Source organism: Arthrobacter sp. MYb23 (assembly GCF_002979775.1).
Taxonomy (GTDB): Bacteria; Actinomycetota; Actinomycetes; order Actinomycetales; family Micrococcaceae; genus Arthrobacter.
The window spans coordinates 56,206-113,025 of record NZ_PCPR01000015.1 but is presented as its reverse complement, the minus strand read 5'-3'; the positions used below and the strand labels follow the sequence as shown (position 1 = coordinate 113,025).

The 56,820-nt window shown below is 61.4% G+C and carries 53 protein-coding genes and 1 pseudogene (1 of these 54 only partly in view); 40 read left to right on the top strand and 14 right to left on the bottom strand.

What is annotated here, in order from left to right; all coding sequences use genetic code 11:
• Positions 1–2: 2 nt before the first annotated feature.
• Complete coding sequence (locus tag CQ020_RS24780; RefSeq protein WP_374956263.1) at positions 3–170, top strand: FG-GAP repeat domain-containing protein; 168 nt, start codon at positions 3–5, stop codon at positions 168–170.
• A 34-nt stretch (positions 171–204) separates the two neighbouring features.
• On the opposite strand, the gene CQ020_RS15695 is transcribed toward CQ020_RS24780, so the two are convergent.
• From CQ020_RS15695 to CQ020_RS15685, 3 genes are read right to left on the bottom strand one after another with little or no spacing between them, the layout of a single operon-like run.
• Positions 205–1,014: an MBL fold metallo-hydrolase gene (locus CQ020_RS15695; RefSeq protein WP_105692685.1), complete on the bottom strand. Its 810-nt coding sequence runs from the start codon at positions 1,012–1,014 to the stop codon at positions 205–207.
• A 14-nt stretch (positions 1,015–1,028) separates the two neighbouring features.
• Positions 1,029–1,457, bottom strand: coding sequence for a VOC family protein (locus tag CQ020_RS15690; RefSeq protein ID WP_024819206.1), 429 nt, complete (start codon positions 1,455–1,457; stop codon positions 1,029–1,031).
• Between the two features lie 40 nt (positions 1,458–1,497).
• The gene (locus CQ020_RS15685; protein WP_105692684.1) at positions 1,498–2,844 is read right to left on the bottom strand and encodes a DUF445 domain-containing protein; all 1,347 of its coding nucleotides are present in this window, start codon (positions 2,842–2,844) and stop codon (positions 1,498–1,500) included.
• 50 nt (positions 2,845–2,894) lie between these two features.
• Between CQ020_RS15685 and CQ020_RS15680 the strand changes: the two genes are divergently transcribed.
• The 4 genes from CQ020_RS15680 to CQ020_RS15665 all read left to right on the top strand — a co-directional run bounded on the left by CQ020_RS15680 (position 2,895) and on the right by CQ020_RS15665 (position 5,378).
• The gene (locus tag CQ020_RS15680; protein WP_105692683.1) at positions 2,895–3,782 is read left to right on the top strand and encodes a glycerophosphodiester phosphodiesterase family protein; all 888 of its coding nucleotides are present in this window, start codon (positions 2,895–2,897) and stop codon (positions 3,780–3,782) included.
• A 98-nt stretch (positions 3,783–3,880) separates the two neighbouring features.
• The gene (locus tag CQ020_RS15675) at positions 3,881–4,315 is read left to right on the top strand and encodes a hypothetical protein (RefSeq protein WP_105692682.1); all 435 of its coding nucleotides are present in this window, start codon (positions 3,881–3,883) and stop codon (positions 4,313–4,315) included.
• Positions 4,312–5,070, top strand: a complete 759-nt coding sequence (locus CQ020_RS15670; protein ID WP_105692681.1) for an AzlC family ABC transporter permease — start codon at positions 4,312–4,314, stop codon at positions 5,068–5,070. Before CQ020_RS15675 ends, CQ020_RS15670 begins: the two co-directional genes overlap by 4 nt.
• Entirely contained in the window at positions 5,067–5,378 is a 312-nt protein-coding gene (locus CQ020_RS15665; RefSeq protein ID WP_105692680.1) for an AzlD domain-containing protein, read from the top strand. Before CQ020_RS15670 ends, CQ020_RS15665 begins: the two co-directional genes overlap by 4 nt.
• A gap of 43 nt (positions 5,379–5,421) precedes the next feature.
• Here CQ020_RS15665 and CQ020_RS15660 read toward each other — a convergent pair whose 3' ends face one another.
• Together CQ020_RS15660 and CQ020_RS15655 are read right to left on the bottom strand one after the other, a co-directional pair.
• On the bottom strand, positions 5,422–5,961 hold the full coding sequence (locus tag CQ020_RS15660) for a DUF5684 domain-containing protein (RefSeq protein WP_181151903.1): 540 nt from the start codon (positions 5,959–5,961) through the stop codon (positions 5,422–5,424).
• 106 nt (positions 5,962–6,067) lie between these two features.
• Positions 6,068–6,697 (bottom strand): TetR/AcrR family transcriptional regulator, encoded by a 630-nt coding sequence (locus CQ020_RS15655; RefSeq protein ID WP_105692679.1) that lies wholly within the window; start codon positions 6,695–6,697, stop codon positions 6,068–6,070.
• Between the two features lie 92 nt (positions 6,698–6,789).
• Between CQ020_RS15655 and CQ020_RS15650 the strand changes: the two genes are divergently transcribed.
• The 7 genes and pseudogenes from CQ020_RS15650 to CQ020_RS15620 all read left to right on the top strand — a co-directional run bounded on the left by CQ020_RS15650 (position 6,790) and on the right by CQ020_RS15620 (position 12,267).
• On the top strand, positions 6,790–7,122 hold the full coding sequence (locus CQ020_RS15650; RefSeq protein WP_024819214.1) for a thiamine-binding protein: 333 nt from the start codon (positions 6,790–6,792) through the stop codon (positions 7,120–7,122).
• A gap of 40 nt (positions 7,123–7,162) precedes the next feature.
• Positions 7,163–7,834 (top strand): O-methyltransferase, encoded by a 672-nt coding sequence (locus CQ020_RS15645; RefSeq protein ID WP_105692678.1) that lies wholly within the window; start codon positions 7,163–7,165, stop codon positions 7,832–7,834.
• Between the two features lie 45 nt (positions 7,835–7,879).
• Positions 7,880–8,242, top strand: a pseudogene (locus tag CQ020_RS15640) (GNAT family N-acetyltransferase); the annotation flags it as partial.
• A 242-nt stretch (positions 8,243–8,484) separates the two neighbouring features.
• Positions 8,485–8,826 carry a BatC protein gene (locus tag CQ020_RS24330; RefSeq protein WP_105692676.1) on the top strand — a complete coding sequence of 114 codons (342 nt, stop codon included), beginning with the start codon at positions 8,485–8,487 and terminating at the stop codon, positions 8,824–8,826.
• 2 nt (positions 8,827–8,828) lie between these two features.
• Positions 8,829–10,034, top strand: coding sequence for a cupin domain-containing protein (locus CQ020_RS15630; protein WP_181151901.1), 1,206 nt, complete (start codon positions 8,829–8,831; stop codon positions 10,032–10,034).
• 118 nt (positions 10,035–10,152) lie between these two features.
• Positions 10,153–11,013, top strand: coding sequence for a sucrase ferredoxin (locus CQ020_RS15625; protein ID WP_181151908.1), 861 nt, complete (start codon positions 10,153–10,155; stop codon positions 11,011–11,013).
• 321 nt (positions 11,014–11,334) lie between these two features.
• Entirely contained in the window at positions 11,335–12,267 is a 933-nt protein-coding gene (locus CQ020_RS15620; RefSeq protein WP_374956262.1) for a spermidine synthase, read from the top strand.
• On the opposite strand, the gene CQ020_RS15615 is transcribed toward CQ020_RS15620, so the two are convergent.
• Positions 12,250–14,034: an ABC transporter ATP-binding protein gene (locus CQ020_RS15615; RefSeq protein ID WP_105692674.1), complete on the bottom strand. Its 1,785-nt coding sequence runs from the start codon at positions 14,032–14,034 to the stop codon at positions 12,250–12,252. The genes CQ020_RS15620 and CQ020_RS15615 overlap by 18 nt on opposite strands.
• Positions 14,031–15,797: an ABC transporter ATP-binding protein gene (locus tag CQ020_RS15610; RefSeq protein WP_258141913.1), complete on the bottom strand. Its 1,767-nt coding sequence runs from the start codon at positions 15,795–15,797 to the stop codon at positions 14,031–14,033. The genes CQ020_RS15615 and CQ020_RS15610 overlap by 4 nt, the downstream gene beginning before the upstream one ends.
• Before the next feature lie 40 nt (positions 15,798–15,837).
• Here CQ020_RS15610 and CQ020_RS15605 point away from each other — a divergent pair, with 40 nt between their 5' ends.
• The 7 genes from CQ020_RS15605 (at position 15,838) to CQ020_RS15575 (ending at position 22,114) form a co-directional block, all read left to right on the top strand.
• A complete protein-coding gene (locus tag CQ020_RS15605) occupies positions 15,838–16,680 on the top strand; it encodes an AraC family transcriptional regulator (protein WP_258141912.1) in 843 nt (280 codons plus the stop codon).
• 135 nt (positions 16,681–16,815) lie between these two features.
• Entirely contained in the window at positions 16,816–17,787 is a 972-nt protein-coding gene (locus CQ020_RS15600) for an ABC transporter substrate-binding protein (protein ID WP_258141911.1), read from the top strand.
• Entirely contained in the window at positions 17,784–18,665 is an 882-nt protein-coding gene (locus tag CQ020_RS15595; RefSeq protein WP_105692672.1) for a siderophore-interacting protein, read from the top strand. Before CQ020_RS15600 ends, CQ020_RS15595 begins: the two co-directional genes overlap by 4 nt.
• The gene (locus CQ020_RS15590) at positions 18,666–19,775 is read left to right on the top strand and encodes an iron chelate uptake ABC transporter family permease subunit (RefSeq protein WP_105692671.1); all 1,110 of its coding nucleotides are present in this window, start codon (positions 18,666–18,668) and stop codon (positions 19,773–19,775) included.
• The gene (locus tag CQ020_RS15585) at positions 19,772–20,860 is read left to right on the top strand and encodes an iron chelate uptake ABC transporter family permease subunit (protein ID WP_105692670.1); all 1,089 of its coding nucleotides are present in this window, start codon (positions 19,772–19,774) and stop codon (positions 20,858–20,860) included. Before CQ020_RS15590 ends, CQ020_RS15585 begins: the two co-directional genes overlap by 4 nt.
• A complete protein-coding gene (locus tag CQ020_RS15580) occupies positions 20,857–21,711 on the top strand; it encodes an ABC transporter ATP-binding protein (RefSeq protein ID WP_105692669.1) in 855 nt (284 codons plus the stop codon). Before CQ020_RS15585 ends, CQ020_RS15580 begins: the two co-directional genes overlap by 4 nt.
• 112 nt (positions 21,712–21,823) lie before the next feature.
• Positions 21,824–22,114: a hypothetical protein gene (locus CQ020_RS15575; protein WP_105692668.1), complete on the top strand. Its 291-nt coding sequence runs from the start codon at positions 21,824–21,826 to the stop codon at positions 22,112–22,114.
• Between the two features lie 14 nt (positions 22,115–22,128).
• On the opposite strand, the gene CQ020_RS15570 is transcribed toward CQ020_RS15575, so the two are convergent.
• The gene (locus CQ020_RS15570) at positions 22,129–23,025 is read right to left on the bottom strand and encodes a LysR family transcriptional regulator (RefSeq protein ID WP_105692706.1); all 897 of its coding nucleotides are present in this window, start codon (positions 23,023–23,025) and stop codon (positions 22,129–22,131) included.
• A 137-nt stretch (positions 23,026–23,162) separates the two neighbouring features.
• Between CQ020_RS15570 and CQ020_RS15565 the strand changes: the two genes are divergently transcribed.
• Together CQ020_RS15565 and CQ020_RS15560 are read left to right on the top strand one after the other, a co-directional pair.
• Entirely contained in the window at positions 23,163–24,560 is a 1,398-nt protein-coding gene (locus tag CQ020_RS15565; protein WP_105692705.1) for an MFS transporter, read from the top strand.
• Positions 24,561–24,564: 4 nt separating this feature from the next.
• A complete protein-coding gene (locus CQ020_RS15560; RefSeq protein ID WP_105692667.1) occupies positions 24,565–25,314 on the top strand; it encodes a 3-hydroxybutyrate dehydrogenase in 750 nt (249 codons plus the stop codon).
• A 12-nt stretch (positions 25,315–25,326) separates the two neighbouring features.
• On the opposite strand, the gene CQ020_RS15555 is transcribed toward CQ020_RS15560, so the two are convergent.
• On the bottom strand, positions 25,327–25,704 hold the full coding sequence (locus tag CQ020_RS15555) for a helix-turn-helix domain-containing protein (protein WP_024819232.1): 378 nt from the start codon (positions 25,702–25,704) through the stop codon (positions 25,327–25,329).
• Between the two features lie 104 nt (positions 25,705–25,808).
• Between CQ020_RS15555 and CQ020_RS15550 the strand changes: the two genes are divergently transcribed.
• Positions 25,809–26,672 carry an SDR family oxidoreductase gene (locus tag CQ020_RS15550; protein WP_024819233.1) on the top strand — a complete coding sequence of 288 codons (864 nt, stop codon included), beginning with the start codon at positions 25,809–25,811 and terminating at the stop codon, positions 26,670–26,672.
• 76 nt (positions 26,673–26,748) lie between these two features.
• Here CQ020_RS15550 and CQ020_RS15545 read toward each other — a convergent pair whose 3' ends face one another.
• Positions 26,749–28,185 (bottom strand): amino acid permease, encoded by a 1,437-nt coding sequence (locus tag CQ020_RS15545; RefSeq protein ID WP_105692666.1) that lies wholly within the window; start codon positions 28,183–28,185, stop codon positions 26,749–26,751.
• Positions 28,186–28,441: 256 nt separating this feature from the next.
• Here CQ020_RS15545 and CQ020_RS24655 point away from each other — a divergent pair, with 256 nt between their 5' ends.
• Positions 28,442–30,487, top strand: a complete 2,046-nt coding sequence (locus tag CQ020_RS24655) for an ALF repeat-containing protein (protein ID WP_105692665.1) — start codon at positions 28,442–28,444, stop codon at positions 30,485–30,487.
• Positions 30,488–31,216: 729 nt separating this feature from the next.
• Here CQ020_RS24655 and CQ020_RS15535 read toward each other — a convergent pair.
• A complete protein-coding gene (locus CQ020_RS15535; protein WP_105692664.1) occupies positions 31,217–32,674 on the bottom strand; it encodes a serine hydrolase in 1,458 nt (485 codons plus the stop codon).
• A gap of 842 nt (positions 32,675–33,516) precedes the next feature.
• Between CQ020_RS15535 and CQ020_RS15530 the strand changes: the two genes are divergently transcribed.
• From CQ020_RS15530 to CQ020_RS15495, 8 genes are all read left to right on the top strand, one after another.
• Complete coding sequence (locus CQ020_RS15530) at positions 33,517–33,825, top strand: biotin/lipoyl-containing protein (RefSeq protein ID WP_158256312.1); 309 nt, start codon at positions 33,517–33,519, stop codon at positions 33,823–33,825.
• Positions 33,826–33,904: 79 nt separating this feature from the next.
• Positions 33,905–35,458 carry an amidohydrolase family protein gene (locus tag CQ020_RS15525; protein WP_219844536.1) on the top strand — a complete coding sequence of 518 codons (1,554 nt, stop codon included), beginning with the start codon at positions 33,905–33,907 and terminating at the stop codon, positions 35,456–35,458.
• 132 nt (positions 35,459–35,590) lie between these two features.
• The gene (locus tag CQ020_RS15520; RefSeq protein WP_105692663.1) at positions 35,591–36,490 is read left to right on the top strand and encodes a serine hydrolase; all 900 of its coding nucleotides are present in this window, start codon (positions 35,591–35,593) and stop codon (positions 36,488–36,490) included.
• A 72-nt stretch (positions 36,491–36,562) separates the two neighbouring features.
• A complete protein-coding gene (locus CQ020_RS15515; protein WP_105692662.1) occupies positions 36,563–38,683 on the top strand; it encodes an ABC transporter ATP-binding protein in 2,121 nt (706 codons plus the stop codon).
• A gap of 136 nt (positions 38,684–38,819) precedes the next feature.
• Positions 38,820–40,697 carry an ABC transporter substrate-binding protein gene (locus CQ020_RS15510; protein ID WP_181151900.1) on the top strand — a complete coding sequence of 626 codons (1,878 nt, stop codon included), beginning with the start codon at positions 38,820–38,822 and terminating at the stop codon, positions 40,695–40,697.
• A gap of 113 nt (positions 40,698–40,810) precedes the next feature.
• A complete protein-coding gene (locus CQ020_RS15505) occupies positions 40,811–41,758 on the top strand; it encodes an ABC transporter permease (RefSeq protein WP_105692660.1) in 948 nt (315 codons plus the stop codon).
• 193 nt (positions 41,759–41,951) lie between these two features.
• Positions 41,952–42,689 (top strand): ABC transporter permease, encoded by a 738-nt coding sequence (locus tag CQ020_RS15500; protein ID WP_258141909.1) that lies wholly within the window; start codon positions 41,952–41,954, stop codon positions 42,687–42,689.
• A 52-nt stretch (positions 42,690–42,741) separates the two neighbouring features.
• Positions 42,742–43,329, top strand: a complete 588-nt coding sequence (locus tag CQ020_RS15495; protein WP_105692658.1) for an isochorismatase family protein — start codon at positions 42,742–42,744, stop codon at positions 43,327–43,329.
• Positions 43,330–43,344: 15 nt separating this feature from the next.
• On the opposite strand, the gene CQ020_RS24775 is transcribed toward CQ020_RS15495, so the two are convergent.
• Both CQ020_RS24775 and CQ020_RS15485 read right to left on the bottom strand, forming a co-directional pair.
• Entirely contained in the window at positions 43,345–43,650 is a 306-nt protein-coding gene (locus CQ020_RS24775) for a leucine zipper domain-containing protein (RefSeq protein ID WP_105692657.1), read from the bottom strand.
• A 126-nt stretch (positions 43,651–43,776) separates the two neighbouring features.
• On the bottom strand, positions 43,777–45,390 hold the full coding sequence (locus CQ020_RS15485; RefSeq protein WP_105692656.1) for an amidohydrolase family protein: 1,614 nt from the start codon (positions 45,388–45,390) through the stop codon (positions 43,777–43,779).
• A 259-nt stretch (positions 45,391–45,649) separates the two neighbouring features.
• Between CQ020_RS15485 and CQ020_RS15480 the strand changes: the two genes are divergently transcribed.
• From CQ020_RS15480 to CQ020_RS15445, 8 genes are all read left to right on the top strand, one after another.
• Positions 45,650–47,500, top strand: coding sequence for a S9 family peptidase (locus CQ020_RS15480; protein ID WP_105692655.1), 1,851 nt, complete (start codon positions 45,650–45,652; stop codon positions 47,498–47,500).
• A complete protein-coding gene (locus CQ020_RS15475; protein WP_219844542.1) occupies positions 47,497–48,666 on the top strand; it encodes a M20 family metallopeptidase in 1,170 nt (389 codons plus the stop codon). Before CQ020_RS15480 ends, CQ020_RS15475 begins: the two co-directional genes overlap by 4 nt.
• Before the next feature lie 31 nt (positions 48,667–48,697).
• Positions 48,698–49,585 (top strand): GNAT family N-acetyltransferase, encoded by an 888-nt coding sequence (locus tag CQ020_RS15470; protein WP_105692654.1) that lies wholly within the window; start codon positions 48,698–48,700, stop codon positions 49,583–49,585.
• A gap of 3 nt (positions 49,586–49,588) precedes the next feature.
• Positions 49,589–50,695, top strand: coding sequence for an o-succinylbenzoate synthase (gene menC / locus CQ020_RS15465; RefSeq protein ID WP_105692653.1), 1,107 nt, complete (start codon positions 49,589–49,591; stop codon positions 50,693–50,695).
• Positions 50,696–50,791: 96 nt separating this feature from the next.
• Positions 50,792–52,444 (top strand): CdaR family transcriptional regulator, encoded by a 1,653-nt coding sequence (locus CQ020_RS15460; RefSeq protein ID WP_105692652.1) that lies wholly within the window; start codon positions 50,792–50,794, stop codon positions 52,442–52,444.
• 96 nt (positions 52,445–52,540) lie between these two features.
• Positions 52,541–53,614, top strand: coding sequence for a P1 family peptidase (locus tag CQ020_RS15455; protein ID WP_105692651.1), 1,074 nt, complete (start codon positions 52,541–52,543; stop codon positions 53,612–53,614).
• 23 nt (positions 53,615–53,637) lie between these two features.
• Positions 53,638–54,390, top strand: coding sequence for an aspartate/glutamate racemase family protein (locus CQ020_RS15450; RefSeq protein WP_219844541.1), 753 nt, complete (start codon positions 53,638–53,640; stop codon positions 54,388–54,390).
• A gap of 238 nt (positions 54,391–54,628) precedes the next feature.
• A complete protein-coding gene (locus CQ020_RS15445; RefSeq protein ID WP_105692650.1) occupies positions 54,629–55,435 on the top strand; it encodes an IclR family transcriptional regulator in 807 nt (268 codons plus the stop codon).
• 8 nt (positions 55,436–55,443) lie between these two features.
• Here CQ020_RS15445 and CQ020_RS15440 read toward each other — a convergent pair whose 3' ends face one another.
• Complete coding sequence (locus tag CQ020_RS15440; protein ID WP_105692649.1) at positions 55,444–55,881, bottom strand: SRPBCC domain-containing protein; 438 nt, start codon at positions 55,879–55,881, stop codon at positions 55,444–55,446.
• A gap of 161 nt (positions 55,882–56,042) precedes the next feature.
• On the opposite strand from CQ020_RS15440, the gene CQ020_RS15435 reads away from it, so the two are divergent.
• A protein-coding gene (locus CQ020_RS15435; protein ID WP_105692648.1) for a urocanate hydratase crosses the window boundary here: on the top strand, positions 56,043–56,820 show its beginning. It continues 950 nt past the right edge of the window; the window shows 778 of its 1,728 coding nt (coding positions 1–778); its start codon is at positions 56,043–56,045; the stop codon falls past the right edge of the window.

Sequence of the window (56,820 nt, the reverse complement as noted above, 5' to 3'; positions counted from 1 at the left end):
TGATGACGTCGATTACTGGTCCGGGTGATTTCAATGGTGATGGGCATTCTGATGTCCTTGCCCGTGACACCTCCGGGACTCTGTGGCTTTACCCGGGCAACGGTACTGGTGGTTGGCTTTCACGTGTTCAGGCCGGTCAGGGTTGGAATGCCATGACCGCAGTCCTCTGACCGGCAGTCCTCTGACCGGCAGCTTCCAGAAAACTCAGCTCTGCCCTCTCTCGGCCAGCCGCTGCAGTTGCCAGGAATGCACATCGGCCAACCAGGACAGGGGTGCCCCCGGGCCTACGCGCGGGTCCTGCGGATCACGGCCATCCTGCAGGGCCTGCACATATGCCCGATCCAAGGTGATGCGTTCCAGCAGCTGCTCAGTTCCACCCACCGAACCGTGTCCGGGGACCACAGCAACAACATCGCCGGCCACGGTTTCGAACTGCCGCAACGCTTCGAGGTAGTCAGTGAGCGGATCCGCTGCCTCCAGGTCGAGGAACGGCATCAGGGTGTCCGAAAGCATGTCACCGGCCACAAGGACGCCGCGTTCTTCGATCAAGAGCGCTGCATGGCCCGGAGCATGTGCTTGGTGTTCCAGAATGCGGACAGTGGGTCCATCCCAGGGAATCTCAGCAGCTTCGGAGGGTAAGCCGGTGATGAGCCCCAGCAGATCCATCGGAATCTCCCCGGCATACTCCGGCGGCAGCCCCTCAGCCACTTGCTCCTTCCAGTCCGCCTGGGACAAGACATCTTGGATGGATGCCACACAGCGGGCTGTGCCATACCGTGGCGGATCACCGAAGTCCGGGTGCCACAGCACATGATCCCAATCAGGGTGCGTGGAAAAGCCTGCCACCACCGGTTGGCCCAAACGGTGAAGGTCCTCTGCGATGCCAGCCATCTCGCTCACTGTGATGCCGGGATCGATCTGCAACACACCATCCCGGCCCTGCACCACTGTGCAGTTGCTCTGGATGAATTCGCTCTCGTGAACCAGAACGCCTTCAGCAACCTGCGTCAGCATGGCCGGGCCGTCCTTTAGAGCTTCTGCGCCAGCATGACCAGAATCCCGCTGGGACCGCGAAGATACGTCAGCTTGTATACGTCCTGATAGTTCGCCACACCACGCAGCGGGTGGCATCCGTGCTTGGCGGCGATCTCAAGGGCGTGGTCGATGTCGTCAACTGAGAAAGCGACGCGGTGCATGCCGATCTCGTTGGGAAGGGTGGGATCGGTCTCGATCGCGTCAGGGTGGAGGTATTCGAAGAGCTCAAGTTGCCCGTTTCCGTCCGGGGTTTGGAGCACCGCAATTTTTGCGTGGTTGCCGTCCAACCCAACGGCGGTGTCGGCCCACTCGCCGCTGACGGTGTCCCGGCCCAACACTGTGAGGCCGAGATCCGTGAAGAAGGCGATTGTTTCTTCAAGATCCCGAACCGCAATACCGACGTTCTCAAGTTTGATAGGCATGCGTCGAAGCTACCAAGGCAGACTGGATAGCTCCAGAGCCTTACCCAAACAGTAGATGCGCCACCGTGAAGATCGCCAAACCGGCCAGCGCGCCCACCACAGTTCCGTTGATGCGGATGTACTGGAGGTCCTTGCCCACCTGAAGCTCGATCTTTTGCGATGTTTCCTCGGCATCCCAGCGGGCCACGGTATCGGAGATGACGCCGGCAATGTCTGAACGGTACGTGTTCACCAGGTACCCGGCAGCATCGCCAATCCAGGTGTTGACCTTGCCAGCCAGTTCGTCGTCGTTGACCAGGCGATGACCAAAGTCGCGGACGGCGCTCTTGAAGCGCTGGCTCAGTTCGCTGTCGGGATCGTCGACGGCGTTGAGCAGCGCAGTCTTCACCGTTCCCCACGTGCGGGACGCCAGTTCGCGGACCTCGGGGTCGCCTAGGATCTGGGCTTTGATGGATTCGGCGCGCTCGATCATGGCGGGATCGTGCTGCAAGTCTTGGGCAAGATCTGCGAGGTAAGCGTCGATCGACTGCCGTACCTGGTGGTTCTGGTCCGCCTGCACAGCACGAACGAATTTGGACAGTTCCACGTAGACACGGTCACCGACCAAGCCGTCAACGAACGTGGGTACCCAGAGCGGTGAACGATCCGAGACGAGCCTGTTCACCGTTGAATGGTTGGCGTCCACCCAATCGGCCGCCCGGTCAACCAGGAGGTCCACCAAGGTGTGGTGGTGGCCGTCGGCGAAGATGCGCTCGGCCATCCGTCCCACGGGCGGTCCCCAGGGCGGGGTGAGCAGGTGCTTGCGGACCATGCCTTCGATCACCGACTGGACGTCGTCGTCGTTCAGTACTGTGAACGCGCCCCGGATCACCGCGCCGCCTTCCTTGGCTACGCGCTCTGCACCGCCAGGTGCTGACAACCAGGTGCCTGCCTTGCGGGCGATGTCGATGCTGGCCAACTTCTCCTGCACAACCTCTTGGGACAGGAAATTGCTCTCGACGAAGTCGCTGAGCGATTCACCGATCTGGTCCTTACGACGCGGAATGATGGCGGTGTGCGGGATTTTCAGTCCCATGGGGTACTTGAACAGTGCGGTGACAGCGAACCAGTCGGCCAGCGCACCCACCATGCCGCCTTCGGCCGCCGCACGGACGTATTCAAGCCACGGGTACTGCTTCTGGAACGCGAACGCCACCGTGAAGATCACCGCCATGGCGATCAGCAGAGCCAGGGCCAGCCGTTTCATGCGGAGCAACGCAGCGGCCTTCTCAAGGTCGCCAGCGGAAAGTTCGACGACGGCGGAACGGCCGCGTGCGGGGGCGGAACCTGCCGCCGGCGTTGGCGTGGTGAGGTCTTCGGCTGGGATTTGTTCAGAGTTCACCTGCATTAGCCCAGCGTAGCCCCCGGGCGTGCAGCGGGGTGGGCTAACGTGTCTGCATGACTAGCGACGACTTCGCCCCGAGCCGGCCCAAGGTCTACGCCCACCGCGGTGCCAGTGCCGCCTTTGCCGAGCACACCAGGGCCGCCTATCTGAAGGCCATTGCCGACGGCGCCGACGGTGTGGAGTGCGACGTCCACCTGACCCGGGACCAACATGTTGTGCTGCTGCACGACGCGAACCTGGACCGGACTTCCACAGGCACGGGCCCGGTTAGTGAACACACGCTGGAGCAGCTCCGCGCGCTGGATTTCTCGTCGTGGAAGGGTGCACGGATTCCGGACGTCTATGGGGGAGTGTCTGATCAGTTCCTGACGTTGCCGGAATTGCTGGATATCCTCCGCGCTGCAGGGCGTGACATTGGTTTGGCCATTGAACTCAAGCACCCCAGCCCGTACGGACTGAAACTGGAGGATCGTGTCCTTGCCCTGCTGGAGGAGGAAGGCTGGACGCCCGAGGAGTCCCGGCTGGAGAACATCCGGATCTCCTTTATGAGCTTTGATACGGACTCCGTTCAGCGCCTGTTGCAGAGCGTTCCCAAGGAATACATCTGCCAGTTGGTGGACGACTTCACCGTGAAAGAGATCCGGCAGGAGCTCGGCCTCGGTTTCCTGACGGGCGGCGCGGTGGCAAACGTCATGCGGGCAACCCAGCTCGAGGCCGAACGGGTCCTGGATGCAGGCGAAGTACATATTGCCGGTCCGGGAATTGAGTACATCCGGGAGCACGCGCGCAACGTTCAACGCTGGTTGGAGGCGGGACGGGTCTTCCGGGTGTGGACCGTTGACTCGGAGAAGGACGTGGCCTTGTGCCAGGGACTTGGCATCCATGAAATCACCACCAACAAACCAGCGCAGGTGCTAGCGCAGCTGATGGTGTCCAACTAGGTCGCAGTTGAGGCCGTTTTGAGCGGTCAGAACGGCATCTGCTGCTACTTAGTTGGGTCCGGCTTTGGGCGCCACCCTGCTTGTGATTGAGTGGTCTCATGTCTTTTCGCTGGTCAGCCCAAGCAACCCGAACCACCTCCGCAGTAGCTTTGAGCGCACTGCTCCTGGCCAGCGCCGCGAAGCACTTCCGCACACCCAAGTTCTACTACCCGGTGGTGCCGGATTATCTGTGCCGCAGGGATGAGCCCGGGAGCCGTCCCAACGGTCCCCTGGCAGTTATGTCCCGCGAGGAATGGATCGCTTCCTCGGGCCTGCTAGAGGTGACTGCCGCCGTCGGACTCCTGATACCTGCCACGCGCCGGGTGGCCGCAGACGCCACCACCGCCATGTTCACCGCATTCCTTGCCGGGCATATAGATGCACTTCGACGCGCCTACGGCCCGAAGGGAACAGCTGCCGAACGCCGCATCCACACTGTTCGTTTGCCTCTGCAGATTCCGCTCATCCTGTGGTCGTGGAGCCTGCGAAAATGAGCAGTAGTCCGGCTCCCATGAAACTCCGGGAGTCTCCGGCGTTCAAGGTGGCACTTTCCCTCAGTATCGCCACGGGACTTTACGGCGTGTCATTCGGAGCCTTGGCCGTGGCGTCGGGATTCGACTTCTGGCAGACGATGGTCCTGAGCCTCCTACTGTTCAGTGGAGGTTCCCAGTTCGCCTTCATCGGCGTCGTTGCCGGCGGTGGATCCGGGGTGGCGGCCATGACAGCCAGCGCGCTGCTGGGCCTCCGCAACGGCATTTACGGAATGCAGATCAACGCCATGCTCCGCCCCGGCGGGTGGAAGCGTTACGTTTCCGCGCACGTGACCATCGATGAGTCAACGGCGACGGCGTCCGGCCAGTCGGATCCCGACGAGCAACGACGCGGGTTCTGGACGGCCGGAATCGGCATATTCATCCTGTGGAATATCTTTACAGCTATTGGCGCGCTGGCCGGTGACGCCATGGGCGATCCCAAACAATGGGGCTTGGACGGTGCTGCCGTCGCAGCGTTCCTGGCTCTGCTGTGGCCACGGTTGAAGGGCCGCGAACCCTGGGCCATTGCCGCTGCCTGTGCACTTGCCACCATCCTGGCCGTGCCGTTTGTTCCGTCGGGTGTTCCCATTCTGGTGGCGGCAGTAGTGGCCGGCGTGATCGGCTGGTTCAGTCATGCGCGCATGGATGAAGGACTGGAACCGGACGTGGATCCCTACGCGGAGAAGCACCAGCGCGATCGCGGGGACAAGAAATGAACCTGTGGCTGTGGATCCTCATTGCCTGTGCGCTGGCGTATCTGACCAAGCTGGTGGGCTACTTCGTCCCGGCCAAGCTGCTGGAGAGCCCGCGGATCATGCACGTTGCCGGCACCATGACCATTGGCCTGCTGGCATCCCTGACAGTGGTGAATGCCGTGGCGTCAGGACAAGGCCTGGTCCTCGATGCCCGCATTGGCGCTTTGGTGGCTGCCGCCGTCGCGCTGTGGCTCCGTGCGCCGTTCCTCGTTGTGGTGATTTCAGGCGCAGCAGCCGCAGCATTGCTGCGGCTGCTGGGCTGGAGCTAATTACTGGAGCCAATTAACGTTCAGGGCTGGCTGCCGTTTGGGTTTAGCGATACTGCTGACCATCGGGCTGCTGGACCGGCGGCTGCTGCATCGGCGCCTGCGCGTAGCCCTGCGGGTTCGGCTGTGCGTAACCCTGCGGATACGGCTGCGCATAACCCTGCGGGTACGCCACGAATTGCTGTCCGGCTGCGGGTCCGAGGTAGCGCGCGGAGCCGTAGGAAAGCATGGGCACGAAAACCACCGGCAACAGGACCAGGCCAACTGTGTAGCCGGCGTCTTTTCCGAATGATTTGGCGAGGTCGTTCAAGGCCACGATGCTGAAGTAGATGCCTGCGAACGGGATGAAGAAGAGCAGGTACCAGTACCAGGGGCGGCCGGCGATTTCCAGGAGCTTGATTCCGTTGTAGATCGGCACGAAGGCACCCCATGCAGGCCGGCCGGCCTTGGTGAAGATTCCCATGTAGAGCACACCGACGATGGCGAAAATCACGGCGAAATAGATCACCATGAACAGCAGGCCGAGGCCGACCGCAAGCGCGGAGTCGGCTCCGCTGGAAGAGTATGAGCTCAAGGGAATATTCATACAACCAACCCTACGGTGGCCGTGGCGGGCCCGCTATGGGCAGGACTCACCATGGGCGGCCGAGGAGGCAGCCGAGGGGCAGCCAAGAGGGGCAGGGAGTTGGAGCTTAGACGGCCTCGGTAAAGGACATGCCAGGGATGCCCGACTGATCCGGGAGCGGCCGGGACGGGCGCTCCGTGCGGATGGCATCCTCGATCAGCGCCACAGGACGTTTCCAGGCTTCAGAGCCCGGTTCCATGGTGTCCACCGCGCCGATGAGCATGGCCACCAAGCGGACCATGTCCTCGATGGTGATATCGCGCCGCAGGGAGCCCTGCCCCTGGCCACGCTCAAGAAGGGTGGCCATGGAGCCGATCAGGCCACCGGTAATGCCTACGAGGAGTCCGCGTCGACCGGCGACGGCGTCCAAAAGGTTGGCATCGTCGCTGGCAACCTTCATGACGGCGTCGATGACGTTAATCAGGCCTTCCGAAGCGTCCATGCCTTCGAGGGCATTTTGGGCTACCGGGTCCACGTGCAACCGAAGCTGGCGTGACAGGGCAGCGAGGACCAATTGCTCTTTGTCCGAGAAGTTGCGGAACAGTGTTGCGGGGCCAACTCCAGCGGTGGCGGCGATGGTCTGAAGGGGTACTTCGGGGCCGTGTTCCCGGAAACACTGCCGGGCGGCGGTGATGATTTTGTCCACATTTCGTGCGGCGTCGGCCCTGAGGGGCTTGCGTTCAGAGGGCTGTTCCATGCTTGTCAGGGTAGCAACGGAGCGCCGCCGGTCCGTTGTTACGCGGGAGTACGTTCTTATATGACAAACCGGCACGTGAAACACTGGATTTCATGTTGCTTGCATTTTCAGTCGCCCCTTCGGGCCAGCCCGCTTCCGCCGCTAACGGGGGGCCAACCCCCGACGCTTCCGTGCACGACGCCGTTGCTGCAGCGGTCAAGATCGTCCGCGAGTCCGGATTGCCCAACCAGACGGACTCCATGTTCACCACTATCGAGGGCGAATGGGACGAGGTGTTCGACGTCGTAAAGCGCGCCACCGAGGCAGTTGGCCGTTACGGCAGCCGCGTCTCCCTGGTGATCAAGGCTGACATCCGCCCCGGGTACAGCGGCGAATTGACCGGCAAGGTTGAACGGCTCGAAGACGCCATTTCCGCCACGGACTAGATCCTTCCCCCAAAGTGCGGTGAGTGCCAGACTGGGGGCCATGATTGAACACGTTACCGAGCCTGGTTGGGTGGACGTAGAGCGTTACCTCACTGACGTCGTCGTCCATCCCGACCCTGCCCACAAGCGCGCCCTGACGTCCGCCGTCGAGGCCGGCATGCCGGCGATCGAAGTGGCCCCCAACGCCGGCAAGCTGCTCCGGATGCTCGTGCAGATGTCCGGTGCAAGGCGGGTGCTGGAGATCGGGACGCTGGCAGGTTTCAGCAGCATTTGGATGGCGCAGGGACTGCCCGACGACGGCAGGATAGTTACGTGCGAATTCCTCCAGAAGCACGCGGACGTCGCACGGGCCAACGTAGATGCCGCTGGCGTCGGCCACAAAGTGGATATCAGGGTAGGTGCTGCCCTGGACACTCTCCCAACGTTGGCAGGCCAGGATTCGTTCGACTTCGTTTTCATCGACGCCGATAAGGAAAATGACTCCAACTACCTGGACTGGGCCATCAGACTGGGGCATCCGGGAACGGTGATCGTGGTGGACAACGTCATCTGGGATGGTGCCATTCTGGAGCCCGGGCGGGACCAAGCGAACGCGCCGGGAATCGTGAAGGCATTGGAAATGATGGGCCAGGATCCGCGCCTGGATGCCACCGCCCTCCAGACCGTTGGTAGCAAGGGCTGGGACGGCTTCGCGATAGCGCGGGTGCGCTGAGTGGATTTCACGATTCGCCCGGCGACGGTTGACGATGCCGAGGCCATGGCACTCATGCACGTCCAGTCCTGGAAGGAGAGCTACGGGCGCCTGCTGCCCCTTGAGTTCTTCGAGAAACAGGAAGCGGCGCTTCCCAACCGCATCGAACGGTACCGGGAGTTCATCGCTGCAGGCCACACGCGGATGTTGGCCCATGACCCCGACGGGCAATTGGTGGGCCTTGGCGCCGCAGGTCCCGGACAAGATGACGACGGCCCCTGCGAGCGGGAGCTTTTCATGCTCTACACCTTGGAACGCATTCACGGCCGGGGTGTGGGGCAGGCGTTGGTGGAAGCGCTGATCGGCGACGGACCGGCGTACTTATGGGTGCTGGATGACAACCCACGCGCCGAGGCTTTTTACCGTCGCAACGGCTTTGTGCCGGACGGGAAACGCCAACTCTGCGACCCATCCTGGTACTCGCTGCCGGAACATCGGATGGTGCGTCCCGGCGTCCGGCCCTAGCCGCCTTCAAAATGCCCGCAAGCTGTTCCCACCGCTGACCCATATGGATATGGTGATCACGGGCGGTGCGGCTGAAAGATCGCCCGGGTTGAAATCGGGCGCCGAAATCGGGGCCTGAGTACGCCATTCGATTCTCGGGAGGAAGCATGTCTGATCCAGAGCAGGATCCAAACCAGCAGGAGGGCCCCGCGGACGGCGGTGCTGCAGGTGTCCCCGGCACTCACGACGGCGGTGCCGACGGTGGCGCTGATGGCGGTGCCGATGGTGGTGCGGAGGGCCCCGCGGACGGCGGTGCGGCTGGCGTCCCCGGCACTCACGACGGCGGTGCGGACGGTGGCGCTGATGGCGGTGCCGATAGTGGTGCGGAGGGCCCCGCGGACGGTGGCGCGGCTGGTGTCCCCGGCACTCACGACGGCGGTGCCGACGGTGGCGCTGATGGCGGTGCCGATGGTGGTGCGGACAGCGGCGCCGGACAACAGGGCGCCTAGGTTTGAGCTCAACCAGCACTGATTTCCAGGACCCCGGTGCTTTGAAGGGCGCCGGGGTCTTGGAAACACGCCTGATTGACATTGGCCGTGAGAGGTTCGCCAGCGAGGTTTGGGGGAAGACCGCGCTGCTAAGCCGTGGCGTCAGCGACTTCTCCGATGTGTTTTCCGCCGATGCGGTGGACGAGCTGATTTCACGCCGCGGACTGAGGACACCGTTCCTTCGCGTCGCCAAGGGCGGCTCCACTCTTCCGGAGTCTTCGTTCACCTCCCCGGCGGGCGTAGGCGCCACCATCTCTGATCAGCTCGACGACACCGCGCTGTGGCGCAAATTTGCCGACGGAGCCACCCTCGTCCTGCAGGCGCTTCATCGCACGTGGGACCCCGTGTTGAACTTCAGTACGCAGTTGAGCACCGAGCTGGGGCATCCGGTGCAGGCCAATGCTTACATCACCCCACCTCAGAACCGTGGTTTTGACGATCACTACGATGTCCACGACGTTTTTGTTCTGCAGATCGAGGGAACCAAGCGCTGGATCATCCACGAGCCGGTACATGTGGACCCGCTGCGTAGCCAGCCGTGGACCGATCGCCGTTCCGCCGTTGCCGAGGCTGCCCAAAGCCCGGCATACATCGACACTGTCCTCGAGCCCGGCGATGTCCTCTACCTTCCCCGCGGGTGGTTGCATGCTGCCCAGGCGCAAGGCAAAGTCTCGATTCACCTCACCCTGGGAGTCCACAGCTGGACTCGCCACGCGTTGGCCGAACACCTCGCACAGGCCGCGCTTGCAGCGCTGTGCGACGATCCGGAGATGCGCGGTTCCCTGCCGTTGGGCGTGGATGGACCCGAGGGGGAAATCGCGGCAGTGCGTGAACGCCTCGCTGCGGCCGTCCTCGAGGCTGACGCCTCCTCTCTCTTCCACCGCGCACGGAGAGGACAAGGACGCCCGGCCCCGCTTGGCCCGGTAGCCCAGCTCGCGGCTGTTCAGGACCTCGGACCCCAGACGCAGGTGAGGCTCCGGGATGCACTGGAAACACGACTCGAGGGATCACGCTTGACTACCCGGGTGGGTTGGCTTGACTTCCCTGAGGCAGATTTGCCGGCCGTGGAACGCCTGCTGGACGGAGGGGATCACCTGGCAATCGATCTGGGGATTCAACTGGTGGAAAGGCTGTTGCGCGCAGGAGTTCTTGTCCCCGCCGAGCAGTGATTGACGGAGCCGCAGTGATTGACGGAGCCGAGCAGTGATTGACAAAACAGTGACCTCCCCGGTGGCTGCAGCAAAGGGTTTCTTCTGCGCCAACAGCGCCCGCGTGCGCGGCGATTCGATGGCAGGCACGGCAGCACCCGGCCTCGTTTGGGTCCTCATTGAGCATCGGGGTGGGTGGCCTCCCCAGGGCTTCGACGGCCTTGATCTTGAGGCCGGGACCAAAGCCCTCGTATCCTCTGCTGCGCGGATGGCGGGTGCGCGGGTTCTCTTAGTACGGAAGCCGGGTCCCCGCCCGAGGCATGGTCCTAAGCGATGGGCCGTCTTGCGCTATCACAGCTCGGGGGCCTATCAGCAGCTGTGGGGATCGTGGGAACAGGATGGGGACCTTGCGGGGATTGTTTCAGCCCTGGCTTCTCCCGGAAACCCCGGTCTTCCGCCGGTCATCCTGATCTGCGCTCATGGCCGGCATGACCCCTGTTGCGCAGTGCGTGGCCGGCCCGTGGGCCGTGCGCTCAGCGAACTTTGGCCGGAGCTGGTGTGGGAGTGTTCCCATGTAGGCGGGGACAGGTTTGCAGCCAACGCAGTGGTGGCTCCGGACGGTGTGTACTACGGAGGTCTCGACGTCGAGTCGTCCGTTGCCACGATTAAGAGCCATCTTGCCGGGCGCATTTACGCAGGGTATTTGCGGGGATACACGGATCTCTCCCCACCACAACAAGCCGCCATCGCGGCCGTGCTCGGACGTTTCGGCCCTGCTGGGCGGCATGACTATCAGGTCACTGAAACCCTGCACGAGATCGCGGAAAACCTCGGCGATGGCGAGCGGTGGCGTATCCAGGTCACCGGCAGGCCGCCCCATCCGGAGCAAATCGAGGTGGAATTGCTGGCCCGCCGTTCACCTCCGTATCAGCTCACGTGCCTGGCGCCGTCGGAGGGCTCGGTGATGATCTACGAGCCGACGTCCATCCGAAGTGCCTGAAAGATACTGACGGCGGACGCGAGCTACCAGGCATCAGCGTGATTCCGGATTTTCGGGTTGATTCATCTCATGGAGCGATCCGTCCGGCGACGAGTCAAGGAGGCTCGGGGGCTTGGGCACACGTACCAGAAGGAGGCAGACGACCGTTAGCCAGGCGACTGCCACCGTCAACACCTCCACCCATACGGATGCTCCTAGTTCCATGTAGAGATCATATGGCTCTTGACGACCAAACGGTAAGTAGCCTTACCTTCGTTGTGTGAGTCGAGGATAGACGGTGCTCCACTAGGGTTGAGGCATGACTCAGGCAGGGCGGTAGTAGTGTCAAAACCTCGCAAATCCAGCAAGGCAAGCAGGTCCCGGGGCTCGACGGCGGGAGTCGTCGAGGTGCCTGCCGGCACCCGCATTGACGGTCCGGTGGCTGGCGTTTACTACATCGATACCGGCGACTGCGAGTTGATTCAGGACCAGGACAACTCCAACGGCTGGCTGCTGAAGATCAACGGCGTCATGAGCTCACATATTGACCTCGGGGACCCGTTGTTCCTCGATTTCGAGTACATGCGCTGGATCGCGGCACTGGTGGAATCCCGGTGGCCCCGGGAGCAGAAGCCTAAACTGCGTGCCCTGCACCTGGGCGGGGGAGCCTGCTCCATGGCACGGTACTTCCACGCCGCCTACCCGGAGGCCCGTCAGGTGGTGGTTGAGCTCGACGGGAAATTGGCCGATTATGTGCGCGGTTGGTTCGACCTCCCCAAAGCACCCCTGTTGCGGATCCGCGTGGGCGAAGCCCGGCAGGTTACCGAGTCCCTCACTCCGGACAGCCGGGACCTCATTATTCGGGATGTTTTCGCCGGAGCCTTCACGCCCCGCGCCCTGACCACGCGGGAGTTCACGGCCCATGCGGACTCGGTCCTCGCCCCCGATGGGCTGTACGTGGTCAACTCAGGCGACGCACCTGACCTCAAGAACGCGCGGGCCGATGCCGCCACCATCGCGGACACGTTCCAGCACACCATGATCATTGCCGATCCCGCCATGCTCAAGGGCCGGCGGTACGGCAACATGATCATGGCCGGCAGCCACGCACCATTCGGTGACGACCCCACCCTCGCCCGCAGGCTCCTGGGCGGAGGCGTCCCAGCGCACATTTGGGATGACGCCAAAGTGCGCGCGTTTGCCCAGGGAATCCCGGTACGGCATGATCCCCCAGCAGAGCCGCTGGGGGAGGACACATCAGCTTCGGCTGAGTGAGCTGTTCCACGCTTCCCACAAGTGGGCGTAGCGGCCGTCGGCTGCAAGCAGCTCCTGATGCGAACCCGATTCCACCACCCGTCCCTGCTCCATGACCACCACCGTGTCCGCCGAAGCTGCCTGAGACAACCGGTGGGCGATCACTACTGAGGTCCGTCCCGCCAACGCAGCTTCCGCCGCCTGATCCAGCATGGTGGCGGAACCCGTTCCCGCCTCTGCAGTGGCTTCGTCGAGGACGGCAATCGGCGGGTCTTTGAGCATCAGCCGAGCCAAGGCAAGCTGTTGTGCCTGCTCGGGAGTGAGCTGGTGGCCGCCGGCGCCTACGGAAGTCTCCAGTCCGTCGTCGAGCGCTACAACCCAACCAGCCCCAACAGCCTTGAGGACGCGCGCGAGTTCCTCCTCAGTAGCACCGGGCTTGGCGAGCCGGAGGTCCTCGGCGAGAGTGCCGGAAAAGACATGAACCTCCTGGCTGACCATCGCGATCCGTTCATGAAGGTCAGCGGGGGCGGCAGCGGCGGAGTCCAGCCCACCCACCCAGGCCTTGCCGCTGTGGGGGTGCTCCAATCCCATGATGACCTTGGCCAGGGTGGTCTTGCCGGCGCCGGATGTACCCACGATCGCCACCCTCTGGCCGGGGCGCACCTTCAGGGAGACGGCGTTCAGCGCACGGCCCTGGCCTGGGTAGGCGAATGTGACGTCGTCAAGGACGATTCCGGCGTCGGTTCCCGGGGTAGGGCCGGCAGGGGTAGTACCTCCCGGGGCTGACGCCGGGGCAGTGTCCGGTTTGGCGGACATGGTCAGCCCGAACATGCGGCCCAACCCTGCTGCGGCCTTCTGCAGTTCATCGAACTGACCCAGGACCAGCCCGATGGGATCAAACAGCCGGTAGAAGTACAACGCGGCAGCAGTTGCCGCGCCAATGGTCACGGTTCCCTCGGCGTGAAGCCAGAACCCCACCACCAGCACTGCGGACAGGCCGATGAGTTCGGCCAGGTTGAGGCGGTTGTAGAAGCGGGTCAGGTAATTGACACCCTTGAGCGCATGCCCGATGTTCTCCCGGGAGGCGGCCGCCACCAAGTCAGCGTGACGGGAGCCGAGTCCCAGGGCCAGCACGGAAGGTGAGCCGTGCACGGTCTCAATGATCTGTTCGGTCCGGTTGGCCTCGGTGATCCGGACGGTCCGGTAGATGGGTGCCGTTCGTTTGAGGAACCAGCGAAGAGTGAGCACCTGCAACGGTGCGGCGATGAGGACAGCCACGGCGAAGCGCCAGTCGATCACGCCCAAGCCCAACAACGTCACGGCAATGGTGAAGGCCGCGCTGGTGAACGCAGGCAGCACACCGGAAATGGCCTCGCTGACCGCCTCCACATCACCGGACACGCGGGCCACAACATCGCCGATGCCCGCCTTTTCCAGTTGATTCAGCGGCTTCCGGACGGCGGCGGCGAAGACTTCCTCGCGGAGCCCGGCCAAGGCTTCCTCGCAGATCCTTGCCAGGAGGTTCTGCCCCAGGATGCCCAGCAACGCGCCAAGTCCGCCGGCAACCAGCAAGCCGATGGCCAGCCACAGCAATGACATGACGTCGCCGCCGCTGGCAGCAATGTTGACCATGACGCCCAGGATGGCCGGCGCGGCCAGCCCGCAACAAGCCGCCGCCAGAAGGACGAACACCGTCAAGGCGAGCCTGCCAGGCCGCTGAGCCAGGAGGCGCCACATGGCCCTCCGGGTCTCGCGGGGCGTGGCAATCGGGAGGATCTCGGTGCTCAAGAGCCCACCACCTCGCGGTAGCCGGTGGACGTCGCCAGGAGTTCACGGTGGGTGCCGCTTTCAGATGCTGCGCCACCCCCGCCCATCACCACCCGATGGCAGACAGCCAGCAGTGTGGGACTTGTAGTCACCAGCACCAGAGCTTTGTCAGGGAAGTTCCGCAAGCCATCAGCAATCACGGCTTCGGTGGCAGTGTCGACGGCGGTGGTGGGGTCGTGCAGGACCAGAACCGGTTGCTTTTGGTGCAGTGAACGGCCCAACACCAGCCGCTGCCGCTGGCCGCCCGACAGGCTTTGACCGCCCCCGGCGAGCACAGTTTCGGTGCCTTCCGGCAGTTGCGAGACAAAGTCCCCGACGGCGGCCGCCGCCATGGCCCGTTCGTCCAGTGGAGTGTCGGCTACTGCCACGTTGTCGCGGACACTGCCGCGGAACAGCACGCCGTCGTGACTGTCTGCGAAGACCCTCGAACGGACGTGGACGGGATCCAGATCTGCGGCATCCTGGCCGTCGATGGACACCAGGCCTCGGGGTGCAGGCGTGCGGGAGCCGAGCGTGTCCACCAGGAGCCTCGCTTGTGTTCCGTCGGGAAGAACCACGCCCACGATTTCCCCGGCAGCGGCCGTGAAGGGCGGAAACGCAGAGTCGCCGGAGCCGGCGCGGAGTTCGAGGAGCGGGGCTGGTTCGCGCAATGGGTCGCTGGAAGCCGAGCCGGCAGTCGTCGTCGTGCGTTCTTCCGACTCAAGTGCTGGCACCGCGTCCGGTTCCGCGAGCAACACTGCTATGCGTGCGGCCGAGGCGCGTTTGCGTGCGAGTTCCACGCTGAGGAAACCAAGTGCGGCCATGGGCCCCTGGACGAATTGGGCCACGCCTACAACCGCCACCAGTTGTCCTACCGTAATGCTGCCTTGAACGGCGAACCAGGCTGCGAAGAAGGCAATCCCGGCCAGGAAGGCAGCGGAAAGGGCGGTGCTGGCGCCGTTGTAAGCGGATCTGGAGCGGACGGCCCGCAGGCCAGCCAACAGGGATGCCCGGCTCGCGGCTGTGTAGCGGGTCACGGCTGCCTCCTCGGCGCCGAGGCCTTTGAGAGGACGAGATCCTGTCACGAAGTCCGTAGCCAGCGCGCCGGCACGGGCCGCCGAGGACTGTTCCACATCGCTGCGGTCCTCCAACGGTTTAGTGAGGCGCTGCATCACCACCAGCATGACGGGCGTGGCCACCAGGACTGCGATGCCCAAAGGGACCGAAATCAACAGCAGCGTCACGGCTGAGGTGATGACGCCGGCCGCGGCTGCAAGGCCACCGCCGATGAGCCAGGCCAAGCCGGCAACCCTGTCTGCGTCGGAAGAGGTAATCGCAACGATTTCGCCGGGTGCCCGCCGGGCTGCCATCCCACGCGGGTGAAGAGTGCGCTCCACTGCCAACTGACGGAGATCGTGCGAACCGTACAGGAAGGAGCGGTTGGTGGCGAGGGTGCCGATACGCCAGGAAAGGGCGAGCACCACGAAGACCACAGCCAGGGCGCCAAGCCACCAGAGGAGGGCGCCGGCGTCGTGCGGTGAAATCGCTTTGTCAACGGCAGCGCCGATGGTGACCGGAACCAGCGCCTCGCTGACCTGATGCAAAATGAAGCCGGCGCAGCCCACCAGTAACAACTTCCAGCGGCCGTTGGCCAAAAGGGTGAAGGTGAAGAGACGGGAAGCCGTCCAGGGAGTTGGCTTGTTACGCCCGGGCGGGCAGGACGGAATGGCGGAACTGGAGGGCATGCTTACCATAGTAAGGCTCACCTAACTTCAAGAAGGCCAGATGACCCGCCAAGCTATATCGCAATCCGGACAGGCAGCCCTTCCTCCGGATGCCCTCGCCGAGGGCGAGACGTCGCAGCAGGTCTATGGCGTGTACACCGGATATTTCGAGTGCGCCACACCTGCCACCTGGACTGAACACGTCCACGAAACCCATGAGTTGCTGTGGGGTGCCCGTGGTGTGCTGACGGTGGAGGCCGATGGTGGTTTCTTTGCCGTACCGGCAACGCTGGGGCTGTGGATTCCTGCGGGCGTGGTGCATGCCGTGAAATCAACGCAGGGTACGGGGTTCTATTGCTCGCACATTGATGCGCAGGTGGCGCCGCAGTTGGCGAGCCGGACCGTGGCAGTCACGGTGCCCACCGCCGCACAGGAACTGTTGCGCCATATGAGCACCTTCGACATGGACGACTCCCTTCGGAAGGGTTCTGAACAGGTGGTGTTGGGTCTGCTTGATGTTGTGGATGCCCGGCCGATGCTGTTGCCAATGCCCACCGATCCGCGGCTGGAACTCATCGCCCGCGCACTCCTGGATGATCCGGCCCTGGACCGCTCATTGGAGGAATGGAGCGTCGAAGTGTCCATTAGCGTCCGCAACTTGTCCCGCCTGTTTCACAAGGAAACAGGCATGACGTTTGCCCAGTGGCGCATTCATGCCAGGGTGCGCGTTGCCTTGGGATTGCTGGCCGCCGGTTACCCGGTTTCCTCGGTCAGTAGAAGGGTGGGCTACAACAATCCCAGTGCCTTCGTCCAAGTGTTCCGAAAGGTGATGGGGCACACTCCGGGGTGGTACGTGTCCTCGCTTAAGGCCGGAAACCACCACTCTTTGGCCGGTTCCGAATAGAATCCATCGGTTTTCAATCGCTCAGCGTTGTTAGGGTAGGTATACCTAACTTCGGTAGTCGCTGATTGAGCCCAACATCGGGCCGCGGCCGCCAACGGGAGCTCTCCGTCTCCCCTGAGAATCAAGAGGACCGCAGTGATTTCACGCACTAAAACCTTGTCTGCCGCCGTTGCGGCCTTGGCATCCGCAGCTCTGCTTTTGAGCGGCTGCGCCAGCACAGGGGCTAGCGCCACCACCGATGCCAGCGCAAGCGCCAAATCGGAGACCCGCACGGTCACCAGCGAGGTCAAAGAGGTGAACATCCCTGCGGAACCGAAGAAGGCCCTGGGCATGTACACCACGGACCTGGACATGCTCATCACGCTCGGCATTCCGCTGGCCAGCCAGCAGCCTATCCGTGACAGCGGCTACTCGGGCTTCCCGTACTTCTTCGACCAAGACGCCCTCAAGGGCATCACGCCGTTCACCAACTACCCGGAATTCAACTTCGAGGCCATCCTCAAAGCACAGCCGGACGTCATCCTGAACGGCCTGGGCTACGAGAAGGAACTTGACGGCAAGCTCTCCGACATCGCCCCCACCTACACGTTCAACGGCTTCGATGGCAGCGATTGGCGCACCAAGTTCAAGACCGTAGCCGAGGCCTTCGGCAAGACCGAGCAGTACCAGGCCTGGATGGACAAGTACCAGGCCAAGGTTGATGACGTGAAGAAGCGTCTGGCCGCGGCAGGCAAGAGCAACCTGGTAATCGGCCCCGTGGACTACTACGAGGACCAGGTATCGGTCAGCTGCTATGGAACGCCGTGCCTGGTCATCAAGGATCTCGGTTTGAAGGTTTCCCCGCTGGCCGACGGCGAAGGCGTCAAACTCAGCGCCGAGCAGCTCGAACAGCTCAACGGCATCGACGCCATCATCACCACTGAGGTCCCCGAGAAGGATGGCGCCAACCCGGATGCCTTCGCTCCGCTGGCCAACAACAAGCTGTGGACCTCGCTGCCCTTCGTGGCCAACAAGCAGATCCACACCTACGACCTCGAAATGATCTACGGCTCGCCCAGCGGCCAGTACGCCCTGCTGGAGAAGTTCGAAAAGGCGCTCCTGTCATGATGAGCATCTACCGGGCTGAGGTCATCGCCACCCGCCTGCTGACGCCCGGAATGGTCCGGATCACCTTCGGCGGACCCGGCTTGTCCGACTTCGACACCACGGGCGTCGGCGATGAATACCTCCGCGTCTTCCTGCCCGATCCTGGCACGCATGAGGCACGGCTGCCCATCTCCACCGGCGACTCCTGGGACTGGTCCGACGGCGTCGAGCCGTCCGCCATGCGGACATACACAGTCCGCGGTGTGGACGCTGCGGCCGGGACCATCGACATTGACTTCGTAGTTCACGACGGCGGACTGGCAGCTTCCTGGGCGCAGCGCGCCCAGGTGGGCGACGTCGTCGGGCTTAACTCGCCCACTGGACTGTATGAGCCGCCGGCTGACCTGCAGTGGCAGATCCTGCTGGCGGATGCCACCGGGCTGCCGGCTGTGGCCCGGCTCGTGGAGCAGACGCCGCCAGGGGTTCGGACCCGGGTCCTGATCGAGGTTGAGGATGCATCGCACCAGCAGGCACTGGCCCGCGGGGCCGGAACCGAGGTCGCCTGGATTTACGGCGGGAACGGCCACAGCCAGTCCCGCCTGGACGAGGTCCTTCGATCGATGGAGTTGCCAGGCGGCGTGGGTTACATCTGGGTGGCCGGCGAAACCAAGGTGCTGCGCGGGATCCGCAAGTACCTCCGGCATGAAAAGAAGCTCACGCCCGAGTCCTACAAGCTGATTGGCTACTGGACGGACAAGAGCGAAGCTTGGGAAGAGCGCTGGGAAAACCTCGACGCCGAAACCCGCCGCTGGTTCGACGAGCTGTGGTCCAACGAGAAGCGGGATCGCGAGGAAATCGTGGACCTGCAGGACGCCAAGTTCGAATTGCTGGGCCTCTAAATGGCATCGGGAACCATGGCGCCGCGTTCTGTCGTAACTGACGCCTCAGCCGCTGAAGTGCAGGACGCGGCCCCGGCTTCTTCTGCTGGCGCGCGCCCTGCAGGCCTCGCCTCAGTGAACCGGTACCGCCTGCTGGGATTGCTCGCAGCAATAGGCGCGTTGGCCATGGTTCTCTGGTTGAGCCTGGTGGTGGGCTCCAAGGACATTGACCTGGCCGCTCTCTGGCCCGCCATCACGGCGTACGATGCCTCGCCGGAGCACGTGATCATCCACGATCTCCGCCTGCCCCGAACCGTCACCGGCGTGGTGGTAGGCGTTGCCCTGGGACTGTCCGGGGCGCTGATCCAAGCGTTGACACGCAACCCGTTGGCGGACCCTGGCATCCTGGGCGTCAACGCCGGTGCCGGGTTCTTCGTGGTCCTCGGCGTTGCGATCTTCGGAGTCACCAGCATCCACGAGTACATCTGGTTCTCGTTCGCCGGTGCCGTGGTGGCCACCGTGGCTGTGTACTTCATCGGCTCACGGGGGAGGGGCGGGACCACCCCGCTTCGCCTCACCCTCGCCGGGGTTGCCCTCGGGGCAGTCCTCGGCGGTATTTCCTCCGGAATCACGCTCCTACGCCCCGCTGTTTTCGACAGCATGCGCAGTTGGAGCGCCGGAACCCTCAGCAACCGCACGTGGGAGATCTTCACCACCGTGACACCGTTCATCCTTGTTGGAACGCTCATCGCCCTTGCCATGGCCCGGCCCCTGAACGCCGTGGCCATGGGCGAGGACACCGCCAAGTCGCTCGGGGCGGACATAGTGAGCACTCGTATCTGGACCATCGTCTCAGTGACCCTGCTCTGCGGCGCCGCCACCGCAGCTGCCGGCCCCATCGGCTTCGTGGGCCTCATGGTCCCGCACGTTGCCCGATGGATTGTTGGTCCGGACCAGCGCTGGATTCTGGCCTACACGCTGGTGCTCTCGCCAGTACTGCTTCTGGTGTCCGACATCGTGGGGCGCATTGTTCTCCGCCCCGGCGAAATGCAGGTAGGAATTATCACCGCATTCGTTGGCGCACCCGTCCTCATCTGGCTCATTCGACGCCGGAAAGTGAGCACCCTATGACTTCGGTTGACCAAGCGACATCCGTTGATCAGGCGCCCGCGATCGACTTCGGCCGGAGGACCTTCGCTGTCCGCCGATTTGGTGGTCGCATCTCACTCCGCGTCGACGTCCGCACCCTGGTTGTCACCGCCGTCCTCGTAGCCGCCGCACTGGCGCTCGCCGTCGTCGCCCTTGGCCTGGGTGAGTTCAGCGTTGCGGTACCGGACGTTGTTTCGGCACTGCTGGGCCAATCCAGCGGTGCCGTGCACATGGTGGTGGTGGAGTGGAGATTGCCCCGCGTCCTCCTGGCCCTGTTATTGGGGGCGGCCATGGGGGTCAGCGGGGCAATCTTCCAATCCCTGACCCGTAACGCGTTGGGAAGCCCGGACGTGATCGGCTTCAACACCGGTGCCTACACGGGCGCGCTGGTGGTCATCCTGCTGATGGGCGGCGGCTACTTTGCTGTTTCTGCCGGTGCCTTGGTGGGTGGGCTGGTGACGGCTGCCCTTGTGTACGTGTTCGCCTACAAAAAGGGCATTCAGGGGTTCCGGCTCATCATCGCCGGCATCGCCGTGAGTGCCATGTTGGCGTCGGTGAACACGTTCATGATCCTCAAGGCGTCCTTGGAGCAGGCTATGTCTGCTGCCGTCTGGGGCGCTGGTTCCCTGAACAAGATTGGCTGGGAGCAGGTGCTGCCGGTGGTGATCGTCTTTGCGGTGCTCCTGGTGGTGCTGGCCTTTTACGGCCGACGGTTGGGCCTTTTGGAAATGGGCGACGACGCCGCCCGGGCCTTGGGCGTTCGGCTGGAAGGCTCGCGGCTGGTCCTCGCAGTGGTGGGCGTGGCTTTGACCGCGATGGTCACCGCCGCGGCTGGTCCCATCGCCTTCGTTTCCTTGGCCGCCCCTCAACTGGCGCGCCGCCTGACCCGGTCCGCTTCCGTGGGAATGGTTCCCTCGGCTGCCATGGGCGCGTTCCTGCTGGTGGCCAGCGACATCGTGGCGCAAAACCTTTTCGCCCCCATCCAACTGCCCGTGGGCGTAGTGACCGTCAGTATCGGTGGCTGCTACCTCGTATGGCTCCTCGCCCGTGAGGTGAAGCGGCAATGACTGAAGAATTGAAGGAGATTGCTTTGACTGATGTGTTGGATGTTCCTGTTCCCGTTTCTGTTTCGGCGCCGGGTTCCGCGCGGCTCCACGCTGAGAATGTGAGCCTGGGGTACGCCGGCCGCACCGTGTCCCAGGCCCTTGACGTGCGCATTCCCGATGGCGAGTTCACGGTGATCGTGGGCCCGAATGCCTGCGGTAAGTCGACGCTGTTGCGTGCGCTGTCCCGGCTGCTTACGCCCGCGGCCGGCGCTGTCTTGTTGGATGGCAAGAGCATCTCCTCCTACGGTGCCAAGGAAGTGGCTCGCCGGCTCGGTTTGTTGCCCCAAACTTCCATAGCGCCCGATGGAATTACCGTGGCGGACCTCGTTGCCCGTGGGCGGTACCCGCACCAGAAGCTGTTGCGCCAATGGTCCGAGGCAGATGAGGCCGCCGTAGTTCAGGCCTTGGAAGCCACGAATGTTGACGGATTGTCCGGCCGATTGGTGGACGAGCTCTCCGGTGGGCAGCGGCAACGCGTGTGGGTGGCTATGGTGCTGGCGCAGCAAACCCCTTTATTGCTCTTGGATGAGCCCACCACATTCCTGGATATCGCGCACCAGATCGAGCTCCTGGAACTGTTCCGGCGGCTCAATAAAGAAGGAAACACCCTGGTGGCCGTGCTCCACGATCTGAACCACGCCTGCCGCTATGCCACGCACCTCATTGCCATGAAGGACGGAGCAGTGGTTGCGGAGGGCCGGCCCGCCGATGTGGTCACAGCTGAGTTGGTGGAGCACGTGTTTGGCCTGCCGTGCATTGTGATCGATGACCCCGTGAGCCACACGCCGCTGGTGATCCCGCTGGGGTCCTGATTCCCTCCCAGCCCTCCGCCGAGGTGGCAGTTAATGACGGTGTTTCCCGAAAACATTGTCATCAACTGCCATCTCGGCGCCTGAAAATTGCGCATCCGATAGTCTGCTTCGCATGGCTCTTGAACTATGCGTGCTGCTGTGGGCGTCAGATGGCAATGAAGAGAGGTTGTCCGAATACGAGGACATCGTGCTTGCCCTCGTTCCGAAGCACGGCGGCAAGGTGGTCAGCCGCGTCCGGAGCCTCAGCGACGGCGATGGCCCGTTGGAAGTCCAGGTAATTCACATGCCGGATGACGCCGCTTTGCAGGCGTATATGGGAGATCCGGAGCGTCTGGCATTGGCCGGTGTGCATCGCGAAGTAGTGGCCCGGACGGAGCTTTTGAAGGTCCGGACGATCGTTTAGGCGGGAGGACCACGTCAGCCCACACCCAGCAGCTCCTCCCGCCTCCGCTCCGTTTCCTCCCGCAGGCCCTGCACGACGGCGGCTACCGCGGGGCGGCGCATGGAGTCCGGGCGGAGGACCATCCAGTAGGGGAGGAGCTCGGCGAAGTCGGCCGGCAGGAGGCGCACCAAATCCGCGTGACGGTCGGCCATAAAGCACGGCAGAAACCCAATCCCGGCCCCGGCCCGTGTTGCTTCGACATGCACGAACACGTTGGTTGAACTCAGCCCGTCGCGCATGGTGGGAACCAGCCTGCGGGGAGCATCCAGGTCATCCACTTGCAGCATGGAATCCACAAAATAGACCAGTTGATGCTGCGTGAGCTCCTCAATGCTGGAAGGGGTGCCGTTGTCTGCGAGGTAAGCGCGCGAGGCATACATCCCCAGCCGGTACTCGCCAAGCCGGATCGCCTCTGCCCGATGCACCTGCGGCGTCCCCACCACCACCTCGATGTCCAAACCGGAGCGCTGTTGCAAGGCGCGACGGGTCACTGTCACGATCTCGACGCTGAGGCCGGGGTGTTCGCGCCGCAGCCGCGCCACGGCCGGTGCCGCGATGTACGCGCTGAAACCGTCGGTGGCGGTCATGCGTACGACGCCGGTAATCGGGTCTGGCGCACGGTCGCTTGGCCCCAGCGCACCCACCGCCGCCTCGATCCGCTCTGCGACCTGCACGGCTTCGGCGCCCAACTCCGTCACCTCCCAGCCACCAGCGGCTCGCGCGAGGATCCTGCCGCCCAGCGCCTTTTCCAGCGCCGCTATCCTGCGCGAAACGGTGGTGTGGTTCAGTCCCAAGGCTTGCGCCGCCGTCGTAAATTTTCCTGAACGGGACACGGCGAGCAAGATGAGGAGGTCGTCAGGGTTCGGTTTCATATCTGCAATTTTGCACATACTCAGTGCCGCTTTGGTCATTGAGGCGCGTCGAATCTGCGGCAATACTCAGTGGAGCATTTCGTGTTGTGGATCACATCACGTTCACAAGGGTCAAAGAGGACACTGAGGAGATGGATATGAGCGTAGAGCAGCGCTCCGCATCAAGAGCCGGGAAAGACGCCGGCAAAGGCTCCGGCCTGAAGAAAATCGTAGCGGCCTCAATGGTGGGCACGGTGGTGGAGTGGTACGAGTTCTTCCTCTACGCCACCGCCGCCACGCTGGTTTTCGGCAAGTACTTCTTCCCAAGCACCGGCAACGAACTGGACGGCATCATCCAGGCCTTCATTACCTACGCCGTTGGGTTCGTTGCCCGGCCACTGGGCGGAATCGTCTTCGGCCAGATCGGCGACAAACTGGGCCGCAAGCCCACGCTGCAGCTGACCATCGTGATCGTGGGCGTCTCCACCTTCCTGATGGGCTGCCTCCCAGGCTTCATGGACATCGGCTACTGGGCACCTGCCATGCTGGTGGCCCTCCGCTTCATCCAAGGCTTCGCCCTCGGCGGCGAATGGGGCGGAGCCGTGCTGCTCGTGGCTGAGCACAGCCCCAACAAGTCCCGGGGATTCTGGTCCTCCTGGCCGCAGGCGGCAGTGCCGGTGGGCAACCTCTTGGCCACGCTGGTCCTGTTCGTCATGTCCACTACGCTGAGCAGCGAAGCGTTCCTCGGTTGGGGCTGGCGCGTCGCGTTCTGGCTGTCCGCAGTGATCGTATTCGTCGGCTACTACATCCGCACCCACGTCACCGAAGCCCCCATCTTCCTCGAAGCCAAGGCACAGGTGGAGGAATCCAAAGCCATCAGCTACGGAGTTGGCGAGGTCATCCGCAAGTACCCCAAGGGCATCCTCCAAGCCATGGGCCTCCGCTTCGCAGAGAACATCATGTACTACCTGGTGGTGAGCTTCGCGATCGTCTACCTCAAGAGCGTCCACAAGTACGACACCTCCTCGCTCCTGATGGCACTCCTGATCGCCCACGTCATCCACTTCCTGGTCATCCCGCAGGTGGGACGCCTGGTGGACTCGTGGGGACGCAAACCCGTGTACCTGGTGGGCGCGATCACCGGCGCAACGTGGCCCTTCTTCGCCTTCCCCATGTTCGACACCAGGAACGCCGTGGTGATCGTGCTCGCCGTGACCATCGGCCTCTGCCTGCACGCGTTCATGTACGCCGGACAACCGGCCATCATGTCCGAGCTTTTCCCCACCCGCATGCGCTACTCCGGTGTCTCGCTAGGATCCCAGGTCACGTCGATCTTCGCCGGCTCGCTCGCGCCGCTGCTGGCAACCCAGTGGCTCAAGGACACCGGATCCTGGGTTCCCACCGCGATCTACCTCGTGGTCGCCTGCGCGATTACCGTCGTCGCAGTTGTTTCGCTGAAGGAAACCAAGGGCATCGCGCTCCAAGAGGTGGACGAGGCCGACGCGATCCGGCACGGACTGGTTGGTTCCTCTGCCGGCACTGTTTCGAAAGGCTAGCCCCATGGACAACTCTTTGAACGGACGCAAAGCACTGGTGACCGGCGGTGCGAGCGGAATCGGGGCGGCCTGCGCCCGGGCGCTCGCCGCCCGCGGGGCGAAAGTAGTAGTGGCCGACGTCGATGCCTCCGGAGCTGCGGCGCTCGCCGACGAGCTGGGCGGCACGGCCTGGACAGTGGATCTGCTGGATGTGGACGCCTTGGCAGCCCTGAGCTTGGACTGCGACATCCTGGTCAACAACGCCGGCATCCAAAAAGTTGCGCCGATCGAGGAGTTCGAACCCGCGGAGTTCCGGCGGATCCTGGCTCTGATGCTGGAGGCCCCTTTCCTCCTCATCAGGGCTGCGCTCCCGCACATGTACGCCAACGGGTTCGGCCGGATCATCAACATCTCGTCGGTCCACGGGCTGCGGGCGTCCGCCTACAAGAGCGCGTATGTCTCCGCCAAGCACGGCCTGGAGGGGCTCAGCAAGGTCACCGCCTTGGAAGGTGGCGAACGCGGGGTCACGTCCAACTGCATCAACCCGGGCTACGTCCGGACTCCGTTGGTGGAACGCCAGATCGCCGATCAGGCCCGGCTCCACGGCATTCCCGAGGCCGAGGTCCTGGCCAAAGTGATGCTCACAGAGTCCGCGGTCAAACGTTTGGTGGAGCCTGCGGAAGTGGCGTCGTTGGCTGTCTGGATGGCCTCCGACGACGCCGGGATGGTCACCGGCGCGAGTTACACCATGGACGGCGGTTGGTCGGCCAGGTAAGGCGCCGCTGGGTTAGTTCTGGCCGCCGATGATGGCGTCTGCGTTGTCGAAGGCCCATGTCACCAAGGGAATGAGCAGCGTGCTGAGCTCGCGGCCGCGTTCGGTGAGGCTGTAATCCACGCGGGGCGGGATGACGGGCTGTGCGTCACGTCGGACCAGCCCGTCCCGCTCGAGTGTCTTGAGGGTTTGGGCGAGCATTTTCTCGCTGATGCCCTCGGCCCGGCGGCGCAATTCGCTCCAGCGCTGATCGCCTTCGGAGAGTGACAGCAGGATCAGCACGCCCCATTTGCTGGTGATGTGGTCCAGCACCGTCCGGCTGGGGCAACCAGCCGGGAACACGCCGTCGGCAATGGTTGCGGGGAGCGGCGCCGGGAGGTCACTTACTTTCATGTCAGTACCTTACCTCAAAGTGCGTACTAACTTTTGGGAAGTTTCCCGAAGTGGGGCTCGTTGTCCACCATGACAGAGCAAACTTCCGTTGAAAGGAACCACCCATGAGCATCGTTATCGCTGGAGCAACCGGACAGCTTGGCCGCCACGTTGTAGAGGCCCTTCTGGAGCGCAACGTCCCCGCGGCGGACATTGTGGCCACCGGCCGTTCGGTGGAGAAGCTGGCTGACTTCGCCGAACGTGGCGTCACGGTCCAGGAGATGGACTACGAAAACCCGGCATCCGTTGCCGAGGCTCTGAAGGGGGCCACCAAGGTTCTGCTGATCTCCAGCAGCGCAGTGGGCCAGAGGGTTGAGCAGCACCGCACGGTCATTGAGGCCGCCAAGGCGGAGGGCGTGGAACTGCTGGCCTACACCAGCATTGCCAACGCGGACACCACGGGCATGAAACTGGCCGCCGAGCACCAGGCAACGGAGGAGCTCCTCAAGGAGTCCGGTGTTCCGTTCGTCCTGCTGCGCAACAGCTGGTACTTGGAGAACTACACCGAGCAGCTGCAGGGAACCCTGGCACAGGGTGCCATCGCAGGAAGTGCGGGAGACGGCAAGGTCAGCGGCGCCACGCGTGCTGATTACGCGCAGGCTGCGGCCGCTGTCCTGGTGGCGGATCACCAGGCTGGCAAGGTCTACGAACTGGGCGGAGACCACGCCTTCACCTTGGACCAACTGGCCTCTGAGATTTCCTCCGCCGCCGGCCGCGAGATTGCCTACAACGATCTTCCCGCCAACGAATACCAGCAGATCCTGGTGGGCGCAGGCGTGCCGGACGCCTTCGCCGAAATCCTTGCAGACTCTGATCTTGGAATTGCGCGCGGGGATCTGCTTGTCACTAGCGGTGACCTCCAGAAGCTGATCGGCCGCCCGTCGACTCCGCTGTCCGAGGCCGTGCGTTCAGCAGCCGCCTCGCTCTAGGCCACCCTTCAGATGGCAGTTAATGACAATGTTCAGCGCGAACATTTGTCATTAACTGCCATCTTGGAGCGGAGAACTACGCCGTCTCGTCCACCAGTTCTGCGCGGCGCAGGCCGCCGCCGCGGACCCACAGCTTGTAGGCCACGAACAGCAGCACCAGCCAGGTGCCACCAACGTACAAAGCAATGCGAGTGTCCTCGAAAACGCCCAGGATCACGATCACCATGGCCATGAATGCCATGGTCAGGATCGATGCCGCGGGCCACAGCGGCGAACCGAATTCCGACGCCGGCAGACCTTTGCGCTTGATCTCCCGCTTCATGGCAACGTGCGAAGCAAGGATCATCACCCAGACCCACACGGTGGCAAAGGTGGCGATGGATGCGATGAGCACGAACACGTCCTCCGGAATGACCGCGTTCAACACCACGCCCACCAGCAGGATGCCGCCCATCATCACCACGGTCATCCACGGAACGCCGTGGCGGGAGATCTTGCTAAAGCTCTTGGGTGCGTGTCCCTGCTGGGCCAGCCCGAAGAGGATGCGTCCGGCCCCGAAGATGTCGCTGTTGATCGCAGAAAGCGCAGCCGTGATGACCACGGCGTTGAGGATGTGCGGTGCGGCAGGGATCCCCAGGCCATCGAAGATCTGCACAAACGGACTGCCGCTGCTGCCGATCTCGTTCCAGGGGAAGATGCTCATCAGCACGCCCAGAGTCAGTACGTAGAAGAGCAAGACGCGGACCGGCACAGTGTTAACCGCTTGAGGGATGACCTTCTTCGGGTTTGTGGCCTCACCCGCTGTGATACCGATCGTTTCGATCCCGCCAAAGGCGAACATCACCACGGCAAACGCGGCCAGGAGCCCCTCGAAACCGTTCGGGAAGAAGCCGCCATGGTTGACGAGGTTCCCGAGCCCCGGAGCCACACCACCACCGTCGCCCGTTTGGAAACCAAAGATGACGATCGCCGCACCGCCGACGATCATGGCGATGATCGCCACCACCTTGATGAGCGAGAACCAGAACTCAAGCTCCCCGAACACCTTCACGCTGAGCAGGTTCATGGCGCCAAGGAACAGGATGATCGCAAGTACCCAAATCCACCGGTCCACCTGCGGGAACCAGAAGCCCATATAGATACTGAAGGCCGTGACGTCGGCGATGGCCACGATCGCCATCTCGAACACGTAAGTCCACCCGGTCACGAAGCCCGCGAACGGTCCCAGGTACTTGGATGCGTACTGGCCGAAGGATCCGGACACAGGGTGTCGGACGGCCATCTCACCGAGCGCACGCATCACCATGAACACGGCAGCGCCGCCGATGATGTAGGCCAGCAGGACGGCAGGGCCAGCTTTCTGGATGGCGGAGGCGGAGCCGTAGAAAAGGCCGGTGCCGATTGCGGATCCGAGCGCCATGAAGCGAATGTGACGGACGTTGAGGCCTCGGCTGAGCGCCGTACCCGCGGCCTGGAGGACAGAGCTCTCCGTGGCCAGCTTGGTTTGTTGCATAGTAAAACCTTCTCGTCTTTGGGAGGGGATCGCTATCCAGCAGATCACTTTTGAAGCCCTTGTGATGGGACTCACGAGGGTTTGGTGTCTTTGATCGCAGACAGTCCGGCCGCGACGATTTTCGCAGTGGTAAAAGTCATAGTCCGGAGTCGGATATGATGACCGCGGACAGCTCGTCACCGGTCAGGCATCCCTCGCATCCGCGTCGCCCCCATTGAACTCCGTGCTGCCGTCGCATCCGTTACTTGGGGGACCCTTGTTTTCTTCATTCCGCGCTACCCGGCGCCGTGTTACCGCTGCCCTTATTGCCGTTGTAGCCGGGGCTTCTCTGCTCTTCGCTGCTCCAGCCCAGGCCTACGACATTCCCACCTTTGAGGTGCCGCACGCCGCTCAGGCTCCTGTCCCATTTGTGGAGCGGGCTACTGACGCCGCCGGCGTTGTTGAGCTGTGGAAGACGGGTGGCCCGGCAACCCGCGCTGCCGCCGCGACCGCGCTGGTGGGTGGCGCAGATGCGCTTCAAGCATTCCTCGACGCCGGACAGGACGTCACACTCGCGGCCGACCGCAAGCAGCTTGTCACCGAGCTGACGACGCGGGGGAGCGTAAACGTGAGGGAAAGCGCGGTCAGGGTACTGGCCACTAACGACCCGCGCGTGATCGACAGTTTCCTCTCAAGGGGCTGGGCCCTGGCTTGGGATCTCGATCTGCGGATAACTGCCACGAGGTTCCTCAATTACACCGGCCCCATCCGCAAGGCCGCTTCCAATAGCCTGGATCAGGGCGGAGAAGCCATCGAGAGGTTCATTCTTGAAGGCTGGCGAAAGACTGCTCAAGGTCAGGATCGGGAGGCCGTAACTTACCTGACGAATTCACCCATTGCCGGCGTCACTCGCGGAGCGCAGGCGGCTCTGGACACCTATGATCCGGAAGTCCTCGCTACTTTCCTGCGCTACGGCCAATTTGTTGCTGCAGCTCAGGACGAAAAGTTGACCACTGTCACCAACTTGCTCCACTCAGTGAAGGCAGATATCGCGGCAAACCCTCTCGGCGCGGCGGCCGTAGCCGAGCGCTCGAGAGCTGCCCTGGACAATGCACGAAACGCCATTGATGGCCCCAAAAAAACCGACCTGAGGCGCTTGCTAGAGGAGCGTAACTATCGTTTCTCGCAAGCTTGGCCCAAGCAGACGGCGGACAACGCCCGCCTCGCGTCTCTGGAGCCAGCTAAGGCTGTCTTCAAGACGGCCGCAAGCGAGCTTCCAGACCTGTTGTCCACGCTTACGGCGCCGGGAGCTGATCTCGACGCCCAAATTAGTGAAGCCCGTCAGGCCACCTTGGATCTCTCCATGGTAGGTACGCCCGAGGTGCGGAAGGCAGCCGAGGCTGCGTTGCTCGGTGGCGATGCCGCGATCAAGAACTTCGTAACCGCCGGCTACGATGCCGCGGACAATCTGGATGACGCCGCTTTCATAAATGACAGGCAACGTTCTTTTCAGCATATGGCCACTGGTGGAGAACATGTACAGAAGGCTGCCAAGACCGCCGTTAAGTCGACCAATCACGCAGACGTCCGGTACTTCCTTGAGTACGGCCTCGCCGACGCCGAGTATTTGGACAACTCTGTGTTGGCCAACCGCCTTATAAAGCTCGATTCTCCAGAACTGCAGACTGCGGCTGGCGTAGCGATGGCCAGCGGGCGGGCGGAACTTCAGGCTTTTGCGTTAACTGAGCAATTCACCGCCGCCGATAAGGACGCGGCAAATGCCAAGCAGGCCGCCGCGGTCGACGCTGCAGTCGCGGAGCTGGCTAGGCTCACAGACCAGGCAATCCTCGACGCAGGCAAGGCCGCCGACGCTGCCAAAGCCGCCGACGCTGCCAAAGCCGCCGAAGCCGCACGTCAAGCCGAAGCTGCCGCGGCCGCTGCTGCTGGACAGCCCGGCCAGGCGGGAGCCGGCCAGGTTGATGTTTCACAGCACTCCGGAACGGGAGTAGCCCCGGTGGTGGTTCCTTGGCCGCGTGACTACGCTCCCGCCGTCGAGCTTGCTGAAACAGGTACGCCGACCGAGACGGCCTCAACACCTGCCGCCACTCCGTCGGCCGCGCCCAGCATTTCGGTGCCGCCGGCCGCGTCAGCTGATAAGGATTCGGCGTCTGTCGATTCGCAGTCGCAAGAGGCAGCCACCCCGCTGGCGGCTTCGTCTGCAGGCATGAGCGGTTGGACCATCGGGCTGATCGTGGCGCTGGTCTTGGCTGCGGCGGGAGCCATCACGTTCCTCCTTCGGCGTAAGGGTGAAGGTTCAGCCTAGGGGCCCTTGGCTAAGGCCGGAGGTTCGGACCCGACAGGATTGCGCCGGTCTGTTGACTGGATGGCCGAATCCCTGACGTCGCCCAGATCACGGCTTCCATGCGGGTGTTCCACCCGGAGAAGTTCGCCCGGGAAGAACCGGACTGGTGGTGGAACCCGCTCTTACGTCACCGACGAAGAAGAGGCCCACAAGCTCACCCAGCACTTCTCTTGCGGTGAGGCTTGGACAACAATGTCCTTGCCGCTGTCGCTGTAGGTGCCCAGATAACTATGAAGGTCAGGATCCAAAAACCCTGGACCCGGCTGAACAGGTGGAGGGATGAGTGCGCCCGCCATCTCATGCGCCAGCTCCCTGACGACTTCCTGGAAAAGTCCATCAGCTTCACCGCCGGTGGTCAAAAGAGTCTATGCGAGCCCTGCTTATGGAAAAATGCGAAGAAAAGCACGTTGTCCTGTTGTCACCCCGTCGTGACCGATCACTGATATGCCGTGCCAGTTTTCGAGGAACCAGCCAAGCCGCAGTGTGAACCCGAACCAGTACCGAAATCGAGCGAATCGAGTGTGGCTAAGCTCGGTGGTCTCTCCCGATATGCCGGGCTCCGCTCCATAACGCTCATGGGTCAGGTACGCGCAGAACGCCTCTACGTTGCGCTGCTTTAGAGTCTTGGCGCGGCGCTTCTCTGGCTGGCTCGCCCAGAAGAAGACGGGTTGTCCAATTCTGGGGGACAGATCACTTGGACTTTGGAATGGAGCGGTTCCAAAGAGTCAAATACTTCGTCCCATGAACTTGGAAAAAACGCACTGGTGACCAGTTTGCGTTGCCAGTTCCCCGCAGCGCGAAAACGCCTGCATGGACTGGTAGAAGCGTAAAGACCTCTGCCTCGTCTTTGCCGACGCCCAACACTATTCTTGGCGTCACCACGGCTAGGAGTTCTTCACCGTTCGCCTCTATGACGATGTCTTTCCCGCCGTCACTGTAGGTGCCCACATAGCTTTGAAGATCAGGATCCAAGTACCCAGGAACCGGCTGAATCGCTGCGGGGACCAGGGCGCCTATATCGTCGGCTAGATGGGAAAGAAGTTCGTGAAACAGTCCGTCAGCTTCGCCGCCCGTAGTCAATAGGATCAGGGCAAGCCCTGATTCCGGAAAAATCCGAAGGAACGCACGTTGGCCGATCGTCACTCCGTCATGACCGATCACTGTGGTACCGTGCCAATCTTCGAGGAACCATCCAAGCCCCCATTGAGTTACTGTGTCTCCTTGACTTTTGAGGTCCACGTGGCGGCTGCACATGTTTGCAACGCTCGACGTGCTCAGAATTCTGGCACCGTTTAGGCCGACCCCCCCTCGGAGAAAGGCTGCTGCGAAGGCCAAAGCATCCGAGGACCTGGAAGTGATCAGCCCCGCCGGTCCCAACGCGCGCGTTATGCCCCAGACATTGACCCGGTGCTGGGACCCATTGGCATCCAGATAGTGACCAACTGCCGTCGAATGGAGTAGGGCCTCTTCTGGAAGGGTGACCACATGCGTCAGTCCCAGTGGTTCCGTCAGGAATTTGCGTAGAGCTTCGTCCCAGCTCATCTCTCGAAGAACCTCGACGATTCGGCCAGCCACGACAAAACCGGCGTTGGAATAGGAGAATCCGCGCCCGGGAGGATGGAGAATATGTGTGGTTGCGAGATTGGCTACGTATCTTTCCACAGCTTCGTCTCCGCGGCCCATATCTGTGAAGACATCGCCGTCTATGCCACTGGTGTGAGAGAGCAAATGGCGGATCGTCACTAGGCCGGCGGCAGTCTTGTCCTCGAGGCTGAAATCCGGCAGGACGTGCTGAACAGGTGTATCCAGATCCAGGCGTCCCTCATCGATAAGCTGCATGATCAACGCCGTCGTCCATACCTTCGTGATGGAGCCGAGCTGGAATATTGAGTTGTCCACGACGGCAGCGCCGGTGGACCTGTTGAGCAAACCGAAAGACGTCTCGGACGTCGAAGCCGACCCATCGGAGCTGCTGAGGTCGAGAATCCCCAACTGGGCTCCTACTACATTGTGCTTCGTGCACATCCAGCCGAAAGAACTTCCCAGATCCATTCCCCTGAACCTGTCGTGTCGATGTTCGTCAGGAGGTGAGGGCCGGCCCTGAGCTATGTCCTCACGGACGCCGACCTGGTCCACGTTCTCTGCCACGGTTGCCTTCCTCAGTTCCGATCTTCCAGCCTGCTTAACTCCACACTGACATCCACGGCAAGGTCAGATGTAGTGCACCCGGCAGAATCGTCACCACCTAAACCGTCGACTACGACGAAAGTAGTCGCGTCGTGGTCTGTCACCACATTGGATTCCTTGGGTTAACGCTTTGCTGATTGGTTGACGTGCCCTGAAGACCCAGGCACCAGCGCGGCCAGCCCCGCCAAGCGGTGCCGGCCACGCCAGCATTATCGCAGCCTGACTCAAGCCAGGGTTGGGAGCTAGAGGAGCGGGGCTTCGTGAGCGACGCATGACTGCTCACGGGACGGTAGGCCCGAGGCAGTCTCCTCCCGGGACGGGCTTATGACCACATCCACCGAACTCGTAACCCAATCTGGGGCGTGCAGATTGGCCTTAAGCAAGAGGCGGCACTAAAAATGGGCAAAATGTGTCACCACGTCTTCTGAGCTGGCTCTTGAATGATCAGATTGACCAATAAGATGACCAATCGATGACGTTGCTGCATTGCTGGGCGCGCGGAGAGAAGCTCTGTAAGGCGGTCAAGACCGGAAGAAGATACCGGAGCGTTTTCCCCTTTCGTCCGAATCGACGGAACTGCAGCGCATTCCTGAGAGATAAGTACGGATCCGGGATGACACCGGATTCTCTACTGTTGGCTCGAGGAGCCAACCATCCAAGCCCTTCATCCTCGGATCCCCGAGGCTCTTCGCTCGCTCCAAGGGTGATATCCCCCGTATCCGTCGACAAGGCAATATTCGGATTCAACCTGAGCGCGAAGGCATATGGCCGGGACGATAGGGCGCCGAACCGAGGAAGGAAGAATGAACAGAGTACTGAAACTTGAGCTGAGCGATGGCTTGAAGGAAGCGAAAATCATCGCGTGGAGAGTGCGTGCCGGAGACGTTGTTGGTCAAAATGACGTGATCTCGGATATTTGCACAGCTGAGACCCTTTTCGAACTCCGGTCACCGTTCGATGGCGTGATCGTTGACCTGCACCACTCTGCCGGAAGCAGCGTCGCTGCTGGCTCAGTGATAGCTTCCTTTGCCGCCACTCCAAGTGTCTGGTTCGATGAGGGGCTTCCCTATGGCGCTCCCCCTGAGACCTATACACCACCGATGCGCTTATAGGCTCACGGCCGATCTTTCCGTCGTCAGTGTCACTGTTATCACTGCCGACTAAGCAATCCCTGAAGAATGAAAGGCAATCGTGGCAGAGAACGCATCCCGCAAAGGACACCGGGAAACCCTGAAGAGTGTTGACCAGACGGTCCCGCCGGAGTTCGAACCAGGCATATGCGATGTCGCACTGGTGGGTGGCCGCGTCGTGGACCCCGAGACTGGACTCGATGAGATTCGGAACGTGGGCATAACGGGATCAACCATCTCAACCGTCTCGTCAGCCCCCATTCCTGCCCGTAAGACCTTGGATGTGTCGGGGCTGGTCGTGGCACCTGGTTGGATTGATCTGCATAGTCATGCGCAGTCCATAGCCGGTGGGAGGCTCCAAGCGCGCGACGGCGTTACTACTGCACTGGAACTTGAAGCAGGTGCCTCTCCTGTAGCCGAAGCCTACGCTCACGCGGCCGTCCATGGACGACCGATCAATTACGGGTACTCAACGTCATGGCAACAGGCCCGGATGGTCGAGGTGGGGGGACTCCAAGCCTCAGGCGAGCTCACCCACGCGCTGATGCATTTCGGGGATCCAGCCTGGCAGCGTCCAGCCTCCGCCAAACAGCGGGCGGCGATGTTTGACAGACTAAGAGAGGACCTTGATAACGGTGCGCTCGGCATAGGGGTCATGATCGGGTATGCGCCACGGGTGGATCCCGGCGAATATGTGGGGATCAGCCGTATCGCTGCCGAAGCAGGAGTAACGACGTTCACTCACCCCCGTGCCTTGAGCGAGCAGGTACCAGACACCCCGATCGACGGCGCCGAGGAGATCGTTCGCGTGACGCAGGAAACCGGTGTCAGGGCGCACTACTGCCACATTCACAGCACAGCTCTTCGGCAGATTGATCGGGTGCACAGGTTGATTGAGGCTTCCCCGTCACCCGTCACGACAGAGGCCTATCCCTACGGTGCGGGGATGACGGCCATCAGCGCCGACTTTCTCGCGCCGGAAAGACTCCATGAGCTCGGGATCACGCCACAGTCGATCGTCTACGCTCCCACCGGGGAGTCTGTGTCGGATGCCCTCCACCTCAAGGAATTGAGGAAGCGGGATCCCGGTGGCCTCGCTCTGATCCACTACCTTCATGAAGAAGACCCGATGGACCAGGCTTTGCTGGATACGGGCATGACTTTCCCGGGAACAATCGTTGCATCAGATGCCATCCCCTTTACCTGGCACACGCTTGGCAAGAACCCGATGGACTGGCCGCCACCATTGGAATTGGTCACGCATCCGCGCACTGCGGGAACTTTCTCAAAGTACATCCGTAGGTACGTCCGCGAATTAAGTGCCTTGTCGTTGCTCGAGGCGGTAGGCCGCTGCACCCTGGCCCCAGCGCAGGTACTCGAACCGTTTGTACCGGCGATGACCAGGAAGGGGCGGGTGCAGCCTGGCTGTGACGCGGACCTGGTTGTCTTCGACCTCCAGCGGATCTCTGATCAGTCAACCTTTCAAGTCAGCACGAGGGCGTCGACCGGTTACTCCTATGTTTTGGTCAATGGCCAAATCCTCGTGCGAGACGACGAGCTGATCACGGACGTCCTTCCCGGCCGCCCCGTTCGCGCCGGAGGCCGTTTGTCGTGATCGACCAACAGGAGTCCTTCCTTTCATCCGTACGCACGAGCCATCCAACGAGCTCGAAGATTAGATTGGATGAGAGGTACACCACATGGCGTGCTGCCCTTTGATCACCAACGGCCTTAAGGATCACTTCCAATGAATGACATCACAGATCAGATCCGAGCGATATTTGCCGAGGCGGATGTCACCGGATCACTCCACGCCCGGGCCATAGCCCCTGGCGCCGGGGAGATATCTGTGGGAGCCGACGAACCGGTTGTTTTGGCATCAGTTTTCAAGATCCCTGTTGTTCTGGCCTTCGCTCGTGCCGTTCAGGAAGGCCGCGTGGATCCTCTCGAAAGAGTGCTCGTAGGGCCCAAATACCGGGTGGGGGGTATCGGGGCAGGGGGGTGCCGCCAGGACGTGGAAATGAGCCTCGGGGACCTCGCATTGTTCATGCTCACGCTCAGCGACAACGCGGCGACTGACCTCATCCTCGAACGGGTCGGCGTTGACGCCATCAGCACGTTACTCGATGAACTAGAACTGCTGGAGACCCACATCGGAGGTGGCTGCTTGGCACTCTGGGACACAATGTTCGAGGACTTGGGCCTGCTTCCCGAAAGCGGTTTTGAAGCCATGGGCGAGGCATTGCAAAGGGCCGACCTGCAGTCTGTACGGGCCCTGGATCCAAGGAAATCTCTGCATCGTTCGACACCCAGGGAGATCACCACGTTACTTTCGAGCATCTGGGCCGGCCACCCGGATACCCCAGCCAACCAAATGATCCGTTCAATGATGGCCGAACAGGTCTGGACCCATCGGCTGTCCTCCGGCTTCGATGATTCAGCCATCGTTGCGGGCAAGACCGGCACACTTCCTACCGTCCGCAATGAGGCCGGTGTTGTGACCTTGCCCGATGGTTCCAGCTATGCAGTCGCGGTCTTCCTGCGGTCCCAGTCGTTGAAGGACCGACAGCCAAGGGCAGATGCGGCCATTGGCCACGCTGCCTATCTTGCCGTCACCACGCTCAGCAAGCAGCACAAAAATGCCTAGCCCCGGCCCAGAGCCAGCAACTTCAACATGTTCGCCTACCCCTGCGGGGTACACCTACAGGAACGGAACCCGATGATTGAGACAGGACAACCCGTGGATCGTGAGGTGGGCCGAGTCCTGGACGTCCGGGACCTCGCGATTAGGATCAACGCCCATGGCCAGCAAGTTGAGCCCGTGGCCGGGGTTTCCTTTCACTTGAACGAGGGCGAGACACTGGGCCTTGTCGGAGAGTCGGGGTGTGGAAAGTCCATGACGGGCTTGGCCATCATGGGAATGCTTCCGCCCGGCGGCTCCATTTCGCGTGGATCCATCGCACTGGCCGGCGACGAACTCGTCGGGCTGGGGGAGCGAGCTTATCGGCAAGTACGCGGGAACGACATCGCGATGATTTTCCAGGACAGCATGACCTCTCTAAACCCGACGAAGACCATCGGATACCAGATTGCTGAACCAGTTCGAATCCACCGTGGAGCTTCGAACCGTGAAGCGCTGGAGCGTGCCGCAGAGGTTCTGTCCATGGTCGGAATAGCCAGGCCCCGGGAGCGGATGGGCGACTATCCGCACCAGCTCTCGGGCGGTATGCGCCAGCGGGTCATGATCGCCATGGCGCTGGCCTGCGAACCTAAAGTTGTTATCGCCGACGAACCAACGACCGCCTTGGACGTGACAATTCAAGCCCAAGTGCTTGAACTGCTCGACAACCTCAAGGCGAAGCTGGGGATGTCCATGGTCCTGATCACCCATGACATGGGGGTAGTAGCCAGCAGAGCTGACCGGGTCAACGTCATGTACTCGGGACGGATTGCTGAAATCGCTGGCACTGAAGACCTCTTTTCGAGAACCAGGCATCCCTACACACGCGACCTCCTGGCCTCTATCCCGTTGCTTGGCCAAGACCGCGGAACAGCTCTCTACTCAATCAAGGGAATCCCGCCGGACTTGGCGGAACGTCAAAGCGGCTGCCGATACGCGCCACGGTGTCAAAACGCGACGGCGAAGTGCCACGAAGAGGAGCCTGTCCTCGCCGGAGTGTCGACCGACCATTTGTTCGCGTGCTGGAACCCCATCGATGGGGAAGGTGTACGAGACCAATCCGCCCAAGTCCAGATCCGGTCCGCTATCACGAAAGATGTGCCCACGAAGCCGAGGCTCAGCCTCGTCCATCTGGTCAAGGAATACCGTGGATCCTCTTCGGCAATCCTGGGCCGATCCCTGGGCAGCGTCAAAGCGGTCTCGGATGTCTCGCTGACTATCGGGGCGGGCGAAACATATGGGCTGGTAGGAGAATCGGGGTGTGGCAAGACTACTCTCGGGCGCATGATCGTCGGACTGGAGGCCCCAACCTCCGGCAAGGTTCTCCTCGATGGAAAAAGCATTTCCCATGTAAAAGGTCGGGATGCCCGACACCGGCAACGTGAAATCCAAATGATGTTCCAGGACCCATACGGATCGTTGGACCCGCGCATGAAGGTCTCCGCGATTCTCGCCGAGCCGCTCGTGATCGCCGGGCAGCTCGACGCCGAAGCCCGGCGATCGCGGGTGGCTGAGTTGCTCGATCACGTCGGTCTTCCTTTGTCGGCGCTCAAGAAACTTCCGCACGAGATGTCCGGTGGCCAGCGTCAGCGCATTGGTCTGGCCCGGGCTTTGGCAGTCGAGCCCCGTGTCTTGGTTGCCGATGAACCGGTCAGCGCCCTTGATGTCTCAATCCGGTCCCAGGTCCTCAACTTGATGAGGAAACTTCAAAACGAGCTAGGCCTTACTTCTCTGGTCATTTCCCACGATCTGGCGGTCGTCAAATACTTGGCTGACCGCATCGGGGTCATGTACCTCGGAAAGTTGGTCGAGGAAGGTACCGGGGACGATATCTACAAACGCCCCGCCCATCCATACACTGCTGGCCTGATCGCCGCCATACCGGAACCCGATCCAGCAATAGAACGAGGAAAGCCGGCCGCCGGTGTCCGCGGCGAGCTGCCGAGCCCTATTTCCCCGCCATCCGGTTGCAGATTCAGGACGCGCTGCCCCATGGCGCAGGAAATCTGCACCACGGCGGAGCCACCGCTTGCTGCCATACAGCCCGGCCACAGGGTGGCTTGTCACTTTCCCCTAAGCGCAGCCGAAGCGCCCGGCGGAGCGAACAGAGCCTGGCAGCAAGAACCCCATCCGAAACGGCTCGTGCTGCTTGATGAATGAGTCCAAGCGCAATCGTGCAATCAGACGAACGCCGAAAAACCGGATTCTGTCAGGATTCGTAATAACGGGACGAAGCCGAGATCTTGACCAACCAGCCATCAGATGTCCCCAATTCAAAGAAGATTTGGAGTTACGAATGAAAAAGATGCCCAGATCGCGTATCGCGCACGGCGCCATCGCAGTCATGCTGGCCGCCGCTCTTTCGGCGTGCACGGGCGGAGGAACCGGGGGAGGGACGTCCGGGCGGGCGGACACGACGGGTGCCTTTGGCTCGTTGCCGGAAGCAAGCAGTGCCTCAAAAGCCGGAGGAACAGTGACTGTGGCACTGGCCCCTGGGCTTGCACCCAATTATATTTTCCCCAACGCTCCGGCGGCTTCGAACGGGAGCATAGTTGCATCGGCCCAAATGTATCGTCCGCTGTACTGGACGTCCTCGGGAGCGAAACCGGAGATCAACGAAGACCTCAGCTTGGCAGAACTTCCAACGTTCAGTGAGGACAGGAAGACCGTCACGATCAAAGTCAAGGACTCCTACAAATGGTCCGATGGCCAGCCGGTCGTCGCCGAAGACCTTATCTTCGCAATCGAATTGATCAAGGCAGCGCTCCAGGAGAGCGCCGCTAATTGGAGCTACTACACCCCGGGGCAATTCCCCGACGATCTTGTGAGTGCCAAAGCAACGTCGAAAGACACCGTCACGCTGGTAATGTCCAATGCGTACAACCCGTCTTTCTTCACCAACTCTGTGCTTTCCAGAGTCGTTCCCCTGCCGTCCTCCAGCTGGAACAAGAGTTCGGACGGCGGCTCAGCACTCGACTACTCGAATCCTGAGAACGCAAAAGCAATCTACGACTACCTCAACACGTCGTCCCAGGATCAGAAGACTTTTGCCACCAATCCGTTGTGGCAGGTCGTCAACGGTCCGTTCCGTCTGAAATCATTCGACGCCGCAACGGGTGCCTTCACCGTAATACCCAACAAGGAATACACCGGGCCGAGTCCCTCCACGTTGGATGCCATCGAATTCCGTGCGTTCACGTCATCCTCGGCTGTCTTCAACCAGTACCGCAGCGGCGACCTGACAATGGGGCAGCTCGATTCGGTCAACCTGTCTCAGGTGCCTGCCCTGGAAGCCGCTGGATACCACGCTTATGGCCTTCCGAAAAGCGGCGCGGTGAATTCGCTGTTCCTGAACTATAAGAACACGACAAACAACTTCGACAAGCTCATCGCACAGCCGTACATGCGTCAAGCTCTGCAGCACCTGATCGACCAAGACGGCTACGTGAAGAGTAAGGGCATTTACAACGGTGCAGCTGTGCCTTTGTACTCGACGGTGGGCCCGGATTCGCCGTACGCGCCGACCACCGGTTCAAAGGCCCCGCACCCCTACAGCGTTGACGACGCCAAGAAGCTCCTCACAGAACATGGTTGGGACGTTGTGGAGCAGGGCAAGACCACCTGCGTTCGTCCTGGCACGGGCCCGGATCAGTGCGGGGCAGATATTCCACTGGGCCAGGACATCAGTTTCAACCTCTTTTATGCCAATAGCCCCGCGACCATTGGTGCACGCAACGCTGCGTTCGTCTCCGAGGCCAAGAAAGTTGGCATCAACATCGAAGCTACGGCCAAGGCTACAAACTTCATGTACGAAAACTACGACAATAATTTCGCCCCCCAAAACATGAATGCATGGGCGATGCAAGATGCCGGCCCGATCAACCTCGGTGGCTACCCGACAGCTGGACTGGTCTTTAGCACTAAGGGCGCATTCAACGGTGGAAGCTACTCCAGCGCAACCGCCGACAAGTTGATGGAAGAATCCGTCTTCGGGAATGATCCGAACGCCCTTTCCAAGGAAGCCACTTTCCTGGCGCAGGACCTGCCGGTTTTGTTCATGCCTAGCCCGTCCGGGATTGTCGTATGGAAAAAAGAACTATCCGGAAACCCTGATGCCTTCGCCAACGTGACTCAAGGCGTCCTCACTCCCGAGTTCTGGCACTACACGAAATAAAAATGTCTGGCCTGGGGGCCGGTTGGTTCCAACACCCTGTGGTGGGAGAACCGGCCCCAGGCACCATTGGCGAGCAGGTTGCTTGCCCCAACTAAGAACAAAGAGTTGATTCGATGGTTCGGTACATAGTGAAGAGGCTGGGGACATCGCTGATCGTCGTCATTGGCATCTCGATCGTGGTGTTCGTTCTGCTGCACTTCATGGCAGGAGCGCCCGGGCGTAGCGTGCTGGGCCCAACAGCCTCGGCGGATGCTGTCGCCGCGTTCAACCGGGAGCACGGCTTCGATCAGCCGCTGGTCGTGCAGTACCTCAGCTACGTGAGTGAAGTACTGCGAGGAAACCTCGGGCAGTCCTTTAAACTCAACCAGAGTGTTTCAGATCTCTTGAGCGATAATGCTGGCCGGAGCGCCATGCTGTCCCTGGCAGCGCTCGTTCTGGCCGTTATTATTGCCATCCCGCTGGGAACCTATCAAGCCACCAAGCGCAACAGCGCCAGCGATACAGCTCTGACTGGAGTGACGTTCCTCCTTTACGCCAGTCCGCAGTTCTTCATTGCCCTGCTGGCGATCGAGATCTTCTCGATCAAGCTGGGGATCTTTCCCTCCCAGGCATCGCAATCCAATTCCCCTTTTGTCATCTTTACCGATCCTGTCGCCATGGCACTTCCAGTGCTAACCCTGGCCGCATCGAACATCGCAGTCTTTGCGAGGTACCAGCGCTCTTCGACGCTCGACCAACTGGGGCAGGACTACATCAAGGTAGCTCGTGCCAAAGGCGTCTCGGAACGTGGAATCATACGAAACCACCTGGTGCGCAACTCGAGTCTCCCTTTGATCACCCTGATAGGGGTGTCTGTGCCATCGCTGTTGGCTGGCAACCTCATCGTCGAATCAGTCTTCAACTATCCAGGCCTCGGACTGTTGTTCATTAACAGCTTGCAGCGGGAGGATTACCCGGTTCTACTCGCCTACACCCTGATCGGCGGAGTCCTGACCGTGCTCGGAACCTTAATCGCCGACGTCGTCCTTGCAGCAGCTGATCCTCGGATCAAGCTGTCATGATCAGCCACGTGAACGGAGCCTCATCATGAGCGCCAAGACAGAACAAGAGCCTTCCCCAGAAACATCCAAAGATGAAAGAGTCGCTGCTTCCTGGCGACTGCCGCTGACGCTTAAAGGGGTGGCAAGATACCGGCTCGGCCTCACCGGAGGATGTTTGGTAGCTTTCTTCATCCTCTTTTCTTTCCTGGGTCCAATGGTTTATCAGAGCAACCAGAACAACGTGGACACTCTGAACGCACTGCTGGAACCCTCTTCAGAGCATCTACTCGGAACGGATGCCCAAGGCTTCGATGTCCTGGGACGGCTGATGCAAGGTGGACAGATATCCCTCCAGATTGGCTTCTTTGCAGCCCTGATTGCGACCGTCACTGGCACCCTCTACGGCGCTGCAGCAGGACTTATCGGGGGTAAAACCGACGCCGTGATGATGCGCTTCGTCGACATTCTTATGGCCATCCCGTTCCTCTTCGTGGCATTGATCGTCTCGACCAGGTTCAACCCTTCGGTTCTGTCTCTCAGCATCGTTCTGGGTCTCTTCTCGTGGCTCGTCCCTGCCCGGCTGGTTCGAAGCGAAGTGCTCAGCTTGCGGACGCGGGACTATGTCTCAGCGGCCCGAAGCATGGGGGCCGGGAAGTGGAGGCTGGTGCTGACGCACCTCATTCCGAACGCCTTGGGCGTGGTCATTGTGAACATCACCTTCCAGGTTGCTGACACCATTCTTGCTGTTGCGACTCTTGGGTTCCTGGGGTTCGGGCTCAGTTACCCCGAAACCGACTGGGGAGGGCAGCTCTCCAGCGGGGTCAACTACCTGCTGTCAGGCTACTGGTGGCTTATCTACCCCGTCGGGCTCTGCCTCGTGGGACTTGTCCTTGCATTCAATCTCGTCGGAGAAGCCCTCCGCGATGTGGTGGACAAACGACGTACTGTCTGACCCGACCACGAATTCCTCAGCACACATCTAAACGAAAAAGGATCCACCCAGCATGGCTTTGATTGATATTGACGACTCAATGCTCCTGGTCATTGATGCGCAGGAAAGTTTCTATCGAGAGCACCGCACCGATGTCGACCGGGAAACCCTGGCGAAGGTCTTCGAGAGAATTAGTTGGGTAGTCGGTGCGGCCCAGGCCCTCGATGTTCCCGTCGTCGTGACTGAGGAGGATGCATCGCGCAACGGGCACACGGCTGCCAGCATCAGGAGCAACTTGGCGGCAGGCTCACCTGTTCTTCCAAAGTTCGCGTTTTCGGCGGCGGACAACCCGGAGATACTTGCTTCGATTACCGCCACTGGAGCATCCACCACAGTCCTGGTCGGGTTGGAGACCGATGTCTGCGTGGCCCATTCAGCTTTGCAACTCAAAGCTCTGGGACATCGCGTCGTGGCAGTTCACGACGCACTTTTCTCACCTCAGGCCGCACACGCCAACGGCCTGGCTCGCATGGAGCGCGCCGGAATCGAGCTCGTATCTGCCAAGGAACTCATTTACGACTGGGTTCGCACCGTGGAAAACATTCGCCGGTTCGCTCAAGAAAATCCTGCTCTGGCAGTGCCCCCTGGGTTCTCCTTGTAATCACCAGTTGACGAGCTACTTGCCGAGCCCCGGGGCACTCTGACCTCGGGGCTTTGTCACGAGCTCCTGCTGTTGCTGAAGGTGGCTTCCATGAGGTCGATCGCAGCAGGCCGGACGTGAGTGGTCACCGACGGCGTTGGGCAGGTAGGCGTGGCCAAGTCGCCGGTTCGTCGCGGTCCGCTGAGGGGAGCTGACGGGCCGGCTGGAACGATCGCCCATGCCCGCATCGCAGTGCTCCCGGTAGCGGGCAGCCCATCGGGTCGTGACCGAAACCTGAAAGCTTTCAGCCGCATGACGCAGCGGCAACTTTCCATCAACCATGCACTAAGCCAGACGGAGCCGGACCCCGGCGTCAGGATCGCGTTAGCAGGGGACAGTGAAGACCTCCTTGTGAAGCGGACGCTAGACAAGCACCGCCCCACTCGGAGGTCTTCTTTTGAGTCAGGCTCAGCACCGTCTTAACGCTTGGCCGTTCAGTGCACCGGTGGGTTGGCCTTCATAAAGTGCCGGAACACCGTTGACGAGAACGTGGCGCATGCCGTTGGCATAGCTGGCTGGCTGAGCGTAAGTAGCCGTGTCAGCGATCCCATCCAGACGGAACACAGCGATGTCCGCGAATGCACCCACGGAAATCGATCCCCGGTCCTTTAGCCGAAGGTTGCGTGCGGGAAGGGCCGTGAGTCGTCTTACGGTTTCTTCGATACTGACTCTTCCTTCGTCCCGGCTGTACCTGCTGATGACGCGGGCAAATGCGCCGAAAGCCCGAGGATGAACGGGATGTCCTGCGAAGAGCTCCTCAGTGGAGGGCGCGTCCGAATCTGAGCCGACTGAGACCCACGGACGATCGAAGGCGAGCCGGACATTATTTTCGTTAGCCATGAAATATGCCGCATCCGTCAGGGGTTCGACGTCCAAGAGATCCATCAACGTGTCAAGAGGATCCGAATCGCCACGCTCTTCAGCGATGGCGGCGAGGCTGGTACCGGGCTGGACAGCCAGGGACGGTATGGCCGAAAGGATAATGACTCCCTGCGCCCCACCTGAGGCTGCATACAGGTTTTCCCAGCCGGGATCCTCGACGAAGAAGGCTGCACGGATTTCTTCCCGTCCGGCTGCGTTCTCCAGATACCGCCGGAGTCCAGTGATGCCACCTATTCTGAATCGCGGCGGAATGGAGGATATGAGCCCCGTGCCTCCTGCGGCATAGGGGTAGACATCGGCTGTCACCGTGAGTCCTTCGGATCGTGCGGCCTCTATGAGGTCCAGAGCCACGGGCAGCTTTGACCAGTTTTCCCGGCCCACTGCTTTCAGGTGGTAGATCTCGGCGCGAGCACCAGATGCCCGGCTGATCTCGATCAGTTCCCGAACGCCTTCGAGCAGCCGGTCTCCCTCGCTGCGCAGATGGGAAATGTAGAGGGCATCGTGCCGTGCCAACACTTTCGAGTAGGCGATGAGCTCAGCCGTATCCGCGTAGCTTCCGGGGGGATAGATCAGCGCGGACCCTACACCGAGGGCCCCGTCCGACAGCTCTTGGTCCAACAATTCGCAAGCGTCATGAAGTTCACCTGCGCTGAGTTGGCGCTTAGCGTCTCCGGCTACCGCGGCACGCAAATTAACGGCCCCCACAAAGCTACCGACGTTAAACCCGACCCCCCGTCGTTCAAGGTGTTCGAGGAATCCACGCAAAGTCGGCCAGGATGCTCGAACGCCAACGGGCAAGGAACCGAATCCGAGTATTTCTTCGGACATTGAACTTGACATGGCCGACCGAACGGGCCCAAGTGACGCGCCTTCACCGAAGATCTGCGTAGTAACCCCTTGGTAGAGATCGGACAGTCCTCGGGGGTCCTGCTGCAGGGTGATGTAGGCGTGGCTGAGCACATTGATGAAGCCTGGGCTTACAAGGCAACCCCGGGCATCGAGCTCCTCTGCCCCCGGCACTTCCGCGACCCTGCCGATTTCAACGATGCGGTCACCGCTGACTGCAATATCTGCCTGCACGCCGGGTTGACCAGAACCGTCAAGAACGGTTCCGCCACGGATGATGAAGCTCACAGCCATCAGTTACCTCACTTCAGTAGATCAAGTTCCTGGCCGGGTCGCCGACCCCCTCTTAAGCATTGCAATCCCACGGCACAGGCAGTTCGTGGTTCTAGACGAATTATGGACGTTCCTTTGGGGATCCCTGCCTGGAAATGCCAGGGGAAGTCGTCGGATCCACCGAGTGGACCCGTTCTGAAATGTCGGGATGCACCATCTTTGACCGGGGCTCATGGTGCATGCTCGGACTATGCCGGAATCATCGAGGGAAAGGGATTGAATGTCGTCAGTCACGGAACTTTTGTATGGTCTTCGCATACCCGAACAACCAGCAATTTCACCCGATGGACAGGCTATTGCCTTGGTCATGCGGTCTGTTGACAGGGAGAAAGACACCTACATCCGCCGTCTTTGTCTGGTCCGCATCGATGACCCCACCGTAGTTGAACTCACTTCAGGTTCTCGGGATTCCGACCCGATGTGGCTTTCCGATTCCAGAATTGGGTTCCTCAGCTATGAGGAAGGACCGCCGTCGGTTTGGAGCGTGGACTCAACGGGAACCGACAGTAAGTTGCTCGCTACCATCCCGTATGAGATCGCTCGCGTTCGATGGAACCCGGACGGCACTCACGTCGCCTTCACCACCACCGCCCACGGCCATGGCATCGATCAGTCACTGGTGGTTTTCGACCTCCGCAGTGGAACGACCACCGTGATCCATGCTGGCGCTGAAATCGGCGAATTTGGATGGTCCCCTGACTCGAACAGCATCGTTTTCGTCAGCCCTTTCGGCGACGATCCCCATCGCACCGACGTGACCGCGGCAATGCTGGCTAGCACTGACGGGTCCGGTGAGGCACACCAGATAGGCCCCGACAAGGGCCACATCCTTGCCGCGACGTTCGCTTCCGACGGGATGTCAGTTGTTCTTACGGGGCGCCCGGATACCCGAGCCGGGAACACTCAGGCAATGATGGTTCGGTTCGCCGGAGACGGTTACGAAACGTTGACCGCTTCGTTCGACCGCAGCGTGCGGAATCTTCGGGTGGGCCCTGTCGGGTCATCGTCCCTTATGATTTGCGCCCGCGACGGCGGCTGGGTGCGGGCGTTTGAAGGCGGAACGGATGGGAGGCTCGTGAAGCATTTGGGGGAGAACCCCGGCTTTGACATCCTCGAGCTGTCCGAATCATCGCTTTCCGGAGAGTACGCCGCGACCGTGCGGACCCCCGACGCTTTTGGCGACATCGCTGTCCTTGACACCAGTAGTGGGCGGTGCACCCTCCTGGGGATAAGAACTGAGGATCCTGAAGCTGCAACTCCGCTGTTTAAACCGGCTCCCAACACATGGCGACTGCGCGGGGGAGAGACAATCCATGGCTGGATTATTCGGGCGAACACGTCAGAAACCGGGTGCCCGCTGCTCGTCGACCTTCACGGGGGGCCGCACCAGGCATGGAGCGGAGCGGTCGATGAGGCCTTCCTTTATCAGCAGGAGCTGGTACGACAGGGATGGGTGGTTGTCCTCATCAATTCCAGTGGGAGCGATGGATACGGCGAAACCTTTTCACGCGGCGTCTTCGGCGCTTGGGGTATTCATGACGGGGAGGAAGTACTCCAGATCATCGACCAGATGGTCGAAGAGGGTGGCATCGACCCCGAAAGAATCGCCGTATCGGGCTACAGCTACGGCGGCTTTCTCGTCAACGCACTCCTCACACGCGATCAGCGCTTCATTGCCGCTGCAGCCGGGGGGTCACTGTGTGATCTCGCCGGCTTGGTTCTCACTTCAAGCGACGGTCACTACATCGCCCGGTCCGAATTCGGTGGATACCCCGCCGACATCCCGCAAAAATACGCCACCATGTCACCGATCACCCATGTTGACAGAGTCGTCACCCCGACGCTGGTCTTCCATGGCGAAAATGACAGCACCCTTTCGCAAGCTCGCCGTTGGTTCAATGCGCTGAGCAGCGGGCGGGTTCAGGCAGAACTCAAGATCATCCCTGACGCGGACCACGAGTTCATCTTCACCGGGTCTCCGTCACAACGTAATGCCGTCAACACCTTGCTTGTCGAATGGTTCGGGAAGCATTCTCCACACCATCCCACGACTGAAAGTTCTCCAGTATGACCACAGAAACCCTTGCCCACTTCGGCGCGCTTACCAACCAAATGCTTCAAGACATTCGGATCCTCGTTGAAACGGAGTCCCCGTCGGCTGATCTGAACGCCGTCGCTCGTAGCGCAGATGAAGTGCTCTCCATGGGCCAACGGATCCTCGGTGCTGAAGGGGAACGAATTGTCATAGACGGCTGCACACACCTGAGATGGCGGTTAGGCACAGGGAAGCGCAGAGTCCTGCTCCTCGGCCATCACGACACAGTTTGGCCGCATGGAACGTTGGTGAAGCAACCCTTCTCCCAGGACGACGGTATTGTCCGTGGCCCGGGCAACTTCGACATGAAAGTCGGAGTTGTCATGTCCTTCCATGCCGTGGCCTCCCTGGCCCCGGGCTCTTCCGTGACGGTCCTGATAACCGGCGACGAAGAAATCGGTTCACATACTTCCAGAAAGCTGATCGAATCCGCCGCGGCCGAAAGCGACGCCGTCTTTGTACTCGAAGCTGCAGCCGAGGGCGGCGCACTCAAAATCGGTCGCAAGGGAATGTCCGACTATCGTGTGAGCGTCTCGGGGAAAGCTGCCCACGCCGGACTCGAACCCGAAAAAGGCATCAACTCCGCAGTCGAGTTGTCCCATCAGGTACTGCGAATCGCGGAACTGGCATCGGAAGCGCAAGGGACGAGCGTAGTCCCCACGGTGCTATCGGCGGGGACCACGACGAATACGGTACCTGCAACCGCAGACGTAGCGGTGGACGTCCGGGCATGGAATCAAGAAGAGCAGGACAGGGTGGACGTCGGAATGCGGTCTTTGACGGCCGTCCTGCCGGGGGCAGTTGTCTCCGTCACTGGCGGGCTAAACCGCCGCCCAATGGAGACAACCATGTCGTCTTCCCTGTTTGAGAGTGCGCGTGCCGTCGCTCAGAACCTTGGACTGGGAGAGCTCGCCGGCGCGAAAGTGGGCGGGGGATCGGATGGCAACTTCACTGCCGGACTTGGGATCCCCACTCTCGATGGGCTCGGCGCAGTAGGCGGGGGAGCCCACGCAGAGAACGAGTATTCCGTCATAGCCGAGATTCCCCGGAGAACCGCACTCCTGGCCGGCCTCATCGAACGCACACTTGTGCCGGTCGCTGAGACCAACCAAGGGCCAATAACTAGTGCGATTGGACGGTGACTGACCACTCATGATCAACCAAGCTCAACCTATGTCGCAAATCACTTCAAACCCCTCAAATCCTGCCCTGGACCGCACGTCCAATGCGCGTCAGTCCGCGATGCGCGCGGCCTCGCTCGCCAATGTTGCGATACGACCCTTGAGTCATCTCGACGACTTCATCGCATGCGAAGCTCTCTTCGATTCAATTTGGCGGCCGGAATCCGGATCCTCACTCATGGCCAAAGACCTGCTCCGCGGTATCAGCTCCGCCGACAGCTACGTCTCGGGTGCGTTCCAAACAGGGCAACTCGTTGGTGCCTGTGTCGGGTTCTGGGGGCCACCGGAATCTCGGAGCATGCACAGCCACATCGCCGGAGTCAGCGGCAACGCCCGCGGCCGAAACGTCGGTTATGCGCTGAAGCTGGACCAGCGAGCACACGCATTGGAGAGCCAAGTAGACACCATCACGTGGACATTTGACCCTCTGGTTCGCCGGAACGCCTTCTTTAACTTTCACAAACTTGGCGGTATGGCTTCGAAGTATCTGGTCAACTACTACGGGCCGATGCTCGATGACATCAACGGAAGCGACGACTCAGACCGGCTTCTCCTGGAATGGGACCTGGCGAGCCCGGGCGTGGTCCGGCGCTGCGATGCAACGCCGGGGACGAGTAACCCACACATGGCGGAGCAGGACAGCGTTCCCGCACTCACCGTGGGCAGCGCCGGCCAGCCTCAGCTCACCGTGACCGACGCGTCGAGGCTTTCGGTCGGAGTTCCGGAAGACATCGAAAAAGTTCGGCACCTGGACCCGGGACTTGGACGCGAGTGGCGGACTGCGGTGCGTGAAGTTCTCACCGGCTTCCTCTCCCGTGGCGGCCGCGTCGAGGGATTTGATCCAGCAACAGGCAGCTACATCGTGACGAAAGGAAAGTAATTCATGAAAATCGAGGCCGTTGAAATCCGGCGAATCCAGATGCCCTTGGTGGCACCGTTTCGCACGTCGTTCGGAACACAGCATGAGAGGGAGATGCTACTCCTGCGCGTGCGAACGCCCGGTGGGGATGGTTGGGGCGAATGCGTTGCCATGTCAGACCCGCTCTACTCATCTGAATACGTCGATGCAGTCGAAGACGTCCTGCGACGATTCCTCATCCCGGACCTCCTTGCCATGGGCGAGGTCACGGCCAACGCCGTGGGACCCAGGCTCCACAAATACAAGGGTCACAGGATGGCCAAAGCCGCGCTGGAGATGGCCGTTCTGGACGCCGAGCTCCGGAACCAGAACATCTCGTTCGCGAGCAGTCTCGGCGCAGTCCGCACACATGTCCCAAGCGGAGTTTCAGTCGGAATCATGGATTCGGTTCCGGAACTGCTTGAAGTCGTAGGCAAGTACCTGAGCGACGGCTACGCGCGGATCAAACTCAAGATCGAACCAGGCTGGGACCTTGCGCCCGTCCGTGCAGTTCGAGAGAAGTTCGGTGATGACGTATTGCTTCAAGTGGACGCAAACACGGCGTATACGTTGGGCGACGCCCACCAATTGGCCAAACTTGATGCCTTCGACCTGTTGCTGATTGAACAGCCGCTCGACGAAGAAGATGTGGTTGGGCACGCCGAGCTGGCGAGAAAAATCCGGACACCTATCTGCCTGGACGAATCGATCGTATCCGCCAGTACGGCAGCGGCAGCCATCAAGCTTGGGGCATGCGAGATCGTCAACATCAAGCCGGGGCGAGTGGGCGGATATCTTGAGGCTCGGCGCATCCATGACGTGTGCGTTGCCCTCGGTGTCCCGGTGTGGTGCGGAGGCATGCTCGAAACCGGCTTAGGCAGGGCTGCCAACGTGGCCCTTGCAGCGCTCCCCGGGTTTACGCTTCCAGGTGACGTATCCGCTTCAAACCGCTTCTACATCGACGACGTGACCGAACCCTTTGTTCTCGAGAATGGAGGCCTGACCGTTCCGAATGGCCCGGGCCTAGGGGTAGCCCCTCTGGAGGATCGACTTCAAGAATTTACCCTCAGCTCGGAGAACATCGGGGCATAGGCCTCGTTGATATCAACGAAAATAACCGCAAAGTTGGTATAATTCTCCCAGTGATGCTCATGCGGATTCCATTATATTGGAGACGTGCTAAGCCCAATGTCCTTCAAGCCCCAGACCAGCCTCACCCGCATCCTCAGTGATTTGGGAGACACGCTGCTGGAGTTGGTCGCTGGTCGCGCAAACGCGACCAGCGACCTGGGCGGCATCACTATCTACGACCGGGCCGACGAACTCAGCCTTGCTCCCAGGGCAGTGGTACTGGGCGTTGGTGTGCATGATCCCGAGGAGATCGTGTCACTCCTACGCAAACTTGGCGAGCATGATGCCGCCGCCCTCATTGTCCGCTCACCAGTAGACAAAACACCTGACCTGTTGGCGGCTGTCCGTGCCTCAGGAGTCCTACTGCTGGGCCTAACAGAGGGCGCCTCGTGGTCGCAAGTGGCGGCGATGCTACGGATTCTGTTGGCAGAAGATGACGTTGGTGATGAATCTCCACAAACGCTGGGCGGAATGCCGTCCGGGGATCTGTTCGCATTGGCGAATGCTATCGCTGCCTTGCTGGATGCGCCCGTGACAATTGAGGATCGAGGCTTCAATGTTCTCGCATTCTCGGGACGGCAGGATGAGGGAGATCCGTCACGGGTCGAAACGATTCTTGGACGTCAGGTGCCACAACGATTCGCTGATGCCCTGAATAGGTCAGGCATTATCGGTGATCTCTACAAGGGAAGTGCGCCGGTCTACTTAAATCCTGACGATACGGACGCTGAAGGCATCAGGCTGCCTCGTGTTGCGGTAGCCGTTAAGGCTGGCGAAGAGATTCTTGGATCGATCTGGGCCGTTGTCAGCAGTCCGTTGAATGCTGAAAGAACCCAGGCTTTCGTGGATGCTGCGAAGCTGGTCTCGCTGCACCTGCTGCGGAACAGAGTCGGGGCAGACGTGGAACGCAGAGTACGTTCAGAGCTCATGTCAACCGCACTTGAGGGCGGCGCCGGCGCTCCGGAAGCGGTGGCCCGGCTCGGCCTTCTGGGGCAGAAGCTGGTTGTCATCGCGCTGGGGCTGGTCCAACAGGAGCCAGACCGGGCTGACACCATTGGACAGGCGCGGTTCGTTGCTGAACGCCATCGGGTTGCTGACGCCCTCGCCATGCATCTCAGTGCCATTCAGTCACGTTCAGCAGTGTCTCTCATCGGCGACATCGCATATGGGATTCTGCCGATGCCGGGAGATCCGGACTCAGCCGAAGACCGGGCGGCAAGAGTAGCATCCGCATTCCTTGCCCGTACCGGTTCCAAAGTGCCGGGAGTCATAGGAATCGGTCCTTTAGCTACGGATATCAGTGGATTGCACCGTTCACAAACGGGTGCGGACCGCGCTGTCAGGGTCCTCCTGTCACGGGCCGTTCCGGGTGCGGTTGCTTCCATAGCCGACGTCCAGGTTGATGCCCTGCTGTTAGAACTCGGTGACATGGTCCTGGCCAGAGGAGACGAAATATCTGGCCCGATAGCCCGCCTTGTGCGATATGACGCCGAGCACAGCGGCCAGCTGCTCGAGACGCTTCAGTGTTGGCTCGACGCCTTCGGTGACGTCGCCGCGGCATCCGCCAAGGCCTTCGTTCACACCAATACATTTCGCTACCGGCTCAAGCGGGTTGCCGAGGTGGGTGCAATTGATCTCACGGATCCAGAACAAAGGCTTGCTCTCATGCTGCAGTTGCGGCTGATGGCCTCGGGGATCGGGAACGGCTGAATGCTTCTGCGTATTCGGTGACCGCAACGAGGCATGTGGCTCTAAATCGTCTACTTCGACGAGGCGGCGGCTCCGCTTATCGCGGACATTTAAGAAATGAAATCAGCAGAGGACTCAAAAGAATTACCTGCCTTTACTCGAAGTCAGGATGAAACGACTTCTAAACGAGCCCGTAACTACGGGCTGAGCTTCGGTAAAGGCACGCCGGGACCGACTAATTCACTGGTGGATGTCGAGGGTGTGCTTGTGGGTCATGCCACGCTTACCGACGCCAACCAAGGAATCCATTCCGGCGTTACGGCGGTGGTGCACCGCGACTTAGCGGCTTGCAGCCCCTTACCGGCCGGTTTCTTTGCCGGCAACGGCTATGGAAAGTTCGTTGGCGCGACCCAGATCCAGGAATTGGGAACGATTGAAACGCCCATCCTGTTGACCTCGACATTGTCGACATTTCGGGTAGCCGATTCATTGATCACATGGCTTCAGGAGCGCAATCCAACCCGCCTGACCTCGATCAATCCTGTCATTGGAGAGATCAACGACTCCTGGCTATCCCTCGGTGCAGATCGGCCGGTCACACCCGATGACGTCTTCGCAGCACTCAACACAGCCGGTCCGGCACCAGTTGACATGGGAAACAAAGGAGGGGGAACGGGTGCATGCGCCTTAGGATTCAAAGCCGGAATAGGCTCAGCATCCCGCGAAGTCACCATCCAGGGAAGCAAACGTACCGTTGGAGTGCTGGTGCAAGCCAACATGGCCGGCGAACTCCGCCTGGAAGGCACGCGGATCACTCCGGAATCGATCGGTCTGCCAGTCTCGGGTCCGAGCAACGCAGACGGCTCCTGTGTGGTAGTGGTTGCCACCGATTTCCCATGCTCAGCCAGTGAATTGGCCCGCATAGCCCGTCGCGGGGTCTTCGGGTTGGGACGCACAGGCGCGGCCTATTCCCACGGCAGTGGCGACTACGCGGTTTCCTTCACAACTCAAACCGCTCCCGGCCGGGCCCTGAACCCGCAGGAACTGGACGAGGTCTTCGATGCCGTTATGGACAGCGTTGAAGAAAGCGTGCTGGACGCAATACTGAGCGCAACAACAGTGTCTCTCCCGTGGGGCCGCACGGCTCACGCGTTTCCGCATTCCAGTCTGTTTCGTGGATCGACCAAGTGAAGCGGAGAACTTCAGCCTCACTCGTGCAGAACCATACGGCGGTCCCCTTGGGCCGTGGTGCACCTGACGGACGACTCCTGGGAGTTCTTGGTGGCATGGGTCCGCTGGCAACCGCCCATTTCTATCAGACGATTGCCTCGCTGACAGCCGCTCAAACAGACCAACAACACCTGCCTGTTGTGATCTGGGCTGACCCACGGGTGCCTGATCGAACAGACTTCCTTCTCGGAAGAGGGCGATCCCCGGTATGGATGATGGCCAAGGGAATCAACGCGCTTGAGCAAGCAGGCGCCAGGGCTGTGGCCATTCCATGCAATACCGCTCACGCGTTCCTGCCCGAGCTGCAGGCTGAGACTCCCTTGAAGATTGTCGACATGATTCGGGCAACCGTGGCAGACGCAGTCAAGCTCCATCCAGACGCAAAGTGCATCGGAATTCTCGGAACCCGGGGGACGAGACGCGCCCGTCTTTATGAAACGGCGGCAGCCGAGATCGGGCTAGGAGTTCGTCATGTCTCCGAACATGACCAACGCACCATGGTGGACGAAGCCATTCGACTCGTTAAACAGGGGGAACCCCTCGACAAAGCAGTACAGCTGATCAGAGCAGCTGCCGAGACGCTGCAGAGGGACGGCGCCGACATCGCGATCGCAGCCTGCACGGAAATCCCACTGATAACGAATCAAGCAGCCCAAGTCCTGCCCATCATGGACTCAGTCACATCCCTCGCGACAGCATGTATTCGCGAATTCGGCTTCGAAGTTGCGGGTCTGTGATCTGACCACGACATCGCGCGGGTGTGGGCCCATGTGGTTAGCCGCCGGGATTCTTGCCGCTGTTCTCCTCCGATATTGAGCGCCAACAGCGGCCATGGGGACCTGTCTCCTGCTAAGTCCGGTATTCCGGACACTCCCGGCGGCCCGGTGCTGGTCATTGCCTAGCGAAAGGTGCACGCTTGAGTACGGGATACCGGACAGCTCCGGCATCCCGTAAGCAGCCCAGCAGCGAGGAACCATGACAACGACGCCAACCGCACCAGGCAAAGCCACGTCCAAAGTCCCGGCGGCCGAAAATACGCTGCGGATTTTGAAACTGTTGGCTTCGCGCCGCGGTCCCATGGCGGCGTCGAACATCGCCACTGCGCTGGGTTTGCCGCGATCCAGCGTGTATCACCTGCTCGGCGTCATGGAGGCGAACGGGTTCGTCCTGCATCTGCACGAGGAACAGCGCTACGGTCTGGGCATCAGCGCGTTCGAACTCAGTTCGGCGTACTCGCGTCAGGAACCCTTGTCCCGGCTGGGACGTCCGATGCTCGCTTCCCTGGTGGATGTGATCGGGGAGAGCGCCCACTTGGCGGTGCTCCACGGCCGGGACGTTCTCTACATCGTGGAGGAGCGCGCCAAGAATCGCCCCAGCCTGGTGACCGACGTCGGGGTCCGCCTGCCCAGCCACCTCACGGCGACGGGCCGGGCGATCCTGGCCGCCCTGCCAAAGTCGCAGGTCCGCGCCCTGTATCCGAACGCTGCCGCCTTCACATCGCGGCACGAGGTGGAGTTCCCCATCATGAAGTATTCGGCGTTGTCGTCGCACTTGGACCAAGTGCGGCTCCGTGGCTACGCCACGGAAAACGGCGAAATCACGCCGGGATTCTGCTCCATAGCTGCCGCTGTGACGGACCATGTTGGCTGGCCGACGGCGGCAGTGGCCGTCACGTTCCTGGAGGACAAAGTGCCAGCTGAGCAGTGGCCGGTCCTTGCTGCACGCATCCGCAAGGCCGCCGACGAACTGTCGGTGCGAATCCACGGCCGTCCGGGGGCCTGACGTGGTGCTTAGTCTTGCCCGCTGGCTTCCTTCTCGACGAGTTTCCTGAAGGTCTCCAGCTCGCCTTGGAAGCTGCCTTTGTAGGAACCCAGGGCGAAAAGCCGTCCGAAAATCCCGGCGATGAAGCCACGGGTGACGAACTCCTGGTCGATGCGTGTGCCCTGGCCCTCGGCCGTAAATCTCACATCTGACTCGCCCTTCAGGATCGCATTACCGAAACGAGTGCGGATGTGCCGCGGCGGCTCTGCGGCGAGGATTTCCGTAGGGCTTGCCATACGTCCAAACCACACCGTGTAACGGCTGCCGGCCTGGTTGGGCGGGCCAACCCGATGGGTGACGCGGGTGACTCCTCCGATCCATTCGGAGAACCGATCCAGGTCCGTCCACACCGCGAAGACGCGCTGGGGCGGCGCCGAGACGAGGGTTGTCACCCGGTACGTTGCCATGGGTCCAGCATGCGCTCATTGCCGAGTAAATGCGAGGGCTAAGCATGTCTGTAATTCCGGACAGCACCCTTCCAAAAGCCGTTCCGGCCGCTCGACAAAGGAGCTTTAGTAGAAGCAGAAGATCTTTCCACCACACACTTCCCATAGACGAAGGAGTCACCATGGCACCCGCCGATTTCACTACTGGTGCCCGTCCGGTCAAGGCCGCCCGGGGTACTGAGCTTACTGCCAAGTCGTGGCAGACCGAGGCGCCGTTGCGCATGTTGATGAACAACCTGGATCCGGAGGTCGCTGAGCGTCCGGATGATCTGGTGGTTTATGGCGGTACGGGCCGTGCTGTTCGTTCCTGGGCCGCGTTTGACGCGATCACCCGGACTCTTGAGTCCATGGAGAAGGACGAAACGCTTCTGGTGCAGTCGGGCAAGCCGGTGGGTGTGTTCCGTACTCATGAGTGGGCGCCGCGTGTGCTGCTGGCCAACTCCAACCTGGTGGGGGATTGGGCTACGTGGCCTGAGTTCCGCCGTCTCGAGGCCGAGGGTTTGATGATGTACGGCCAGATGACGGCCGGGTCCTGGATTTACATCGGCACCCAGGGCATCCTGCAGGGCACGTACGAGACGTTCGCCGCGGTTGGCAATAAGCTGGCCGCGGAGGGCCGCCATCCGGCTCCTGCTGCGGAGGGTTCCACGGAGGGCCCGTTGGCCGGGACGCTGACCTTGACGGGTGGTTGTGGTGGCATGGGCGGGGCCCAGCCGCTGGCGGTAACCCTGAACGATGGCGCGTGCTTGATTGTGGACGTGGACGAAACCCGTCTCCGCCGCCGGGCCGGGAAGCGCTACCTGGACGAGGTCGAAACTGATCTGGACGCCGCGATCAAGAAGGTCCAGGCCGCGAAGGACGAGCGCCGCGGCTGGTCCGTGGGTTACGTGGGCAACGCCG

Excerpts from the sequence above, each read along its gene's own strand:
- CQ020_RS15500 (WP_258141909.1), top strand. The coding sequence starts at position 41,952 with ATGGTTTATCAGAGCAACCAGAACAACGTGGACACTCTGAACGCACTG.
- menC (WP_105692653.1), top strand. The coding sequence starts at position 49,589 with ATGAAAATCGAGGCCGTTGAAATCCGGCGAATCCAGATGCCCTTGGTG.
- CQ020_RS15690 (WP_024819206.1), bottom strand. The coding sequence starts at position 1,457 with ATGCCTATCAAACTTGAGAACGTCGGTATTGCGGTTCGGGATCTTGAA.
- CQ020_RS15530 (WP_158256312.1), top strand. The coding sequence starts at position 33,517 with ATGAACAGAGTACTGAAACTTGAGCTGAGCGATGGCTTGAAGGAAGCG.
- CQ020_RS15440 (WP_105692649.1), bottom strand. The coding sequence starts at position 55,881 with ATGGCAACGTACCGGGTGACAACCCTCGTCTCGGCGCCGCCCCAGCGC.
- CQ020_RS15570 (WP_105692706.1), bottom strand. The coding sequence starts at position 23,025 with ATGAAACCGAACCCTGACGACCTCCTCATCTTGCTCGCCGTGTCCCGT.
- CQ020_RS15480 (WP_105692655.1), top strand. The coding sequence starts at position 45,650 with ATGTCGTCAGTCACGGAACTTTTGTATGGTCTTCGCATACCCGAACAA.
- CQ020_RS15650 (WP_024819214.1), top strand. The coding sequence starts at position 6,790 with ATGTTGCTTGCATTTTCAGTCGCCCCTTCGGGCCAGCCCGCTTCCGCC.
- CQ020_RS15685 (WP_105692684.1), bottom strand. The coding sequence starts at position 2,844 with ATGCAGGTGAACTCTGAACAAATCCCAGCCGAAGACCTCACCACGCCA.
- CQ020_RS15660 (WP_181151903.1), bottom strand. The coding sequence starts at position 5,961 with ATGAATATTCCCTTGAGCTCATACTCTTCCAGCGGAGCCGACTCCGCG.
- CQ020_RS24330 (WP_105692676.1), top strand. The coding sequence starts at position 8,485 with ATGTCTGATCCAGAGCAGGATCCAAACCAGCAGGAGGGCCCCGCGGAC.
- CQ020_RS15590 (WP_105692671.1), top strand. The coding sequence starts at position 18,666 with ATGGCATCGGGAACCATGGCGCCGCGTTCTGTCGTAACTGACGCCTCA.
- CQ020_RS15515 (WP_105692662.1), top strand. The coding sequence starts at position 36,563 with ATGATTGAGACAGGACAACCCGTGGATCGTGAGGTGGGCCGAGTCCTG.
- CQ020_RS15695 (WP_105692685.1), bottom strand. The coding sequence starts at position 1,014 with ATGCTGACGCAGGTTGCTGAAGGCGTTCTGGTTCACGAGAGCGAATTC.
- CQ020_RS15505 (WP_105692660.1), top strand. The coding sequence starts at position 40,811 with ATGGTTCGGTACATAGTGAAGAGGCTGGGGACATCGCTGATCGTCGTC.
- CQ020_RS24775 (WP_105692657.1), bottom strand. The coding sequence starts at position 43,650 with ATGGTTGATGGAAAGTTGCCGCTGCGTCATGCGGCTGAAAGCTTTCAG.
- CQ020_RS15560 (WP_105692667.1), top strand. The coding sequence starts at position 24,565 with ATGGACAACTCTTTGAACGGACGCAAAGCACTGGTGACCGGCGGTGCG.
- CQ020_RS15455 (WP_105692651.1), top strand. The coding sequence starts at position 52,541 with ATGAAATCAGCAGAGGACTCAAAAGAATTACCTGCCTTTACTCGAAGT.
- CQ020_RS15460 (WP_105692652.1), top strand. The coding sequence starts at position 50,792 with ATGTCCTTCAAGCCCCAGACCAGCCTCACCCGCATCCTCAGTGATTTG.
- CQ020_RS15495 (WP_105692658.1), top strand. The coding sequence starts at position 42,742 with ATGGCTTTGATTGATATTGACGACTCAATGCTCCTGGTCATTGATGCG.
- CQ020_RS15645 (WP_105692678.1), top strand. The coding sequence starts at position 7,163 with ATGATTGAACACGTTACCGAGCCTGGTTGGGTGGACGTAGAGCGTTAC.
- CQ020_RS24780 (WP_374956263.1), top strand. The coding sequence starts at position 3 with ATGACGTCGATTACTGGTCCGGGTGATTTCAATGGTGATGGGCATTCT.
- CQ020_RS15470 (WP_105692654.1), top strand. The coding sequence starts at position 48,698 with ATGTCGCAAATCACTTCAAACCCCTCAAATCCTGCCCTGGACCGCACG.
- CQ020_RS15520 (WP_105692663.1), top strand. The coding sequence starts at position 35,591 with ATGAATGACATCACAGATCAGATCCGAGCGATATTTGCCGAGGCGGAT.
- CQ020_RS15550 (WP_024819233.1), top strand. The coding sequence starts at position 25,809 with ATGAGCATCGTTATCGCTGGAGCAACCGGACAGCTTGGCCGCCACGTT.
- CQ020_RS15595 (WP_105692672.1), top strand. The coding sequence starts at position 17,784 with ATGATGAGCATCTACCGGGCTGAGGTCATCGCCACCCGCCTGCTGACG.
- CQ020_RS15680 (WP_105692683.1), top strand. The coding sequence starts at position 2,895 with ATGACTAGCGACGACTTCGCCCCGAGCCGGCCCAAGGTCTACGCCCAC.
- CQ020_RS15545 (WP_105692666.1), bottom strand. The coding sequence starts at position 28,185 with ATGCAACAAACCAAGCTGGCCACGGAGAGCTCTGTCCTCCAGGCCGCG.
- CQ020_RS15610 (WP_258141913.1), bottom strand. The coding sequence starts at position 15,797 with ATGCCCTCCAGTTCCGCCATTCCGTCCTGCCCGCCCGGGCGTAACAAG.
- CQ020_RS15625 (WP_181151908.1), top strand. The coding sequence starts at position 10,153 with ATGGCAGGCACGGCAGCACCCGGCCTCGTTTGGGTCCTCATTGAGCAT.
- CQ020_RS15580 (WP_105692669.1), top strand. The coding sequence starts at position 20,857 with ATGACTGAAGAATTGAAGGAGATTGCTTTGACTGATGTGTTGGATGTT.
- CQ020_RS15605 (WP_258141912.1), top strand. The coding sequence starts at position 15,838 with ATGACCCGCCAAGCTATATCGCAATCCGGACAGGCAGCCCTTCCTCCG.
- CQ020_RS15665 (WP_105692680.1), top strand. The coding sequence starts at position 5,067 with ATGAACCTGTGGCTGTGGATCCTCATTGCCTGTGCGCTGGCGTATCTG.
- CQ020_RS15585 (WP_105692670.1), top strand. The coding sequence starts at position 19,772 with ATGACTTCGGTTGACCAAGCGACATCCGTTGATCAGGCGCCCGCGATC.
- CQ020_RS15655 (WP_105692679.1), bottom strand. The coding sequence starts at position 6,697 with ATGGAACAGCCCTCTGAACGCAAGCCCCTCAGGGCCGACGCCGCACGA.
- CQ020_RS15675 (WP_105692682.1), top strand. The coding sequence starts at position 3,881 with ATGTCTTTTCGCTGGTCAGCCCAAGCAACCCGAACCACCTCCGCAGTA.
- CQ020_RS15475 (WP_219844542.1), top strand. The coding sequence starts at position 47,497 with ATGACCACAGAAACCCTTGCCCACTTCGGCGCGCTTACCAACCAAATG.
- CQ020_RS15555 (WP_024819232.1), bottom strand. The coding sequence starts at position 25,704 with ATGAAAGTAAGTGACCTCCCGGCGCCGCTCCCCGCAACCATTGCCGAC.
- CQ020_RS15575 (WP_105692668.1), top strand. The coding sequence starts at position 21,824 with ATGGCTCTTGAACTATGCGTGCTGCTGTGGGCGTCAGATGGCAATGAA.
- CQ020_RS15510 (WP_181151900.1), top strand. The coding sequence starts at position 38,820 with ATGAAAAAGATGCCCAGATCGCGTATCGCGCACGGCGCCATCGCAGTC.
- CQ020_RS15485 (WP_105692656.1), bottom strand. The coding sequence starts at position 45,390 with ATGGCTGTGAGCTTCATCATCCGTGGCGGAACCGTTCTTGACGGTTCT.
- CQ020_RS15670 (WP_105692681.1), top strand. The coding sequence starts at position 4,312 with ATGAGCAGTAGTCCGGCTCCCATGAAACTCCGGGAGTCTCCGGCGTTC.
- CQ020_RS15445 (WP_105692650.1), top strand. The coding sequence starts at position 54,629 with ATGACAACGACGCCAACCGCACCAGGCAAAGCCACGTCCAAAGTCCCG.
- CQ020_RS15565 (WP_105692705.1), top strand. The coding sequence starts at position 23,163 with ATGAGCGTAGAGCAGCGCTCCGCATCAAGAGCCGGGAAAGACGCCGGC.